The sequence below is a fragment of the Bradyrhizobium sp. Kon69 genome, assembly GCF_055807515.1.
Genome location: NZ_JBVVOS010000019.1, coordinates 110008 through 166141 on the forward strand (window position 1 = coordinate 110008; position 56134 = coordinate 166141).

Consider the following 56134-nt stretch of genomic DNA (forward strand, 5'->3'; position numbering starts at 1 on the left):
TCCTGTTCCAGCAGGGCGCGCTGTTCTCCTCGCTGACGGTCCGGCAGAACATCCAGTTTCCGCTCCGTGAAAATCTCGTCCTGTCGCAGGAGCTGATGGACGAGATCGCGATCGCCAAGCTCGAAATGGTCGGGCTGCGGGCGCAGGATGCCGATAAATATCCGGCGGAGCTGTCCGGCGGCATGACCAAGCGCGTGGCGCTGGCGCGCGCGCTCGCACTTGATCCGCCGATCCTCTTTCTGGACGAGCCGACCTCGGGCCTCGATCCGATCGCGGCGGGTGATTTCGATGCGCTGATCGGGACCCTGCAAAAGACCCTCGGCCTCACCGTGTTCATGGTCACCCATGATCTGGCGAGCCTGACCACGGTCTGCGATCGCGTCGCCGCGCTCGCCGACGGCAAGATCGTGGCGATCGGTCCGATGCGCGAACTGCTGCAATCCGAGCATCCCTGGGTGCGGGCCTATTTCCACGGCAAGCGCTCGCAGATGCTGCAACACGAGATGAGATGAGACATGGAAACCCGCGCTCCCTACGTGCTGATCGGCAGTTTCGTCCTGGCGGCGATCCTCGCGGTGTTCGGCTTCGTCTACTGGCTGAATAACACCGGCGGCATCGGACCGCGCACGAGCTATCACGTGCAATTCCAGGGCCCGGTGCCCGGTCTTCTGGTCGGCGCCGGCGTGCTGTTCAACGGCATCCGCGTCGGCGAGGTCACCCAGCTCGGGCTTGCGCCGGACAATCCACGCTTCGTCAATGCGACGATATCGGTTGCTTCAACCACGCCAGTGCGCGCCGACAGCAGGGTCGGGCTCGATTTCCAGGGGCTGACCGGCGTGCCGGTGGTGACGCTTGAGGGAGGCATCATCGTCGCCCAGTCCGGCGAGCCCCCGACCTTGATTGCCGAGGCCGGTGCGGGCCAGAGCATGACGCAGGCCGCGCGGGATGCACTGCGGCGGGTTGACACCGTGCTGGAGGACAATTCGGGCCCGCTGAAGGACACCATCGCCAATCTCAAGACCTTCTCCGACGGGCTTGCGCGCAACACCGGCAAGATCGACGGCATTTTGGCGGGCCTGGAGAAGATGACCGGCGGCGGAACGCCGGCGCAGAAAGTCACCTATGACCTGCGCACGCCGCAGAACCTCGGTCCTGCGACCAAGACGCTCGCGGCGTCACTGGCCATTCCCGAGCCGACAGCGGTCGCCATGCTCCAGACCCAGCGCATGCTGTTCGCCCCTGGCGGCGATAATCCGGGCTTTGCGGACTTCCTCTGGGCCGACAGCATTCCCAAGCTGGTGCAGGCGCGGTTGACCGACAGTTTCGAGAACTACGACATCGCCCACGCGCCGCTGCGCACGGCCGATCTCGGGCAGGCGGACTATCAGCTGCTGATCGACATCAGGCGCTTCCGCATCGCCACCGAAGGGGAGGCACGGGTCGAGATCGGACTATCGGCGCGGATCGTCGACAAGAACGGCAAGGTGATCGCCTCGCGTCTCGTCGAGACCAGCGAAAAGCTCGACAAGGTCGAACCGGCCGCGGCGGTCGCAGCGTTCGATACCGCCTTCACGCGCATCGCGAAGGAGCTGATCGGCTGGACCGTGCAGGCGGTGTGAGGGCGGCTATTCCAGGGTCTTGAGGTAGGACAGGAGATCGTGGATCTGGTCCGGACTGAGCTCGAAGGCCGGCATGTCGGCGTGGCCGGTGTTGATGCCCTCGGCCAGCGCCTCTCCAAGGCTCTCGATGGGATAGCGCTGGTGCAGGGCTCGCAGCGGCGGTGCGATCTTGAGCGGACTGTTCGACGCACGGTCGATCGCGTGGCAGCGCGCGCAATTGGCGCGCGCAAAGGCCTTGCCGCGTTGTTCGGCGGTGGGGGCCGCCAGGGCAGGCGTCATCAGAAGCAACCCGACCAACCCGTGACGCAGCGTTCCTTGCAGCATGTAAAGCGACCCCGTTTAAGTCCGGGAGAAGAATAGGGCGGGGATTCCCTCCAAAATTGATCTGGGTCAACCGGCTTTGGCGCAGTGCAGTAAAATGCAGCCGCGCGACGGAATGGGCCCGATGGGCACCCGGCGCTTGGAGCGGTCGATGAAGCCCGTAGTCACGATTGAGCCGAACTGGCAGCTCTGCAGCGATTGCGCCGTCCGCGCATCAGCGGTTTGTTCGTCGTTGGATGCCGTCGAGCTTCGGGAATTCGAGCATCTCGGCCGGCGCGTCCATTTTACCTCGGACGAGACTGTGTTCTCCGAGGAGGACATCACGACCTCGTTCTACAATCTCCTCGAGGGCGTCATGCGGCTGTACAAGCTGCTGTCCGACGGCCGCCGGCAGATCGTGGGCTTTGCCTTGCCCGGCGATTTCCTGGGGATGAATATTTCGGGCAGGCACAATTTTTCGGCCGATGCGATCGGCACGGTGACCGTCTGCCAGTTCGCGAAGGCACCCTTCGGCCGTTTCATCGAGGACCGGCTGCACCTCCTCAGGCGGATCAATGAGCTGGCAATTCGCGAGCTGAACCAGGCCCGGGACCACATGGTCCTGCTCGGCCGCCGTTCGGCGGACGAAAAGGTGGCGGCCTTTCTGCTCGGCTGGCGCGAGCGGCTGGTCTCGCTGAAGGGGGCATCGGACACGATCCCGCTTCCGATGAGCCGTCAGGACATCGCCGACTACCTCGGCCTGACCATCGAGACCGTCAGCCGCACCTTCACCAAGCTGGAGCGCCACGGCGTGATCGAGATCATTCATGGCGGGATCAGCCTGCTCGATCCGGCGAAGGTCGAGGCCCTGGCCGCAGCTTGATTCCGACGCAGCGCGGCTCGATTTTGATCGGGATCAATGCATTCGGCCGCGTGCCCCGAATAATGCCTGAAACCACAGGGGAGGGCATCATGCCGGCTGACGCGTTGCTTATGAGCATCTTTGTCGTGGCAATCTTTGTCACATTCGCCGGGGCACTGGTCTGGGCAGACCGGCAAACCAGTGCAGGCCGGCTCAAGTCAGACGTCAAGCATCGAAGCTCCTGAGATCACGGTCGCATTTGCGGGCGCCCGCGGCGCGGCTATGCCGTGCGAGTTCGGGACGGTTGGCAGCGCCTCAACGCAAGGCGGCGTGCGGCGCTTGCAACTCTGCATCGACCGGGACGCATTGGCTCATCCTTCGGCTGCCGGCTTCGCGCCTGACCGCGGCATTTTCGCCACGTTTGCTTCAAATAGGGAGCATGCTTTCCGGTTGAAAAACTGGGCTACACTGACTACGCAGGGACCCCAGTGCCTCGCAGTCTTAGGAGCCCAGTGGCGTGCCTCAGGACAAGACCGGCGACGACCCCCGACAAGCGGCGGGGAACAAATTATCGGTCCTGCGCAAGCACCCGATCTTTGCGGATCTGGAGCCGGAGGCGCTGGATCAGCTCTGCCGTTACGCCAAGCACACCACGGTGAAGCGCGGCGCGACGATTGCTGCCAAGGGCGATCCCGGCAACAATCTGTTCGCGGTGATCACAGGGACGGTGAAGATTTCCTCTTCGTCGCCCGACGGCCGCAACGCCATTCTCAATCTGATCGGTCCCGGAGAGATCTTCGGCGAAATCGCGGTGCTCGACGGCGCCCCCAGGTCGGCCGATGCGACCGCCAACACCAATTGCGAGCTCTACATCATCGATCGCCGGGACTTCCTGCCGTTCGTGAAGAGCCAGCCGGCGCTCGCAATGAAATTCATCGAGCTGCTCTGCGCGCGCCTGCGCTGGACCAGCCAGCAGGTCGAGCAGGTGATCCTGCAAAATCTGCCGGGCCGGCTTGCGAGCGCGCTGCTCGGCCTCACCGAAGAGCGCAAGTTCGACTCCGGCAGCGGCACGCTTGCCATCACGCAGCAGGAGATCAGCGAGATGGTGGGCATGACGCGCGAGAGCATCAACAAGCAATTGCGCGCCTGGGCGGGCCGCAACTGGGTTCGCCTCGAGCACGGCGCCATCGTCGTGCTCGACATGGATGCCTTGCGCGAACTCGCCGAGAGCGGGCTCGACAGCTAGCTGTCGATGATCGCGACGGCGCGGGTCCAGCCCGCGGAGGCCCGCTCGATCTTCACCGGAAAGCACGAGACGGTGAACCCGGTCGAAGGCAGTTGGTCGAGATTGTGCAGCTTCTCGAGATGGCAATAGCCGATGTGCCGTCCCGCCTTGTGGCCTTCCCAGATCAGGCCGGCATCTTTCGTTTCGGCATATTTCTTCGCGGTGTGGACGAACGGCGCGTCCCAGCTCCAGCCGTCGGTGCCGGTCAGCCGCACGCCGCGTTCGAGCAGGTACATGGTGGCCTCATAGCCCATGCCGCAGCCTGAGCTGACATAGTCGACTTGGCCGAACCTGGCGCCGGCGCCGGTGTTGACGACGACGATCTCCAGCGGCGACAGCGAATGCCCGATCCGCCTCAACTCCTTCTCGACGTCGTCGGCGCTCGCCACGTAGCCGTCGGGGAGATGCCGGAAGTCGAGCTTCACGCCGGGCTGAAAGCACCATTCCAGCGGCACCTCGTCGATCGTCCATGACCGCTCGCCGCGATTCATGGTCGGATGGAAGTGCCAGGGCGCATCGAGATGCGTGCCGTTATGGGTCGACAGCGAGACCTGCTCGACAGCCCAGCCCTGGCCGTCCGGCAGGTCCTGTGCCGTGAGGCCGTCGAAGAACTGCAGCATCCGCGGTAGGCCCTGCTGGTGACCGATGTACTGGATCGTCGGGTGATTGCCCGGCGGATCCGCCGTCACGTCGTTTCTGAGCGGCACGGAGATGTCGATCAGCTTCCGCGGCATGGGCATTCCTCGGGATGGTCCGTTTTGTTTCGCAGCATCTTGAGGGGGCCGCACCGGCGGCGTCAAGCAACGCGCATCAACGCTTTCCGCGGCAGATGGATAGATGATTTCGGAAAAAGCGGGCTACGAGCCGGTTGTCCGCCCAAAGCCGGTCTGATCCATCGATGCAACTCTAGCATCGATCGATGCCGGATTTGGCTTGGACAGAGAATGCCGCGCGCCCTAGGGACGACAATGGCGCTTGACTTCACACCGGAAGTGGAGCGACCCAAAGGCGGCCCGCAGCATCTGCCCAACGATATAATCAACTCAGGAGGAAGCCCAGATGAAGATACTTACCGGCGTCATCACAGCCGCTCTGCTGGCGGTCTCAGCCCCCTTGGCGACCGCACGCGATTTCCGTTCCGCCGACATCCACCCCGCCGATTATCCGACCGTCGAGGCCGTCAAGTTCATGGGCAAGCAGCTCGCCGCGGCGAGCGGCGGCAAGCTCGGCGTGAAGGTGTTCCCCAACGGTGCGCTGGGCTCCGAGAAGGACACCATCGAGCAGCTCAAGATCGGCGCCCTCGACATGATGCGGATCAACGCATCGCCCTTGAACAACTTCGTGCCGGAAACCATCGCGTTGTGCCTGCCCTTCATCTTCCGGGACACGCAGCACATGCGCACCGTCCTTGACGGGCCGATCGGCGACGAGATCCTGGCGGCCATGGCGCCCGCAGGCCTGATCGGCCTCGCCTATTACGACAGTGGCGCCCGGTCCATCTACACCGTCAAGGCTCCGATCAAGTCGCTCGCGGACGTCAAGGGTCTGAAAATTCGCGTCCAGCAATCCGATCTGTGGGTCGGCATGATCCAGAGCCTCGGTGCCAATCCGACCCCGATGCCGTATGGCGAAGTCTATACCGCTCTCAAGACCGGTCTGGTGGACGCTGCCGAGAACAACTGGCCCTCTTACGAGTCCTCGCGCCACTTCGAGGCCGCCAAGTTCTACAACGTCACCGAGCACTCCCTGGCGCCCGAAGTTCTCGTGATGTCCAAGACGGTCTGGGACACGCTGAGCAAGGAAGACCAGGCGATGGTCCGCAAGGCGGCGAAGGAATCGGTTCCTGTCATGCGCAAGCTCTGGGACGAGCGCGAGCAGGCGTCCCGCAAGACCGTCGAAGCGGCCGGCGTTCAAGTCGTGACGATCGCCAACAAGACGGAATTCGTCGACGCGATGAAGCCGGTGTACGACAAGTTCGCCGGTGACGAGAAGCTGAAGGGCCTCGTCAAGCGTATCCAGGACACGAAGTAAGGCCATAGCGTCGGTCCGGCGCGCCGACTGGCGACGCCGGACCGACGCGTTGGAGGCGCGCAAGGAGACTTGCAAGGAGACTTGGATGACAGACCCTCACGTCGCAGACCACGAACTGGACGTAGCCGGACGCCCGTCCACCGGCCTGCTGTCCCGGATCAATGCTCCCGTCGCTCGGCTGGGCATGTATCTGTCGGTGACCGGGCTGCTCGTCATCGTCACCATCGTCTTCTACCAGGTGTTCGGACGCTACGTGCTCAATTCCAGCCCGACCTGGACGGAGAACCTTGCCTTGGTTCTGATCCTGTATGTCACATTGATCGGCGCCGCGGTCGGCGTGCGCGATGCCGGGCATATCGGCATGGACAGTTTGCTGGTGATGCTGCCGGATCACGCGCGGGAGAAAATCGAGCTTGTCATCCACGTCCTGGTCGCCGGGTTCGGCGTCGCGATGGCCTATAACGGCTGGATCCTCGGAGCGTCGGTCGGAACCGTGAAGATTCCCAATCTCGGGCTGCCCGAGGTCATCCGCTACGTACCGCTGATCGCCTCCGGCGTCCTCATCGTCTCCTTTTCAATCGAGCACATCATCGCTCTCCTGCGCGGCGAAGAGGTCGTCCCCTCATGGAACTGATCATCCTCGGCGCCACTTTCTTCGGCTTCCTGGTCCTCGGCGTCCCCGTCGCCTTCGCGATCGGCCTCTCGGCGATTTGCACCATCCTCTACGAAGGTCTGCCGGTCGCGGTCATCTTCCAGCAGATGATGTCGGGGATGAACATCTTCTCCTTCCTCGCCATCCCGTTCTTCGTCTTCAGCGGTGAGCTGATGCTGCATGGCGGCGTCGCCGACAAGATCGTGCAGCTCGCCAAGAATCTCGTCGGACACATCCGCGGCGGGCTCGGCATGTCGAACGTGGTCGCCTGCACGCTGTTCGGCGGCGTGTCCGGCTCGCCCGTGGCCGACGTGTCGGCGATGGGGGCGGTGATGATCCCCATGATGAAGAAAGAAGGTTTCGACACCGACTACGCCGTCAACGTCACGACCCATGCTTCGCTGGTCGGAGCACTGATGCCGACCAGTCACAACATGATCATCTATGCGCTCGCCGCCGGCGGCAAGGTCTCGATCGGCGCGCTGATCGCCGCCGGCCTCCTGCCGGCGCTGGTGCTGATGGTGTGCATGCTGGTCGCCGCTTACGCGGTCGCGGTGAAGCGCGGCTATCCGGCCGGCAAGTTCCCGGGCTGGCCCGCGGTTTTTCGCTCGTTCGCGGCCGCTCTGCCCGGCCTTCTGATCGTCGGCATCATCCTGTCGGGCATCCTGTCCGGCGTGTTCACGGCAACCGAATCCGCGGCCGTCGCGGTCACCTATACGATCTTGCTGACGTTCTTCATCTACCGCACCATGACCTTGCCGAACTTCCTGCGCGCTGCGGCCAAGGCGGTGAAGACGACGGGCGTGGTGCTGCTGCTGATCGGCGTCTCCACCATGTTCCAGTATTTGATGGGGCTTTACGAGGTCGCCGACTTCGCCGGCGAGATGATGGGCAAGGTCTCGACCCAGCCCTGGGTCATCTTCCTGCTCATCAACGTCATCCTGTTCGTGCTGGGCACGTTCATGGACATGGCCGCGACCATCCTGATCTGCACGCCCATCTTCCTGCCGATCGCGATGAAGGCGGGCATGGATCCGGTGCAGTTCGGTATGCTGATGCTGATCAACTGCGCGCTCGGGCTGAATACCCCGCCGGTCGGAACCACGCAGTTCGTGGGCTGCGCCATCGGCGGCATCTCGGTGGGTGCGGTGATGCGCACCATCCTGCCGTTCTACGCCGCCCTGATCGCAGCTCTGATGTTCGTGACCTACGTCCCCGCCTTCTCGCTGTGGCTGCCCCGCCTGCTGATGGGCTACAAGGGATAGCAGCAACGCAGGGAGAATCTATCCGTGACTGACTATCGCAAGCTCTTCGATCTCACCGGCAAGACGGCCGTGGTGCTCGGCGCCGCATCTGGCATCGGCAAGTCGTCGGCCGAGGCGCTGGCCGGGCTCGGTGCCCGTGTCGTCTGCGCCGATCGTGCGCTTGAAGGCGCTGAAGCGACCGCGGCTGGCATTCGTGAGAAGGGCGGCTGGGCCGAGGCGGCTACGTGTGACGCCGCGAGCGCTGCGGAAGTCAACGCGCTGGCCAAGACCGTGATGCAGAAATTCTCGCGGCTCGACATCGCGGTGACGACGCCCGGGCTCAACATCCGCAAGACCATCCTCGACTACACCGAGGAGGATCTCGATCGCGTCCTCAACCTCAACATCAAGGGCACGGTGTGGTTCTTCCAGGCCTTCGGCCGCATCATGGTCGAGCAGAAGGGCGGCAGCATCATCGCCTGCTCCTCGGTGCGCGCGGTGACCATCGAGCCGGGCCTCGGCGTCTACGGTTCGACCAAGGCCGCGATCGGCCTGCTGGTGAAGGGCTTTGCGTCCGAGGTTGGACGCTCCGGCGTGCGGGTCAATGCGATCGCGCCGAGTATCGCCGAGACCGCGCTGACCGGCCCGTTCAAGCAGCGTCCCGATATCTACAATCTCTACGCCGGCCACACCGTGTTCAACCGCTGGAGCAGCGCCGACGAGGTCGCGACAGCCGTTGCCTATCTCGCCTCGGACGCCGCGAGCTATGTCAGCGGCAGCACGCTGTTCGTCGATGGCGGCTGGACCGCCGTGGACGGTCCGCCGACCGGTCTCACCCAGTTGCACACCTAGGGCGGTTATCTAGTCTTCAAAGCCGGCGCGCTGGCGCAGATCCTTGCGGTCTGCGCCGGTCAGCAGAACGATCAGCGCGGCCGCCTCTTGCGGATGTGCGGCCCGCGTGGTCACGCCGGCCGTGTACATCGTCAAGAGCTCGCAACCCGGCGGCAGCGCTCCTGACAGCGCGATGCCGTCGGTTGCGACGATCTCGGTGGCCTGTGTGCAGCCGATCGGACGCGTCGCAGTGGACGCCGCAAGCTCCCGCATCGCGGTCGCGCCATTGGGGAAGATCCTGAGGCGCGAAGCGACCTCGTAGGCGATGCCGAGCTGATCCAGCACCTCGGCAACGTGCTGTCCCGCTGTCGAAGCTTTCGTGTCCGGGACGTAGATCGCGTCGGCGCTGCGCAGTACTTCGCGCAGATCGGCCTCGGTCTTCACGGTCACCTTGGGATCGCGGCTGCGGACCGCCAGCGCGGTCTCGACCCGCCCGACATCCAAGATCGAGGCGGGACTGACGAGCTTCTCTTCGGCAAGCTTCGCAAGCAGCGCCTGCGTCAGGATCACCAGATCGGCCGCCGTTCCCGCCCGCAGCTTGTCGGCCATGATGCCGACCGCACCGAACTCGCCGTCGATGCCGAAGCCGGTCTGAATCTTGAAGGGATCGCTGAGGCCGCGCACCAGGCCTTGCGCCGCGCCCCCGCTCAAAATGCTCACTGTCGTCACGATGCCAGCTCCATGGCTGCAATGATCTTGTCGCGGGTGATCGGCAAGTCGCGCACGCGCACGCCGAGGCAATCGTAAACGGCATTCGCGATCGCCGCCGTCACCGGACCGTGGGCGGCCTCGCCGGCGCCGACCGGCTCGATCTCCGGCCGCTGGACGATCTCGACATCCACCATTGGCACCTCGCTGAAGGTGAGGATCGGATAGTCGGTCCAGGACGTCGATGTGATGCGCGTGCGGTCGAAGCGGACACGTTCCTTCAGCACCCAGCTCGTCGCCTGGATCGCGCCGCCCTCGATCTGATTGATGACGCCGTCCGGGTTGATGGCCTCGCCGACGTCGACCGCAAGCGTCAGCCGCTTGACGCGGATGTCATCAGTACCTTCGATCTCCGCAATCGCGGCGCAATAGGCCCCGGTGTTCTTGTAGCGGGCGAAGCCGACGCCATGACCGATGCCGGACTTCTTTTGCGGTTTCCACTGCGCGCGTCGTGCCACCGCGCGAATGACCTCCTTTGCCCGTTCCTCGCGCAGATGACGCAGGCGGAACGCGATCGGATCTTCGCCGCGCAGGTTGGCGATCTCGTCGAGCAGGGACTCGATGGCGAACACATTGCCTTGTCCGCCAAGTGTCCGCAGCGCCGAGGTCCGCACCGGCATTGTCAGCAGCCGGTGGCTCGTGACCGTCCAGGCCGGGAGATCGTAGAGCGGAACGGAGTTGCGGTCGCCGCCGCCGCCATTGGCCGCGGGCGGGTTGGTCGAGATCATGCGCGGGTAGGGGTTCGCGATCTCGGTTGCGGCAAGCAGCGCGGGCTGTGCTGCGCGCCCGGGCCGCGCCGCGTGGCCGTTGCTCCAGATCGCGTGGCGCCAACCGACGATCTCGTTGTCCGCATCGAGATCGGCCTCGATCTCGATCGCCATCGCCGCGCCGAACGGCGCGTGAGACATCTCGTCGTGGCGCGACCATTGCACCCGCACCGGACGGCCGGCGGCCGCTTTCGCCAGCAGCACGGCATCGAGCGCGACGTCATCGGCCGCGTTGTGTCCGTAGCAGCCCGCGCTCTCCATGTGCTCGACGACGATGCTCTCGATCGGCAGCTTGAGAACGATCGCGAGGTCGGCGCGCAGCAGATAGACGCCCTGGCTGTGGGTCCAGACATGGACACGATCGCCGTCCCATCCCGCCATCGCACAGGACGGTGCGATCGAGGCATGCGCGATGTAGGGACGGATGTATTGCCGACGGAGGGTGCGAGCAGCCTTCTTTATCGTTGCCGCCGTGGTCCTGCTGTCGATCACAGTGGTCTCGACCGGTTGGCTCTTCAGGAATCCGGCCAGATCAGCTTCATCGGGCAGCGGCTCACCAGCCGACCATGTCGCGCCCCTGCGCAAGGCTTTCAGCGCGGCCTCCGCCGCTGCCTCGCTGTCGGCAACCACGCCGGCAAAGCCGCCGTCGCGGACGATCGCGACGAGGCCGGGAACGGTTTGCGTCGCCGTTTCGTCGAGCGCGATCAGCCTGGCGCTCGAGATGTCCGGCCGCAGCACGCGTCCGTGCAGCAAGTCCGGCAGCGGACAGTCATGAATGAAGCGCGGCCGTGCGAACACCTTATCGGGAATGTCGACGCGCTGGACCGAATGTCCGGCCACAGTGCGTTTGGCGACGATCTTCGCTGTCGCGCCCGCTTTGGCGTCGTGGTCGAGCGAGACGTCACCGGCCAACTCCCAATAGCTGGTTCTGACATTGCCGGGGCCCGAGATCGTGCCGTCATGGATGTCGAGCAGCGAGGCATCGACGCCGAGACGCTCCGATGCCGCGGCGAGGAAGCGCTGGCGGACCTCGGCACAGGCGTGGCGCAGCGCGCGGCCGGATTGCTGGACCGAAAGACTGCCCGAGGTGACGCCCTCGTTCGGGCTTGCCGCCGTGGAGGCGCGGATCATCTCGATGCGGCCAATATCGACGTCGAGTTCGTCTGCTGCGATCTGCGCCAGGGCCGTGACGATGCCCTGGCCGATCTCGACCTTGCCGGGCGAGATCGCCACACGGCCGTCGCCGATGAGCTTCACCCAGGATGACAGCTTGGGATTGGCCGCAAGGCTGACCGGCAGTGTCGGGGCAGGGGACGGCGCACTCATGATGTCGCCATCTCCGCGGCCGCCCGCAGCACGGCGCGGACCATGCGGTTGTGCGATCCGCAGCGGCACAGATTGCGATCAAGCGCCGCTTTCACCTCGGCCTCCGTCGGCGATGGATTGCGCTTCAGCAAAGCCGCCGCGCTGATCAGGATTCCCGAGACGCAATAGCCGCATTGCATCGCCTGCTCGGAGATGAAGGCGCGTTGCAGCGGATGCGGTTGCTCAGTCGTGCCGAGGCCTTCCACCGTGACGACCTCCTTGTCCGCGACCGACCACATCGGCAGGTCGCACGAGGCGATCGCGTGGTCGCCGACCATGACATGGCAGGCGCCGCACTCGCCGGCTCCGCAGCCGAAATGCGGACCGGTGACGCCGAGCCGGCCGCGCAGCACGTCGAGCAGCGTCTGATCCGGATCGGTATCCACGGCCGCCGCCGCGCCGTTGAGCTGGAATTGAATGGTAGGCATTGTCGCTCTACAGCCTCAGGACTTGTCGAACTTCTTGACGATTTCGGCCCATTTCTCGATGTCGCCGCGCAGGAATTTGTCGAATTCCTCCGGCGTCATCGACATCGGCACCGCGCCCTGCGCCGTCCAGAGCTTGACGATGTCGGGCCGCTTCACCATTGCGTTCACGGCGGCATTGAGCTTGTCGATCACAGGTTTCGGCGTGCCGGCCGGCGCCATCAGGCCGAGCCAGATCGTGGCTTCGTAGCCTGCGACGCCCGCCTCGATCGCGGTCGGCACGTTCGGCAGCACCGCTGAGCGCTGCTTGCCGGTGGTCGCGAGCGCGCGGACCTGGTTCTCGCCGATGTTCGGCGCCATCGCCGACACCGCGTCGATCATCATCTGCACCTGCCCGCCGATCACGCCGCTGCGTGCCTCGCCACTGTTGCGATAGGGCACGTGGACGAGGTCGATGCCGGCCATGGCTTTGAACAGCTCGCCGGCCATGTGATAGGGCGTGCCCTGGCCGGAGGAGGCGTAGTTCAGTTTGCCCGGCTGCGACTTGGCGAGCGCGACGAACTCCTGCAGCGTCTTCGCCGCGACCTGCGGGTTCACCACGATGACGAGATCGGAAGAGTTGACTGGTGCGATCGGCGCGAGGTCGCGCATCAGCTCGTATTTGCGTTTATCCGGCGTCAGCAGGGATTCGTTCGCGGTCTGGGTGTTGGACATCATCAGCAGCGTGTAGCCGTCGGCGGGCGACTTCGCCGCTTCGACCGTGCCGATGACGCCGCCCGCGCCGGTGCGGTTCTCGATCACGAAGGGCTGGCCAAAACTCTCCTGGAGCGCATTGCCGATCTGCCGGGCCGCGACATCGGCCGGCCCGCCGGCGCCAAAAGGCACGACGATCCGGACCGAATGGTTGGGATAGTCCTGCGCCAGGGACGGGGCCGCGGAGAAGGCGCTGAGCAGGCCGGCGGCCAGCGCCAGCATGAATTGTCGGGCCGTCACACCCACCTCCCTGATGTCGTTCTTGTTGGCCGGCACTGTAGCGGCAGGTGAGGCGGACTGTCGACGCCTCACAAGGCCGATGGTGCCTGGAATATCGGGTGGTTTTCGGTGTGGCGGCGCCGCTCTTCGCGGTCGCGGCAGGAACCGGCGCCGCATGCGGTCTGAGCAAATCGCATGGGCATTGCCGGATAAATACCCTCGGCTGAGGGGTATTTTGGTGTTACCAAATTGGCCATGAACCAGCACGCCAAGATCGAAATCCGCCATTCGACCTGTCCGCATGATTGCCCGTCGGCCTGTGCCCTCGATGTCGAGGTGGTCGAGGGACGCAGCATCGGTCGTGTCCGCGGTTCGAAAAAGCAGACCTATACGGCCGGCGTGGTCTGCGCCAAGGTCGCCCGTTATGCCGAGCGCATCCATCATCCTGAAAGGCTGATGTATCCGCTGCGCCGCACGGGTGCGAAGGGCTCCGGCCAATTCGCGCGGATCAGCTGGGACGAGGCGCTGGACGAGATTGCGGACCGCTTCAACCAGGCCGAGCGCGAATTCGGCGCGGAGTCAATCTGGCCCTATTATTACGCCGGCACGATGGGGCTGGTGATGCGCGACGGCCTCAACCGTCTCACGCATGTGAAGAAATATTCGCGATTCTATCAGACCATCTGTGCCAATGTCGGCCGCATCGGGTTCGCGATCGGCACCGGCAAGATCGCCGGCGTCGATCCGCGCGAGATGGCGCTGTCCGATCTGGTGGTGATCTGGGGCACCAACCCCGTCAACACCCAGGTCAACGTGATGACGCACGCCGCCCGTGCGCGGAAGGAGCGCGGCGCCAAGATCGCGGCCGTCGACATCTACGACAACGAGACCATGAAGCAGGCGGATATCAAGATCATCCTGCGGCCCGGCACCGATGGTGCCTTCGCCTGCGGCGTGATGCATGTCCTGTTCCGCGACGGCTATGCTGATCGCGCCTATATGGACAAGTACACCGATTGCCCTGGCGAGCTCGAGGCGCATCTGAAGACGCGCACGCCCGAATGGGCGTCCGCGATCTCGGGCGTGCCGGTGGCGGAGATCGAGGCTTTTGCCAAATTGGTCGGCGAGACCAAGCGGACCTTTTTCCGGCTCGGCTATGGCTTCACCCGCTCGCGCAACGGCGCGGCGCAGATGCATGCCGCGAACTGCATTCCGGTGGTGACCGGCGCCTGGCAATATGAAGGCGGCGGCGCCTTCTTCAACAATTACGCGCTGTGGCACTTCAACGAATCCATCATCGAAGGTCACGACGCCATCGACCCAACTATCCGCGCGCTTGACCAGTCGCAGATCGGCCGCATCCTTACCGGCGATGCCAACGCCCTGCACGGCAGGGGTCCGGTCAAGGCGCTGCTGATCCAGAACACAAACCCAATGACGGTGGCGCCGGAGCAGGCGCTGGTGCGCGAGGGTTTTGCGCGCGAGGATTTGTTCGTCGCGGTGCACGAGCAGTTCATGACCGAGACGGCCGAGATGGCCGACATCGTGCTGCCGGCGACGATGTTCATGGAACATGACGATCTCTATTACGGCGGCGGTCACCAGCACATCTCGGTCGGACCGAAGCTGATCGATCCGCCCGGGGAATGCCGCTCCAACCACGAGGTCCTGCAGGCGCTGGCGCCGCGGCTTGGCGCCAGGCATCCGGGATTCGAGCTGACGCCGCGCGAGTTGATCGACGCGACGCTGAAGCTCAGCGACCACGGCGACATTGCCGGCCTCGAAGCCGATCTCTGGCGCGACCTGCAGCCGGACTTCCGCACGTCGCATTATCTCGACGGCTTCGCCCATGCCGACAGGAAATTCCATTTCAAGGCCGATTGGGCGCATCCGCCGTTCGGTCAGAAGATGGGCGACTTCGACAAGATGCCGGCGCTGCCGGACCATTGGGCGGTGATCGAGCATTCCGACCAGGCCCATCCGTTCCGGCTTGCCACGAGCCCGTCGCGCAGCTTCCTCAACACCACCTTCAACGAGACGCCGTCCTCTCAGGCGCGCGAGGGCAAGGCCAGCGTGATGATCCATCCCCTGGATGCGGCCGCGCTCGACATCGCCGATGGCGATGCCGTGACGCTCGGCAATACCCGCGGCGAGACCACGCTGATCGCCAAACTGTTCGAAGGCGTGCGGCGCGGCGTGCTGATCGCGGAGTCCGTTCATCCCAACAAGAACCATATCGGTGAGCGCGGCATCAACATGCTGACGGGCGCGGACACCATCGCGCCGATCGGCGGCGCCGCTTTCCACGACAACAAGGTCTGGATCAGGAAAGCGGTTGCGGCCTGAGCCCGCGCTTCGATCACGTTACAAGTTTGTGTCGAGGCGCTAAAGCGGCGCCGCGCCGCAATTTGCCCTTGCACCTTCGGCCCGAGCTGCCGCAAATGGCCGCTAAACGGGAGCCAAGGAAGCGAGCGTGCCATGACCGACACCATAGCCGTGATCACCGAGAAGCGCGGGCAGGCGTTCTGGATCACCATCAACCGGCCCGAGAAGCGTAACGCGCTGAATGGCGAGGTCATCGCCGGCATCACGCGTGGCTATCGCGACGCCCATGACGACAAGGATGTCCGAATCATCGTTCTGACCGGCGCGGGCGACAAGGCGTTCTGCGCCGGCGCGGATTTGCAGAACTCCGGCGCGGCTTTCGCGATGGATCATTCGCAGCCGAATGTCGACTATGCCGACCTCCTGCGCTTGTCGCAGAACGCGACCAAGCCCGCGATTGCGCGCGTTGGCGGCGTCTGCATGGCCGGCGGCATGGGCCTGCTCTGCATGACCGACATGGCCGTCGCCGCCGATCACGTCATCTTCGGCCTGCCGGAGGTGAAGGTCGGCGTATTCCCGATGCAGGTGTTGAGCCTGTTGCAGTCCATCGCGCCACCTCGCCTTGTCAACGAATGGGCGCTGACCGGCGAGCCGTTCGACGCGAGGGCAGCGCTGGCAGCTGGCCTGCTGAACTACGTCGTGCCCGCGGCGGAGCTGGACGCCAAGGTCGACTGGCTGATCGGCCGCATCGTCGATAAATCCCCGACCGCGATCCGCCGCGGCAAATACGCGATGCGCGCCATCGCCTCGATGTCGTTCGACGAGAGCATCGCCTACACCGAAAGCCAGATCGCGCTGCTCGCGATGACCGAGGACGCCAGGGAAGGGCTGAAAGCGTTCAACGAGAAGCGCAAGCCGGTATGGACGGGAAAATAGGCGATCCTTTCAGCGCATTCGTCGGCGCTGCCGTCGGCCGACGTGCCTTTATTCCGAGGAGAGATTGGAGTTGAGCCGAATAAGCAGAGATCTTGCCCGCTCCTCGCGACGCTTTTTTGTGGCAATGATCAACTGCCTGCCAGTCCGCTTAGCATAGGTTGGCAGTTGGCGACTTGATCTATGACGGCCAGCCGCACGCAACTCTGCATCCGTGAGATCGCTGTCGGCGCCTTCAGTAAATCCTCCGTGTCGGAAGGACCGAAAAGAAAGCTCCTGACGTAGGCCAGCCTCTGTGATAATTGTTTTTACCACGCTACGTAGATAGCGGAGATCCTTGCGCGGGGTAATCCATGGTAGCGGGATTGCCGACTGACGATGCGCATGGTCACGCCGGAATACCAGGCCGGAGAGGGTGGTCCTTTTGATCTCGTCAAGTTCCTCCATAAGTTCAGGGAAGAGAGGGGCGCCAGTTTCGTCCGTTAGGGGCCACCAGGCCTCCTCTCCATTCTTCGGATGCACGATTCTGACGCTATTTGGCCGCTCGCTGGGGCGATAGTGCGAAATGTCGAAGGCGCCAAAAACGTGCTGCTCTCGTTGCAGCCACTCCCACGAAAGTAGAGCAGCTGTTGCGATCGAGCGGTAATCAAGCCTTCTCGCGGCAGCTCTGAAGGCGACGAGTTCATCCCAAGTTGCGGTCGGTGTGGGCTCTATCGGCCGCCCGGGCGGATGAGATTTTAATCCCATCCGGGAAAACGGATTGGTCGCCGGTACAATCCTTTCTTGAGCACGCTGACCAACGAACCAAGCCCGGCGGCAGGACGCCATAGCCATATTTACATAGCGACGGCGCTCGCGAACGACGACCTCTCCACTGTTTCCGACTTTCGTCACGAACATTAATTTTCGATAAACTGCGTCGACGAACGCTTTGGTGAAATCGGACAGCTGCTTAGACCCAACGCGACTTCCATCTTTCAGCTCGTGATTGGCGAACAGCGCGAGACTTTTTGTGTAGTGCCGCTGTGTAGCGCTTTCGATTTCTGTCCACTTCTGGTGAGCTTGGAAGACGCCGACGAGCCAATCGAACGTGCCGGGTTCGATAGTCGCCGGCACGATGTCGCTTAGACCCCGTGAGTGCCAACTGTCGAACGCCGGCAAGAGAACTTTCTCCACCCGCTCGACGGCACTTGTGTAATCGCAGCCCAGAGCTTCAAAGTTTAAATCGCAGCCCTGTCGACGAGCCCAGGTTGGGGGCTCAAAATAGTAGGCTATTCTATTCTTCGCCAATATTTTGCGGCGACAATACCGAGGCAGACGCGGTGCCTTCCCAAGCGATATCACACCAGGCATAAAAGATCTTCCCCCTGCTTAAGATCTCCTTTTCCGATCGACGCTGCGAAGTGATCCATAGTCGCCCTCGACCAAACTGGCTGGCGCAGGCGCCCTGTTCCGCGAAAGCCGATTGGTGGGGGGGCGTCTCCTCGGCTGATCGCGCGCATGAATTCGCTCGTGTCTACAAAGTCAAGGTAGGCGGCGGCCATGTCCGCCCTCATCATCGTGGGCCAGGTTCTAGCGAGAGGGTAGCGGGCAGGTAGTGCGGTGCGCGGCGAGCCCATGCGGTTTGATCTAACTGCTGAATGCCCGTGGTGTAACATGTGCTGATTTCACTGACGAGCGAGAGGGGATCTGGTCGATCCAGATTGCTCTTCGCCCCTGATCGGGGGAGCGAGAGTTCAGATCGCGGATTAAGCGGAGTGTTACGGCCAAAGAGTTTGCACCTCTACTGCGAAGCGCGCCCGGGCGGGAAAGGGCTGGATTGGCGCGCGAAAAGGAAGCCTTGGGTGTGTAGCAGGGGCCGGTAGCAGGCAGGCAACTGCTTTGGATGATAGATCAATAGTCAATCCGACAGGTCCGATGGGAGACTCGTATCGAAGCCTTCGGATCGCTTTCGGGCGTCGGAATTTGGACGTGCGGGTTGAACTCAGCAGGCTATGATTGCGGGGGCTGAGTACTGCTCGGCCGGCCATTGTTCAAATGGTTCAATTGTCGCTCACGTATTGGGGCTGAATAGTTGCAGATCTCCGGGAGCTGCAGGCCTCTCCTGATGCACTTGAGCCGGATGGACGATGCAAGGCGGAATGCAACCCGAACTTCGCCGGGATCGGTAAATAGGGACTAAGAGACTTTTCGACGCGCCGACGATTCAATCGACGAAACGAGGTCCTCTGGTCAAGCCCTGGCGAGTTCTCCCGCTTGCGCGCGTGCGGCTGCGCCGCAACGGGCTCTTGTGAACCGAGCCGCGCTGCGTCTCGGCCATCCGGCTTCGATCCCTCGCGCAGGGATAGCGGAGCTCCTCGCCGGGGGCACTCGGAAAAGGGGCTCGCCTTGCAGCGACCGCTATCACTGCCCCGTTCCCGGGTGCCGCTATTGAACCGGTCTCGTCGCTGCACTCGGACCCGCGTGCCCCTTCGGGTCGCTATGCTCACGCTTTCCGGGTGCCATTTTCCGTTGAGGCGATGCGCGCCTGGCGCACGCCTCGTGAGGCCTGCGGCCCGGTAGCTCAACTCAATTCCCATGAAGATACGATGGAAGGCGGGCTGCGTCACAGGTCTCGCATTCCTTCAAGTAGGAGGAGAGTCAGAGTGTCGGCCGGGTTTTGCCATGACGGGTTACAGGCTGCGAGAGAGGTTCGCGGTCCCCGTCGCGGAGACCCGCGATGTCCAGATATTATCCTCACGCGCGCACCGGTAAGGACCGGGCCAACCTTTATGACAACATCACCAACAAGATCATCGCCGAGTTGGAGGCTGGCCGAGTGCCGTGGGTCCAGCCTTGGGGCACCGCGGCGGGGAAGGCGCCTTTGGCTTTGCCGAAGAGCGCGGCGTCCGGCCGCCAATACAGCGGCATAAACATTCTAGTTCTATGGGGTGCCGCGACCGAACACGGATTTACAGGCCAGAGTTGGCTTACCTTCCGCCAGGCGCTGTCGCTCGGTGGTCACGTCCGCAAGGGCGAGCGCGGCACGACCGTCGTCTATGCCAACCGATTCGTGCCTGCCTGCGAAAAGCGCCGCGTACATGAGACCGGCGAGGAAGCGCAGGCCATTCCGTTCCTCAAGCAGTTCACAGTCTTCAACTGTGATCAATGCAACGGCTTGCCTCCAGAGATCGCGACAACGGCGCCACCCCCGCCGCCGGGCCTGATCGAGCCGCAGGTCGAATACCTTATCAAGGCGACCGGCATCGACTTCCGCATCGGCGGCAACCGTGCCTTCTATATGCCGACGGAAGATTATGTGCAGGTGCCGCCTTCGCAGGCCTATTTTGAACCAATCAATTGGCATCGAACGGCCCTCCACGAGCTGGCGCATGCCAGTGGCCATCCATCGCGTCTCAATCGTGACCTGTCAGGCAGCTACGGTACCAAGAAGTATGCCTTTGAGGAGCTGGTTGCGGAAATCTCGTCTGCGTTCAGTTGCGCCTCGCTCGGCATCGTGCCGACGGTGCGGCATGCCGACTACATCGGCTCATGGCTTGAAGTCTTGCGCGAGGACAATCGCGCCATTATCCGGGCTGCCTCCAAGGCCAGCAAGGTTGCCGATTATCTCCTTGGCTTTCTTCCAGAACCCGTCGGCGTCATGCCGACGGAGGACCAGCAGGCGGCGTGAGGCTCTGCTCGGTGGCTGCGGGCACAAGAGTAAGAGGGGCAGGGTCGTTTCCGTGACGGGTTGGAGGCCGAGAGAAAGGCTCCCGGCTGCCCGTCGTGGAGCATCGCATGCCCAAAGCTGTCCAAAAAATTAAGTCGGCCGATGTCGGAATGATCCGTGGAAAGCGCATCGAAGTGTCGGGATCCAAGTCCAAGTTGCGCAAGAGCTTGCGAGGCCACGGCCTCTTTAGAGAGATCACCTTTTGTAAGCTCCGCGTGGGGATGCACGCAAGCGGCATAGAGATGCTGTCGAAGGTACGCGACCGGTATCCGATCAAAGGTGCCAGTTGGCAGGAGGCGGCCTGATGTCCCGCCAACCTTGCGAACTGGCACGCCGCCTCGCGCGAGAGGCGGAGACGGTATGCCGACACTATCTCTCCAATGGCAAGCGGACGGGGCGGTATTGGGTGGTCGGCGACGTCCACAACAACCCGGGCCGCTCACTATTTGTGCGGCTCCAGGAATCGCCGAAGGGAGCGGCGGGCAAGTGGACCGATGCTGCAACCGGCGCGCATGGTGATCTCCTCGACATCATCCGCGAAACTCTGGCTTTGCGAGACTTTCGTGAGGTCGCCGAGGAGGCGAGGCGCTTTTTGAACCTGCCTCGTTCTGAGCAGAAACCCGCCCCAAGACCTATTCCCCCAGCCGTACCGCCCGGATCGCAGCTAGCCGCCAGTCGGCTCTTTGCGATATCCAGCCCGATCGAGGGGACACTGGCTGAAACGTACCTGCAGCGCCGCGGAATAACCCGCGTCCACCATGATGGCAGCCTGCGCTTCCACCCACGTTGCTACTATAGGCCCGACGAGCATTTGCCGACTGAAACCTGGCCGGCGATGATCGCCCGCGTCACGGATCTTGATGGTCGGATCACCGGCGTGCACCGGACTTGGCTCGATCCGGACGGATTCGATCGTGTTCGGCTCGGCAAGGCTCCGGTCGACACGCCACGACGGGCCATGGGCGATCTTCTCGGCAATGCCGTTCGGTTCGGCGTGGTGGACAACGTGCTCGCTGCCGGCGAGGGTATAGAGACGATGCTTTCGTTGCGCTGCGTGCTGCCGACCTTGCCTATGGCTGCTGCACTCTCGGCCAATCACCTCTCAGCCATGCTGCTGCCGTCTAGCCTGCGCCGGCTCTACATTGTGCGCGATGCCGATGCCGCCGGTGATGCGGTGCTGGCAACTCTCAGCCAGCGCGCAGCAGAGGCCGGCATTGAGGCGATCGCGCTGTCGCCCCGGCTGGGCGACTTCAACGAAGATCTGCATGTCTTTGGTCTCGATGCCGTCCGAGCAACTCTGCGGTTTCAGCTTGTGCCAGAGGATGTCGTTCACTTCCTGCATTCGTCGACGGTGGCCGCGGAATAGCTCCCGGTCTTCGATCGACGTTGATAGGCCGGTCATAGGCGAGGTCAATACCGGAAGAGGACGCGACCTCGGCCTTCTAGGGGGCGATCGGACGGCAAGCGGCCCGGGCCGGCAATGGCTAACGTCCGGCTATTTTCCGCCGCGCGCCAGCGATGTGAAGACACATCATGCAGTTGGCCGCGCGCTTTGCATCGCGAAGCAAAATAGCCGGCCTCCGCCATCCTCCGCTGCCGCTTCGGCCCTGTCGGGTGCTGGCCCGTTCCGCCCGCCGTCAGAGGATCGCCACGAAGGCCGCGATGGTCGCGGCCGATCCGGCAAAGGACCTCTTCCCATGACCGACCATGACGACATCGAACCGCAGCACGCCTCGTCTCCGACCGACCACATGCTCACCCAATTACAGCTCTTCGGCTATCGTCCCTTCGACGACCAGCCCGATCCGAGACCGCTACCGGAAGGCAAGATGATCGCCGTCGCCGTCGCGGATATCTTTGACGCCGTTGTTGCGACCTTGAACGACACGCGGCTTGAGCCCGACCTTGACGATCTGCTCTGGTCGACGGTCAACCTGTTCCATAGGGCCGTCGAACGCATCGAACGGCAACTCGATGACAACGAACAAGCGCAGCATAAGAGCCAACGCGAGCAGAACGGCTCGGAAGTGCGATCGGTCGAACTCGAGCGCCTGACGGCCGAAGGCATAACGCTGATCGAGCGCCGCAACTGCCTGGAGCTCTTCCGCGACCAGGCCATCGAACAATTTGAGGTCCACACCGGTTCAGCCTGGCGCCCGCGGTCGGGATCATTGGTCAATCACCGAACGCTCACCGCGGCAATGATCGACTCCCGCGACTTCATCGCCGCCAAGCGTCGTTCCGAGACCGAGGTCATGTTGCCAGCCGGACCGAAAATCGCACTCACCGGTGGGCCCGACTTCAACGACCACAACCTCATCTGGGGCCGCCTCGACAAGGTTCACGCCAAGCACCCCGACCTGGTCCTCCTCCATGGCGGGTCGCCGAAAGGCGCCGAAATGATCGCCTCCAAATGGGCGACCAACCGCAAGGTGCCGCAGATCGCCTTCAAGCCCGACTGGACGAAGCACGCCAAGGCAGCGCCGTTCAAGCGCAACGATGCGATGCTCGAACTCCTGCCGATCGGCGTCATGCATTTCCCGGGCACGGGAATTCAGGACAATCTCGCCGATAAGGCGAAGCGGCTCGGCATTCCCGTCTGGAAGTTCGGCGGCGCATGAGCGCCGTCGCCTCGAAGACGCCAAGGTGGAGTTGCTCGCCGCAACTCCGCCTCGTTTCGTTTTTACATCCAAACTGCGCCGTGGTGGTGGTGGAAGGCGCGATTGATAGATCCATGCACATGGGGCCACCGCCATGCTCGCGCTTGGGCTTGTTCTCAACACACTCGGCATTGGCTTGTTCTGCTGGGCCATTTTTGCGCTCGCGGTGTATGCGCTACAGTTCTTCGTCGCACTCAGTGTCGGGATGTTGGCATTTCGTCATGGCGCGGGTGTCTTCGGCGCACTGCTTATCGGAATTGCTTCTGGCACGCTGACGCTTGCCGCTGGTCAGGTCGCCGTCGCCGTTAGTCCGTCCTTAACCTTGCGCGTTGCGATGGCAACCGTATTCGCGGTCCCCGCAGCGATCACCGGCTATCAGGTGATTTTTGAGTCGGCCGGGGTGGTGGAGAATGCGCCTGAACCAGTTCTCACAGCCGCCGCGCACGGGCGTTGAGGCTTCGTCGCCATCATCGGCCGAGCAAGACGGCACAGAGCGTCACGTTGAACGAGGGGTCGACGAGCTTGAGCGAGAGGTAACCGCGTTCCCTCTCGGGGCGCTTAAGCAAGCCGTACCGGTCTCTGTCTGGCCCACATAGCTGCGGCGGAGCGGCGCTCCGTTCGATCATTCCTTCCGGGACGATACCGCCCTTTGCGGCAGATTGTTTCTCTTTCTGCGCCGAATCCTACCAACCCCTTGTTCAGCAGAACCGAGATTCGCCAGTCTTCTCCTCAAGATTGCGATTCAGCACGCAGACCAAGTGGCCTCTTTGATGGCTTGATCTGGCCAAAGACCGGCTGCGCCTCGATCGTCTGAGCCGCAACGCCTTTGATGCGATTTTCTTCCCCTGGGCTTCGCCCATTCCTCGCGAGGCAAGAAAGTCGCAACAACGGCGTCCTCCGCTGCGCTCCGACCCGAACGGGTGCGTCGCCGATCGTCCTCGGCCTTTAGATCGCCATCGAGGCCGCGGTGGTCGCGGGCTCGAAACACAACAGGAGAAGTGACATGGCTAACATCGGTTCCTTCAAGAAGGTCGGCAACGATTTCCAGGGCGAGATCGTCACCCTGAGCCTGCAAGCCAGGGGCGTCCGTATCGTCGCCGAGTCCAACCGCTCCAACGACAACGCTCCCAGCCACCGCATCTATGTGGGCCGGGCTGAGATCGGTGCAGCTTGGTCGAAGCGCTCGGAGGAAGGCCGCGACTACCTCTCGCTCAAGCTCGACGATCCCTCCTTCAACGCGCCGATCTACGCGAACCTGTTCGATGACGAAGGCGGTGAAGGCTACACCCTCCTGTGGTCGCGGCCGCGCAAGAGCGGCGAATAGACGCTCCGCCAAGTCCCGTCCGGTCCGCCGGGCGGGGCGCTGACCTGAGCCAGCTTACGATTTGCTAAGCCGCGCAACCTTTTTGAGCAGGTCTCCCGGTTCGACCCCCAAAGCTTCAGCAATTTGCCCGAGCACGGTGACGCTTGCCGATACATCGCCGCGCTCGATGGCGCCGACGTAACGCGCGCTTAAACATGCGCGCTCGGCCAGTTCCTCCTGCGTCATTTGTAGATCGTGGCGCTTCCGACGCAGGTTCACAGCCATGATCTCTTTGAGATCCATGGCGATATGGGAACTGAGCCGGAACGATCGTTCTAGGAACGATCGTTCCTATTCGTATCAAAACGTGCTATCCATTGTCCCAACGCCATGAGCGCGGCCGCCCTTGGCTGCCGATCTACTGAATGAACATCCAGGATTCTAACGGGCAACGGAGGTCTGGATTGCGACCAAACCATGGCGTAGTTTCTGGGAGTTTTAAAGCGGGTATGATGCAGAAACCCTCCCTCGATCCAGACGTGGCGGACTGTGCGCCGAATGACGCGGTGCTTACGGCCTATGACGAACAGCATGTCGTCACGTACATTCGCCTTTTGCAGGCGGAGGGTCAGGGAGCGGACTGGCAGGAGGTCACTCGAATCGTCCTGCATATCGATCCAGAGCGAGAGCCGGACCGTGCGCGGACCGCATATCAGAGTCATCTTGCACGCGCAAAATGGGTCACCGAGCAGGGACGTCTTTTACGCGGCGCCGGCTCAAACTAGAAGGAAATCGCTGGCTGGAGATTGCAGTCAGAATGATTTTCTTCCGCTTACCGGTGGTAATTTTCATGCACCACGTGGTGCCAAACTAGGGACTTCCTACAACCCCCTCGTTTATAGTTATTGCGCCGCAATCCTTGTTCGTTAAGTGCAATGGGGACGGAAGCAATGCCTGAATTCGACTGGCGGTCGCCGGATTCGTTTAAGAGCCTAGAGAATGCTGAGATCACTGAAATCGCCTGGGTAGGTCTTCGTATGAACGTGGACTACCAACGTGACTACGATGCGATCATCGCAAACAACTCAGATGGCGAGGTGACCGAGGAATTCAGGAGGAGGTGGGGCCTCTGCTTTCGCCCATGACCCGCAGGGGTCGTTCCACGAGCAGACAATCTTTTGGGCGCCCGAGGTTCTCCCGACCGTCGTCCCGGTCACTGTAACCGCTTCAACGCCTGGTCAAAGCCCAACGTCTCCGCCGCCGCTTGATCTTGCATCTGGTCAGGTGCGCCGTGCCGCTGACGGCTGGCATGCCGTGCTGCAAATCGGTTCGGTGGAGCATCGCATCTGGTCGAAACAGCCGCTGACCGCAGGCGCTCGCTATGCGGCCGAGTTGCCATTTGACGGCGATTTGGAGGCGCGCGCGCATGCCGCCACGCGGCTGTGGCGCGCGATGAATGGACACACGCCAGGACCTCCGCTTCATCGCGTGCCCAAACAGCGGCGCGAACGACTGTGCGCAGCCCTTCGCGCGGTGACCGCGTATCTGGCCGGCGCGACTTATCGCAGCATCGCAGAAGCTCTGTTTGGCAAGTCGCGCATATCGGATCGTGGCTGGAAAACACACGATCTGCGCAGCCGAACCCGTCGCCTTGTACAAAGCGGCCTCGCATTTGTGCACGGAGGTTATCGCAAGCTGCTTCGGCCCAGGCGCAGGGTCAAGTAGCGCCGTTCCTTGGGGTGTCGAAAATCGACCCACCGATATTCGGCATCCCCGTCCGAGATCGCGCTTCTCCATGATGACCGCACACACGCCGGCGCCACCATCCGCGGTGCGCTGTCAACCTGGAGTTCTCAAATGCCCGATTCGACGGCCGGTCTACCTCCGCGCTTCCTGCGAACACCGGAGGCTGCGCGTTACCTTGGCCTTTCCGGTCGCACGCTCGAGAAGCACCGCACGTACGGCACCGGCCCGACGTATCGGAAGATCGGCGGACGCGTCGTCTACGCCGTAGACGATCTGAAAGCCTGGGCTGACCTCGGCGCCAAAACGTCGACGTCTGACCCCGGGAAGGGGACCGTGCTGCCGGCCAAGAAGCATCCGGTACTGCGCCCATATGCGGGCCAGGAACGTCGCTGATCTCGGGCGAGAGCAGTGACCATGCGGCGTAAACACCATTCCGAGCGCGACCAGCTGGAGCTCTTTCGGGCGGTCCCTGGGGATCTCGCGCCGCGCGATGCGCAGGATCTGATGGCTTATCCCTTCTTCTCGCTTGCAAAAACGAAGCGGATTGCACCGATCGACTTCCGTGCCGGCGCGATCGCAATTCGGGTCGAGGCCGTGCCGGAACACGGCATGGCAACCATCTGGGATGCCGATGTTCTGATCTGGGCCACGTCGCAGATCGTCGAGGCGCGCGACGCCGGCTTGAAGACGTCGCGCCTTATGGCTGCAACGCCTTACGAGATTCTGACGTTTGTCGGCCGCGGCACCAGCGCCCGAGATTATGATCACTTCAAGGCCGGTCTCGACAGGCTTCAGTCAACGACCGTGCTGACCTCGATCCGCCAGCCGGCAGAGCGCCGGCGGCATCGCTTCTCCTGGATCAGCGAGTGGAAGGAGACGGCCGATGCAAATGGTCGTCCATTTGGGCTCGAGCTGATCCTGCCGGATTGGTTCTATGCCAGCGTCATCGGTGAAGCACTCGTTCTGACGATCGATCGCGCCTATTTCGATCTCACGGGCGGGCTTGAGCGGTGGCTCTACCGGCTCGTGCGCAAGCACGGTGGATGCCAAGATGGCGGCTGGAGCTTTGATCTTGTGCACCCTCCATGCGAAGTCCGGCATCATCTCGCCGCTCAAGCTCTTTGCTCACGACGTCCGCCAGATCGTCCAGCGCCAGACATTGCGCGGCTATCAGCTCGCGCTCACGCGCGATCCGAACGGTACGGAGCGACTGAACTTCGCACCTACGCCTGTTGATCCCTTAACGGCACGCTTGCGCCGCCGCGGTCTCATTCCAAATTCGGAGGACAACCTGTGAATCAGCTCGTGCTATCGAGGACCGCAACCCTCGTGCTATCGGAGAAACGATACTGGGGCTATCGGGGCCCGAAATCGAGCTTAAGAGCTTGTTTTTCAGCGCCTTCCCGCTGGTCTAACTTTACTAACCAGAAATCCTTCGGATTTCTTCTAAGGGAGCAGGCCGAAAGCCACGTTGGCGGCGCTCGGCAACGGCAGTCCGACAGTTCAGCCTGCCTTTGCAGGCCACGCACACTCTCCATCGAGCCTCAAGCCCACGGCTACCAGCTCCAGCGTCAGGGAGCCGCCGCATGAGCGATCTCACGGAAGTGGAAGTGTTGTGGCTCGAGAAGCGCATCGAAAACCGCATTCGGTTCGGTCGCGTCGTCAATGAACGGAAGCTTGATGGTCACCGGCGTGTACTGTCATTCGCGCCTGGCAGCATCTTTGCCTTCGTCCGTTGGACCTCCAGCGACTTTGGCACGATCATCTCGCGGATTGACATCTTGCGCGCGGTCGCGCCAGGACAGCGCTGCTCGACCGTGCCGTATGTGAAGCCGGGCGGAGAGATTTTGCTGCGGCTCTCCGGTTGGCCGATGGTCGAACGAGTGCTGCAGATGGTCGATGCGGTCGAAGCGCTCGGCATCGATCCCGCCGATGTCGCTCCTGATCATTGGCATCACGTTCACAACCGTCTGTCCGTGAACGAGAATCCGCGTCCGTATACGAAAGCGCGCCATCAGGCCTGGTTTAATCGTCAAAAGGTGATGCGATGACGTGCCGTTTCATCATGCTGATAACGACGTTCGTGGTTGTTGCCGCCCTTGTCACGACAATCTTTCTGGAGCCGCTTCCGCTCTACATCTGGAATGCATCGACGAGCGTACCTATCGGTCTCTATCGCTTGCGATCGGCAAAACTCTTTCATGTCACAGAGCTGGTCGCCATTCAGCCGCCGGAACCACTTGCGACCTTTCTAGACCTGAACGGCTATCTGCCGGTCGGCGTCCCCATGCTCAAGCGGGTCTTGGCGCTGCCGGGGCAGACGGTCTGCAGAAGCGGTCTCACTATTTCGGTGAATGAAATTGAAGTCGGCCAGGCCCGGGATCGTGACGGACGCGGCCGGCCGCTGCCGAAATGGCAGGGCTGCCGAGTCGTCGGGGAGGGCGAGCTCTTTCTCATGAATTGGCAGTCGGATGCCTCCCTTGACGGCCGATATTTTGGATTTCTTCCGGCGTCAGGCGTGATCGGCCGTGCCCTCCCGGTGTGGACGCGGGAGGAGTGATCGTGCGTGTTCTACGTTTCCGTTCTGTCATTCCTCTGTTCGAACAAGTGCAGGACCATTCCTCCGTCCCGACCAAAGCTTGCAGACCCGACGCGCGCAGCGGCGGTCCAGCCCGGCCGAAAGGCCGGCGCGAAGCGGCTTTACCCTGGACGGGCGCGAGCACGCCGGCACTCTTGCATTTTTTCGAGAGGAGCCTGTGCGCTGCCGTGCCCCTGTTCGTGGCACTGACTGTGAGTAACGCTGCTGCTGTCGCCGAGACGCGACCGGCAGAGCTCACAGCGAGTTATCGAACTGACAATTCATTTGCGGATTTCGTTGAAGCGGCCTCGCGTCGCTTTGGCATGCCGGTGCGCTGGATACTGGCAGTCATAGACGTCGAAAGCGCCGGAGAGGTGCGCGCCAAGTCAGCCAGGGGCGCCATGGGGTTGATGCAGATCATGCCGGAAACCTGGGCGGAGCTGCGTCTGCGGTACGACCTCGGCAACGATCCCTACGATCCCCAAGAGAACATCCTTGCAGGTACGGCGTACCTGCGCGAACTGCGCGACCGCTTCGGTGCGCCAGGCTTCCTTGCAGCCTACAACGCGGGACCTGCTCGTTATGGAGAGCATCTCGCCGGCCGTCCATTACCAGCTGAGACCCAGGCCTATTTGCAGAAGCTTGTGCCCGGCATCGGCAGCGACATTGCCATTTCCAGCGCTGCAAGTCTGCGGCCATCGGTGAGATCGATCTTCATTGTGCGGCTTGAAAGCTCAAAAGCCGCTGCCCGTCTGCAGCCTGTGCGCTCGCCGACCCTATCTCCGACGGCCGCTTCGGTTCACGACATCTCCGCCATTGTGCCACGGACAGCAGGGTTGTTCGTCGCGAGATCTGATGCGGGAGGCTCGCAATGACTGAATGCGCAAGCTGGCATGCATTGGCGTGCTCTGGAGAAGAATGGAGGGAATGGGGAGAGCAGTGGGAAGGCACGACAGCAGGACGGCGAGATAAAAGGGGCTCGCCGGTCGAACCGCAAGCCATTGACATGGCTTGGGCCCTGGCGTGCCGGTCGGTCGAGGCGCGTGCCGCGCCTTCGGTTTTCAACAATGCAATCAGAACGATTTTCGGCACTGTAGGCATTTTTGCTCGCTCGGAGCGCTGGGGATGACAACAGGCGACAGCGATCTGCGTATTCGGCCTGGGCGCATTCGCAACACGCGCTCGCCGAATCCGAAGAGCTTCATCAACCAGGTGCTGCGTGCGGCGAAGAAAGCCGGGCACACCTCGGGGCAGAGCGTGACCGGCAGGCGTTCGGCGGCTTATGGGCGCTCGACGTTTGGCCGCGGCAGACTCGGTTTCAGCCGCGCCAGATTGTTCAGCCCAACGCGGCTCGTTGTGGTGAAGGCGCGTGTTGTCCGGCACAAAGGGCGAGCCTTCCGTTCAGCCCCCCTGACCGCCCACCTGTCATATCTGAAGCGCGACGGCGTGACTCGAAGCGGCGAGAGAGCCGAGATGTTCGATGAGGGCTGCGACCGCGCCGATAGCGCGGCCTTTGCTGACCGATGCAAGGACGACCGGCATCATTTCCGGTTCATCGTCTCACCAGAGGACGCCGGCGACATGACCGACCTGAGGGCGTTCACCCGTGACCTTGCCAAGCAGATGGAGACCGATCTCGGCACGCGGCTCGATTGGGTGGCTGTCGATCATTGGAATACGGACAATCCTCACGTCCATCTCCTCGTGCGGGGAATAGATGAGGAAGGGGCGGATCTCGTGATCTCCCGCGACTATATCAGCCAGGGCCTGCGCTCGCGCGCCGAGGAACTGGTCGCCATCGAACTGGGCCCAAAACCCGAGCACGAGATCCGCAATTCACTGGAGAGGGAGGTTTCGGCTGAACGATGGACACGGCTCGATCGGGAGATCCGGCTGGCGGCCGATGAGGCGGGGTATGTCGATCTTCGCCCGGAGAATCCGGGCAAGTCCGATCCCGAGATCCGGCGCCTGATGGTCGGCCGCCTTCAGCACCTGGAGAAGATGGGCCTTGCCGCATCCGCCGCACCGGGGGAATGGATGGTCGGGCTCGAGGCCGAGCGTAGCCTGCGTGACCTCGGTATGCGCGGCGACATCATCAAGACCATGCACTGTGCCTTTACCGAGCGTGGAGAAGCGCGCGGCATTGCCGACTTCGTCATCGAAAGCGGACAGCCTTCGTCCCAAATCATCGGACGCCTGGTCGATCGCGGATTGCACGACGAGCTGACGGGTGAGGCTTATGCCCTGATAGACGGAACTGACGGACGCGCGCACCACGTCCGCTTGCGAGGGATCGAGGCCTTCGAACATGCACCGCCCATCGGCGGAATCGTCGAAGTCCGACGCTTCGGTCAAGCCGGCGAACCGCGGCCGACCGTGGTACTCGCGACCCGCTCCGATCTCGATCTGGGTGGACAGGTCACCGCAAAGGGCGCGACCTGGCTCGACCACAGGCTGGTCGAACGCGACCCCATACCGCTTGCCATGGGCGGATTCGGCCGCGAGACCCGCGATGCCATGGAAGCCCGTACGGAGCACCTGATCCAGGAGGGCCTGGCGCGGCGGCAGGGCCAACGCATCATCTTGCAGCGTGACCTCCTGAATACGTTGCGCCGGCGTGAGCTTGACGAGGTGGCTGCAAAAGTCTCGGCCGACACCGGCTTGCCTCATGTGAACGCCGCCTCTGGAGAGCACGTGGCGGGCACCTATCGCCGGCGGCTGACGCTTACCTCGGGACGCTTCGCCATGATTGATAATGGGCTCGGTTTCCAACTCGTGCCCTGGTCGCGCGAACTCGAACAGAAGCTCGGCCAACACGTCACTGGCGTCGTGAAAGACGGCGGCGGAATCGAATGGGGTTTTGGTCGCAAGCGCGACCTAGGCCTCTAGCTTGAACTCGCCAAATTTAATTGCACAAAGGTCGTCTGGGATGTCCGGAACCAAGATCCTCTGGGGTCAGGTGATCGTTGTCGGCCTGATCGTCTTGCTGGCCATCTGGGGTGCGACCGAGTGGACGGCCTGGCGGCTCGCGTGGCAGCCGGAGCTTGGCCAGCCCTGGTTCGAGTTGCTGGGCTTCAAGGTCTATTACCCGCCAGTCTTCTTCTGGTGGTGGTTCGTCTTTGATGCTTATGCGCCACAGGTCTTTGTCGAGGGCGCCTTCATCGCGGCGTCGGGGACATTCATTTCGATCGCGGCGGCGATCGGCATGTCGGTCTGGCGGGCGCGCGAGGCCAAGAACGTTGAGACCTATGGCTCGGCGCGCTGGGCTGATGCGGAAGAGGTTCGAGCGGCAGGGCTCCTCGGTCCAGATGGCGTGGTGCTCGGCAAGCTTGACCGCGACTACCTCCGCCATGATGGACCTGAACACGTCCTGTGTTTCGCGCCCACCCGATCCGGCAAGGGCGTCGGCCTTGTCGTTCCCTCGTTGCTGGCCTGGCCGGGCTCGGCCATCGTTCACGACATCAAGGGCGAGAACTGGCAACTGACCGCCGGCTTCCGCGCGCGACATAGCCGCGCGCTGTTGTTCGACCCGACCAACCCGAAATCCTCAGCCTACAATCCGCTGCTCGAGGTCCGGCAGGGAGAGTGGGAGGTTCGCGACGTCCAGAACGTCGCCGATGTCCTGGTCGACCCCGAGGGCTCGCTCGACAAGCGGAACCATTGGGAGAAGACCAGTCATTCGCTTCTGGTCGGCGCCATCCTTCATGTCCTTTACGCGGAGGCCGACAAGACCCTGGCTGGCATCGCCGCCTTCCTGTCCGACCCGAAGCGGCCGATCGAAGCGACGCTGAAGGCGATGATGACCACCGCGCATCTTGGCGAGCAGGGTGCTCATCCCGTGGTCGCCTCGACCGCCCGCGAACTCCTCAACAAGTCCGAGAACGAACGTTCAGGCGTCCTGTCCACCGCGATGTCGTTCCTCGGGCTGTACCGCGATCCCGTCGTGGCGCAGGTGACCTGCCGGTGCGACTGGCGGATCGCCGATCTGATCGCAGATAGCCGCCCTACGACGCTTTATCTGGTGGTGCCGCCGTCGGATATTTCGAGGACCAAGCCACTGATCCGCCTGGTGCTGAACCAGATTGGTCGTCGCCTGACCGAGGACTTGCACGACCGCGACCGCCGGCATCGCGTCCTGATGATGCTGGACGAGTTCCCGGCACTTGGGCGGCTCGATTTCTTCGAGTCCGCGCTCGCCTTCATGGCGGGGTACGGCATCAAGAGTTTCTTGATCGCGCAGTCGCTCAATCAGATCGAGAAGGCCTATGGGCCTAACAATGCGATCCTCGATAACTGCCACGTCCGGGTCAGCTTTGCGACCAATGACGAGCGGACCGCGAAGCGTGTGTCCGATGCGCTTGGTACGGCGACCGAAATGCGGGCGATGAAGAACTATGCCGGGCACCGATTGAACCCATGGCTGGGGCATCTCATGGTCTCACGGCAGGAGACGGCAAGGCCGCTGCTGACACCAGGCGAGGTCATGCAGCTTTCGCCGTCGGACGAGATCGTCATGGTGGCGGGTACGCCGCCGATTCGAGCTCGGAAGGCTCGGTACTATGAAGATCGGCGGTTTACCGAGCGGGTCCTGCCGCCGCCCGATCCAGCCGCATCCGGCCGGTCACCGCGAACGGACGGATGGTCTGCATTGGGAGCGCCCAAGCCGGCGTCGCTTCCAACCGAAAGGGGGCGAGCGAAGGAAGATTCGGCGAATAGCGGCCTTCGTCGCGAGCCCGAACTCCCCGATCACGTCGCGATCGCCAAGGAGAGGGCCGAACCGACGCCAGCCGAGGAATTTGCCGTCGTTCTTGACGACGACGAGGACGCGGTTCGCCAGTCCCGGCTTCTCCGTCAGCAAATGCGCGGCGTCGCCCGTCAAGCCGCCATGGACCCGAATGACGGCATGGAGCTCTGAGGCAATATGCGCGACCGGATGAACGTGTATTTCCCGCCAGAGCTTCTGAAGCAGATCTCGGATCTGGCCGATCGCCAGAAGCTCTCCCGGTCTGCGATCGTGGAGGCGGCCGTTGCTTCGTTTCTGTCGCCGGATGGATCGGACAGGCGGGAGGCGGCGTTTACCCGTCGCCTGGATCGACTGTCGCGTCAGCTGCAGAGACTGGAGCGAGACGTCGGTTTAACGGCCGAGACGCTGGCTCTCTTCGTCCGTTTCTGGCTGACGGTTACGCCACCGCTACCGAACGACGCGCAGACGGCTGCGCAGGCAAAAGGCCGGGAGCGGTTTGAAGGATTTGTCGAGGCGCTCGGGCGTCGTTTGCAAAAGGGGCAGAGCTTTCTGCGTGAGATACCGGAAGATATCGTCCGTCAGGAGCCCGCCGGCGGACCTGACTGATCGCTCTCAATGCGCCATCGCGCGAACCCTTCTTTTTCTACGCCGGCCTACGACCGCAGCAATTTAGCCGAGCCTATAAAAAGCTGACACGCTATCGGCTCGAATGAGTTGATGAGCAAGAAGGCCGGCATGCAAGTTACAAGGACGTGGCGTCTCACCGTGCGCGTATTTCTACCGTTTGCTGCTGGCTACTATCTTTCGTATCTGTTTCGGACGATCAACGCCTTGATCGTGAGTCATCTCAGCTCGGATGCCGGGCTTGGGTCAGCCAACCTCGGACTGCTTACGTCAGTCTATTTCCTGGTCTTCGCGGCCGCTCAGATCCCGGTCGGTATATTGTTGGACCGCTTTGGTCCGCGTCGGGTCCAGAGCGCGCTGCTCTGGTTCGCAGCACTGGGCGCGGGACTGTTCGCCGTATCGACTGGCTTCGTGTCGTTTTTGATCGCGCGTGCGATGATCGGGCTCGGCGTGGCGGGGGCGCTGACGGCAGGACTTAAGTCCATCATCCTTTGGTTCCCCAGGGAACGAGTCGCCTTGCTGAACGGCTACATGATCATGCTGGGATCACTAGGAGCGGTGACCGCCACAGTTCCCGTCGAACACTTGCTCGCTTGGATGGGCTGGCGGCAGCTCTTTGTGGTCCTGGCGGCTGCGACAGGTGCCACAGCGATCCTCATCTATGTTGTAGTTCCAGAACAACGCGTTAGCCTATCGAAAGTACCAGTCTCCGCCACCCTGGGATCGGTTTTCAGCGACAGGCGCTTCTGGCGGATAGCCCCGTTATCGGCGACTTGCGTTGGTTCAGCTTGGTCGCTGCAGGGATTGTGGGCATCACCGTGGCTTGCAGACGTGGAGGGGCTCGATCGCGCAGGCCTCGTCAGACAGCTGTTCATCATGTCGATCTTTCTCAGCGGCAGTGCCTGGTTGTTCGGTATGACCATCCATCACGTCAAACGAACAGGCCTCACGGCTGAGACGATATTCGCGATGGTGGCCGTGCTGTTTATCGCGGCCGAGTTAGCCTTGATCCTGCGAGTACCTCTGCCGTCCATCTTGCCCTGGTCGGTTGTCGCAATCATCGGAACGGCAACTGTGGTCAGCTTTGCCGTGATGGCTGATTACTTTCCGTCAGAGCTTGCCGGCCGTGCCAATGGCGCCTTGAACGTCTTGCACTTTGGTTGGGCATTTCTGGCACAATATGCGACCGGCCTGATCCTGGAGCAATGGTCTACGAATCATGACAATAGGTCGATCACGGCTTATCAAGTCGCGTTCAGTCTAAACGTAGCACTACAGATCGCGGCGTTGGTTTGGTTCGCGGTACCTTGGATCCAATCCTTTGCTTCCTGGATGAATTCAGTCCCTTCCACCATGCTGGTCAGTGCTTTCGACGTGGTCGAAGCAAGCATTTTCTGCGAGCAATCGGACGGCGAGGTGGAGTGGTGACCCGCGCGACCTAAGCGCCACTCTCCGTCGTGACGAGGCTGTTGAGGCGTCGCTTGGCGCCGGTCGCGATGGATTCTGCCATCGCCTGTGGGAAATCCTTCGGCAGCTTCGCAATCGTTGCGTCGATCTTCGTGCCAGCCGTATCCGCGAGCTCTTCGATGATACGGCGAACCACGCTGTCGGACAGGCCGCAAGTCTTTGCGGTTTGGACGAAATGTCGGCCGAGAATCGTGTGTACCACGTAGTGGCGACTATTGCCGATCGCCATGGCGAGCTTCATCTGATTTTGCGTGATCTGCTTGGCATCGAGGCTCGGTTGCGTTGAGATGATGTCGTACAGCGGGGCGAGGACGAATCGTCCGCCGGGCGAGAGGCGGATGCTGAAATTCTTGGCGTGGCCATCAGTCGCCGCCAGAAGCCAGAAGACGATTTGTGCCTTAAAGAAGGTCGCCTGGTCGTCCGCCGGCGTATCGCTGCCTTTGAGGAGATCAGAGATATTTCGGATGCTCGGGCCGCCGTCCGATTCGTATTTGCGCCCGGGCAGGACAGAAAGCGCCTGACAGCAATCTTCCTGTGGCAGGCGCAAAAGCCGTCCGTCGTGAGCCCATGTGCGGTCGAAGCGTTCAATGGCGAGCACGCGCCGGCCCGCGAAATCAACGATGCGCGACTTGGCGACGGGCAAGTCGAGCGCGGCGACGAGCTTCAGGCAGAGATGCTCGTTTTCAACGCTGTGGGTCAGGTCGACGCCGTTCGGTAACCTGCCGATCTGCGGTTTGATGATGTGCGTGGTGGCCGTCGTGCCGTGCGGCACGTGCCACTTATCCTTCCAGTAGAGAAGGGCGGTTTTCTCCTGGGCTCCAGCCAGAGAGATACGAAACTCCTGATCGGGACCGATGCCGAGCGGATTGTTGGCGAGATTGGCAAGGATCGCCGCGATGTCCTGGTCGCTCGCGACGCGAGCGTCAATCGCGCCCGCCGCTCCAGGTGCCGTTCCATCCGGAAGGAATTGCAGGGCGCCGACACAGTCGCGGCCGATCGCGGAAAGCAGGCTGTAAGCATCGGCTCCGCCGGCATGCGCGCGTTCGGCGACCCGCCGGCGGATGTCGTCGTTATCGGGAAGCAGGTTATCGAAGACCGCAATGACGGGGTCACCGATATAGCGGTCTTCGCGTAGAGGTATCGATACCGAGACCGGGATGGCGTTCTCCCATCCCAGCCAGGCTTCGTCGTATTGGAAATCGATGGCGCCGCTGCTCTCCCGCCGCAGCCGCCCGACCAGACGAGCGTTCAGGTAGACGTTGAGAGGCGCTCGGATAGGACGGCGTCCCATCAGAACAGATCCTCGATGGCTTTGGCCGACACCTTCGTGCGTGGTCGGAGGACCAGTTCCAGGTCGAGCGCGGCCAGCGCATCCATGAGGATGCGCAGTTGCGTCGCTGGTTCGCCGGCCTCCAGCTTCGAGACGGTCGCTTGGCGCGCGTGCATCTTGTTGCCTAGGCCGCCCTGGGTGAGTTTTTTTTGCCGGCGGTGCCGCTTAATGGCGGCGCCGAGCTGCTGCGGGGTGCGAGCGATCGTATCCATTGGAGCTTGATACGCGAATGCGTATAAAATGTCAATATACGGGGATGCGTATATAGAGCAATATACGATATCGCGTATAGAACATCGATATACGCAATCGCGTATAGCGCTTTGGCCGATCACACCGCAGGCGGACGTTGCAGTGATTGAATGAATAGCGCCATACTATGAGCGCTCACGATGAGGCCGAGTGGTGAGCAGCAACTCGCAAGCGACCCGATGCGGTTGAGTAAGCCTCAAACATCGGTTCTCGGTCTTTCTTTTTCTACGCCAGTCTACGATCACCGAAAGCGCTCGTTGCGCCAAGCCCATTGGTGCCCTTTCTAATCATCCCCACCTGAGGGCCCGCTGTGGAGGTCCTCATTCGGTGGGGACGTCGGTGGCAATCCATTCCATCCAATCGGAAGCGAATTCGCGCGGTGCGCGAATGCTGCGTAGCGCGCTTGGCGCGGCGATTGCCAGCTACCTCGAGGATGAAACGATCATCGAGGTGATGCTCAACCCGGATGGGCGGTTGTGGATCGATCGGTTGTCGAGCGGCTTGATCGATACAGGCGAAACTTTGTCCGCAGCAGATGGCGAGCGCATTGTTCGCCTGGTGGCGCATCACGTCGGCGCCGAGGTGCATGCCGGCGCGCCTCGCGTCTCGGCCGAATTGCCCGGAACCGGGGAGCGCTTCGAAGGTCTCTTGCCTCCCGTCGTGGCAGCTCCGGCGTTCGCGATCCGCAAGCCCGCTGTCGCCGTCTTTACACTCGACGACTACGTCGCCAGAGAGATCATGTCCTCGAAGCAGGCCACAATCCTGAAGGGTGCGGTCGCCGCTCGTAAGAATATCCTTGTCGCCGGTGGGACATCGACCGGCAAGACAACGTTGACGAATGCGCTCCTGGCCGAGGTGGCAAAGAGCTCCGATCGGGTCGTTCTGATCGAAGACACGCGCGAACTTCAGTGCAAGGCGCCCAACCTTGTAGCATTGCGGACCAAAGATGGCGTGGCGACGCTATCGGATCTCGTTCGGTCCTCGCTGCGACTGCGTCCCGATCGTATCCCGGTTGGCGAGGTCCGCGGTGCGGAGGCACTGGATCTGCTCAAAGCTTGGGGCACCGGTCATCCTGGCGGCATCGGCACGATTCACGCGGGCACCGCGCTCGGTGCTTTGCGGCGGCTTGAGCAGCTCATCCAGGAAGCCGTCATTACGGTTCCGCGTGCCCTGATCGCCGAGACCATCAACCTCGTCGCCGTCCTTGCGGGGCGCGGCGCCGACCGTCGTCTCTCCGAGCTCGCCATCGTCTCGGGGCTTGGAGCCGCCGGTGACTACAGCCTTTCATCAGCAGGAGACTGACATGCGTCTGCAATTTCGCTTTTTTCGTGGGGCATCGTTGGCGGCTTTCGGCACGGTGCTCTTGGCAGCACCGCCGGCATGGGCCGCCGGCTCGAACATGCCGTGGGAGCAACCGCTCAATCAGATCCTGCAGTCGGTCGAGGGGCCGGTCGCCAAGATCATCGCCGTCATCATCATTGTCGTCACCGGCCTCACGCTCGCGTTCGGAGATTCCTCGGGTGGTTTCCGCAGGCTGATCCAGATCGTGTTTGGTCTGTCGATCGCGTTCGCGGCTTCGAGCTTCTTCCTGTCGTTCTTCTCCTTCGGCGGCGGCGTGGTGATCTGATGGATGAGCCGGTCGCAGGCTTTGTCGTGCCCATCCACCGCGCGCTTACCGAGCCCATCCTGATGGGCGGTGCGCCGCGATCGGTCGCGATTGTCAACGGCACGCTTGCCGCCGCGCTTGGGCTCGGACTGCGACTGTGGATCGCGGGTCTGGTCCTCTGGTTCATCGGCCACATGGCCGCCGTCTGGGCCGCCAAGCGCGATCCCGCCTTCGTCGACGTGGTGCGCCGACATCTGCGCATTCCCGGCCATCTCAACCTCTGAGTTATCGGTCATGATGAACCTTGCCGAATATCGTCATTCCAACGCGCGTCTTGCCGACTTCCTGCCTTGGGCCGCCCTGGTCGATGAGGGCATCGTCCTGAACAAGGATGGCTCGTTCCAAAGAACGGCGAAATTCCGTGGCCCCGACCTCGACAGCGCAGTGCCGGCCGAACTCGTCGCCGTCGCCGGCCGTCTGAACAACGCCCTGCGCCGCCTCGGATCGGGCTGGGCCGTATTTGTCGAGGCGCAGCGCCATTTTGCGGGAGCCTATCCTCCGAGCATCTTTCCGGATGCCGCATCCGCGCTGGTCGATGCAGAACGCAGGGCCCAGTTCGAAGAGGCGGGTGCCCACTACGAGTCCAGCTATTTCCTGACTTTCCTCTATCTTCCACCAGAGGAGGGCACAGCGAAGGCAGAGCGATTGCTCTATGAGGGGCGCGATCGCACTCTCGGAGCAGACGCTCGCGAAGTGCTCCGCGGTTTTGTCGTTCAAACCGGCCGCGTGCTCGGGCTTCTTGAAGGGTTCATGCCCGAATGCACCTGGCTCGATGATCAAGCCACGCTGACGTACCTGCACTCGACGATTTCGACCAAACGTCATCGCGTCCGCGTGCCCGAAATTCCGATGTACATCGATGCGCTGTTGGCTGACCAGCCGCTGACCGGCGGGCTCGAGCCGATGCTGGGCTCAGCCAATCTGCGGGTTCTGACCATCGTTGGCTTCCCGGGCGCGACGACACCTGGAATTCTGGATGACCTCAATCGCCTGCCATTCTCATATCGCTGGTCGACGCGCGCGATCATGCTCGACAAGACCGATGCCACCAAGCTTTTGACCAAGATCCGCCGGCAGTGGTTCGCCAAGCGAAAGTCGATCGGCGCCATCCTCAAGGAGGTCATGACGAACGAGGCGTCGACACTGCTCGATACCGACGCCCACAACAAGGCGCTGGATGCCGACGCTGCGCTACAGGAACTTGGTTCGGACCAGATCGGACAGGCCTTTGTCACGGCAACGATCACCGTCTGGGATGCAGATCCCAATGCTGCCGATGAAAAGCTCCGCCTGATCGAGAAGGTCGTTCAGGGCCGCGATTTCACCTGCATGATCGAGACGGTGAACGCCGTCGAAGCCTGGCTCGGCAGCCTGCCCGGGCACGTTTACGCCAATGTGCGGCAGCCGCCGGTCTCGACCCTCAACCTCGCCCATATGATTCCGATCTCGGCCGTGTGGGCAGGCGAAGCAAGGGATCTGCATTTTGGCGGACCGCCGCTCCTGTTCGGCAAGACCGAGGGTTCAACACCGTTTCGGTTTTCGCTGCATATCGGTGACGTCGGCCACACCTTGGTGGTTGGGCCGACAGGTGCTGGCAAATCCGTCCTGCTGGCGCTGATGGCAATGCAGTTCCGCCGCTACCCCAACTCCCAAGTATTTGCGTTCGACTTCGGTGGTTCGATCCGCGCGGCCGCGCTCGCCATGGGTGGCGACTGGCATGATCTCGGTGGTGCCTTGTCTGACGGAGGCGATCAGCCCGTCGCGTTGCAGCCGCTGGCCTGGATCGACGACCCCTCCGAGCGCGGATGGGCCACGGAATGGATCGGCGCGATCCTGGCACGGGAAAAGGTCGAGATCACCCCAGAGGTCAAGGACCATCTGTGGTCGGCGCTGACGTCTCTCGCTTCGGCACCAATACAGGAGCGCACCCTGACGGGCCTGTCAGTCCTCTTGCAATCGAACTCGCTGAAACGCGCTCTGCAACCCTACTGCCTTGGAGGTCCGTCCGGACGCCTACTTGATGCTGAATTCGAGCGCCTTGGCGAGTCCTCCGTCCAGGCGTTCGAGACCGAAGGGTTGATCGGAACGAGCGCGGCCCCGGCCGTGCTGGCCTACTTGTTTCATCGCATCGGCGATCGTCTCGACGGCCGTCCGACGCTTCTCATTGTCGATGAGGGTTGGCTCGCCCTCGACGACGACGATTTTGCCGGCCAGCTCCGCGAATGGCTGAAGACGCTGCGCAAGAAGAATGCCTCCGTCATCTTTGCCACCCAATCGCTTTCGGACATCGATGGTTCGGCCATCGCCCCGGCGATCATCGAAAGCTGCCCAACACGCTTGTTGCTGCCGAACGAACGGGCGATCGAACCGCAGATTACGGCCATCTACCGCCGCTTCGGCCTCAATGATCGCCAGATCGAGCTTTTGGGTCGGGCAACGCCCAAGCGTGACTACTACTGCCAATCGCGCCGCGGCAACCGCATGTTCGAGCTCGGCCTTGGTGAAATTGCGCTCGCATTCACAGCGGCCTCATCCAAGACAGACCAGGCGGCCATTGCACAGCTTCTCGCCGAGCATGGAACTGACGGCTTCGTGCCTGCCTGGCTCCGGCATCGCGGCGTGGCCTGGGCCACGGACCTGATTCCCAGTCTCGTCAATCTGGAGAAATCGCAATGAGGCGCCTTGGTCTATTTGCCGCGGCCGGCACGATCGCCCTCACGCTTTGCGTCACGGAGCCTGCACGAGCGCAGTGGATCGTCTTCGATCCCAATAACTACGTCCAGAACGTGCTGACTGCCGCGCGCGAGCTGCAGCAGATCAGCAATCAGATTACCTCGTTGCAGAACGAAGCGCAGATGCTGATCAATCAGGCCAGGAATCTGGCAAGTCTGCCGTACTCCTCGCTCCAGCAATTGCAATCCTCGATCCAGCGAACCCAGCAATTGTTGGCCCAGGCCCAGCGGATTGCCTACGACGTCCAGCAGATCGATCGCGCGTTCTCGACCAGCTATGCGCCGGCGAGCGGCAACCAATCCAGCCAGCTGCTGATCATCAATGCTCAAACACGGTGGCAGAATTCTGTCGCGGCGCTGCAGGACGCGCTCCGGGTCCAGGCTGGAGTCGTGGGCAACCTCGATACCAATCGCGTCCAAACATCGGCGCTCGTGATCTCGAGCCAGGGTGCCAGCGGCGCCCTGCAGGCGACCCAGGCCGGCAATCAGATCCTCGCGCTTCAGGCGCAGCAGCTTGCCGATCTTACCGCCACTGTCGCGGCACAGGGCAGGGCACACAGCCTTGAAGCGGCGCAGCGCGCGGCAGCTCAAGACCAGGGGCGCGAACAGCTCCGGCGTTTTTTGACGCCGGGGCAGGGCTATCAATCCCAGGACGTGCGGATGTTCCACTGATGACTGATACAGGCCCATTCAAAGCGCTATCGCTACTCGTGTCGGTCGGGGTGCTGGTCATCGCAGGCTGCGCGATCCAGCTTCGTGGCGGAGGAAATACCTCTGCGCCGCCAACGGCAGAGCAGACCAAAGACGTCGACCGTTCCGAGCTTGCGCGCTGCCGCACTGTCTCCTCCGAAGATGCAGTTGACTATCAGCATTGCCAGAAAATCTGGGCCGAAAATCGCCGTCGCTTCTTTCTCAGTCGGGACGGTGCTGCCGCTGCGGAAACCGGGGTGACAGCCGCGCCAAAAGATCAGAGCCGGATGCCGCAGGGATATCCGTCCGCCTCGGTGCCCGAGGAGGATAAGCCATGACCGGCACCGGCATCATCGACCAGTTCCTTGAGACATTCACCCGCTACATCGACAACGGCTTCGGGATCTTGGGTGGCGAGGTCGGGTATCTTGCGACAACGCTTGCCGCCATCGACATCACGCTTGCCGCGTTTTCTGGAGTTGGGGCACGGACGAGGACATCGTCGCGCGTCTTGTCAAGAAAACGCTGTTCGTTGGAGTCTTCGCGTATCTGATCGGTAATTGGAACAACCTCGCCCGGATCGTCTTCGAGAGCTTTGCCGGCCTCGGCCTGAAGGCATCTGGTTCAAGCCTCTCGGCGTCAGACTTCCTGCGGCCGGGAAAGATCGCTCAGGTCGGACTCGACGCCGGCCGGCCGATGCTTGATTCGATCTCGAACCTGATGGGCTACATCAGCTTCTTTGAGAACTTTGTCCAGATCGTCGTTCTCCTGTTCGCCTGGATCGTGGTTCTGCTCGCCTTCTTCATTTTGGCGATCCAGCTCTTTGTCACATTGATCGAATTCAAGCTCACGACCTTGGCCGGCTTCGTGCTCATTCCGTTTGGCTTGTTTGGCAAGACGGCATTCGCGGCGGAGCGAGTCCTCGGCAACGTCATATCCTCCGGGATCAAGGTCTTGGTCCTGGCCGTCATCGTCGGCATTGGCTCAACGTTATTTTCACAGTTCACGGCCGGTTTTGGCGGCGCGCAGCCTACAATCGAAGATGCCATGACCCTGGTGCTCGCGGCGCTCTCCTTGCTGGGTCTCGGCATCTTCGGTCCGGGAATCGCAAACGGCCTGGTGTCAGGCGGACCGCAGCTCGGTGCCGGCGCCCCGATCGGGACCGGCCTTGCCGCCGGTGGAATCGTTGCGGCGGGTGCCGGCCTTGCGGCCGGTGGCGCTGGTCTCGCCGGTGGTGCGCTCGCAGGTGTAGGGCGTGGTGGGGCTGCCATGGTGTGTGGCGCTTCCACCGCGTATCGAAGCGGCGGCCTTGCAGGCGTCGCGGAGGCGGGTGGCTCGGCTGTGTTGAGCCCGTTACGTCGAGCCGCGGCCGCATTCGCCAGCAGCGGGCAAGCGAGCGAGCCGGCTGCGAGCACATCCACAGAGGGGCAGCCCGACTGGGCGCGCCGCATGAAACGCGCCCAGACCATTCGGCACGGCGCGTCGGCGGCCGGTCATGCGGTGCGCTCCGGCGATCATGGCGGCAGCGGCTCTTCTGTCGATCTCTCGGAAGGAGAGCGCTGAGAGGCAGCCAACCCGCCGGTGCGCCTGGCGCCAGCAGCGGGGGCAAACGACACACTGCGACACTCTAAACCAAGCACTCGATCTCAGGGGCAACATCCATGTTAAGACGACCTTCCGTTCACTACGGGCGCATGCCCGAACCGATCACGCCCTACCAAAAAGCATCGCAGGTCTGGGACGAACGCATTGGATCGGCGCGCGTGCAGGCCAAGAATTGGCGCTTGATGGCCTTCGGTTGCCTCATGCTCTCGGGCGGCCTGGCCGGTGGACTTGTTTGGCAGTCAGCACAGGGATCGATCACGCCATGGGTCGTCGAGGTCGATCGCCTGGGCCAGGCCCAGCGGGTTGCGCCAGCCAACATCGATTATCAGCCTACAGATGCTCAGATCGCCTACCATTTGGCGCGCTTCATCGAGGACGTCAGAGGCTTACCAGCCGATGGCATCGTTCTGCGCCAGAACTGGCTGCGAGCCTATGACTTTACGACCGATCGTGGCGCGGCCGCGCTCAACGATTTTGCGCGTAACAACGACCCCTTTGCCAAGCTGGGCAAGGCGCAGATCTCTGTCGATGTATCGAGCGTCATCCGTGCGTCTTCAGAGAGCTTCCGGGTCGCATGGACCCAACGCATCTACGAAAACGGCTCATTGAGCGCGACCGAGCGCTGGACCGCGATTCTGACGGTCGCAATCGAGACGCCGCGTGATGCCGAACGCCTGCGCAAGAATCCCCTCGGCGTCTACGTGCGCGCCATCAACTGGTCAAAGGAGTTGGGTCAGTGATCAAGACGACGCGTGACATGTGTTCAAAAGGTCCGATCCAACACCGCAGGTTCAACTCGAGCATGTGCAAGCTCGTGGCTTTGAGGCGAGCCCTTTTACCAGCTCTGCTGCTTGGCACATCAGCCCTCGCCGGATGCGCCACCTACATTCCGCCGGAAATCAGCTATGACGCCGAGGTCCCGCCGTTGCCAGCAGCTCCAGTGGCGCTCGACGATCGACCTCACCCGCTTCACGTTCCACCGCTTTGGAAGCCCGTTCTCGGCGGCAAGTCGGGCACCAAGGAAGACGCCGAGCCCGTAAGCCGGGTTGAGACCGCAAACAGCGCGGCGCGCGTCGAACCGCGGAAAAGGGGGTACTTCAATGCGGCGCAGATCTACGCCTTCAGCCCCGGGGCGCTGTATCAGGTCTACGCTGCTCCCGGACAGATCACGGACATTGCGCTGGAAGAGGGAGAGCAATTGACGGGATCCGGACCGATCGCGGCCGGAGATACCGTGCGCTGGGTCGTAGGAGATACTGAGAGCGGGAGTGGGGATACGCGTCGCGTCCACATTCTGGTGAAACCGACCAGGGCCTCGATCGAGACCAATCTTGTCGTCAACACCGACCGGCGCACCTACCTGATCGAGCTCCGCTCCCGCGAGCGGTCGTATATGCCGTCTGTTGCCTGGTACTATCCCGAAACGGTTCGCGAACGATCGCGCTCAGTCGCTCCCAGGCCCGTCATTCCAGATCCAGCGCAGCGTGTCTTTCGTTATGCGGTCGAGGGCGACAGCCCGCCTTGGCGGCCGCTCGTGGCCTATGATGACGGCCGAAAGGTCTATATCGAATTTCCGCAAGGGATCGTTCAGGGGGAGATGCCACCGCTGTTCGTCATCGGTCCCGACGGCAAGACCGAGCTCGTCAATTATCGCGCCTACGGCAATGTGCTGATCGTGGACCGGCTGTTTGCAGCCGCAGAACTGCGGCTGGGCGGCGAGCACCAGCAGAAGGTCAGAATTGTCCGGACCGACGGGAGGCCGTCGTCATGAACACGAAGAACGAACATCATCCAGAGGCGGTTCCGCCGCAAACACCGGAGGAGCAATCCAGGAGCTTCCGCCTCCGAGCCGAACCTCCGCGGGTCACCCGATTGTCTCGCAAAGTTCTCGCCGGCGGCAGTGCTGTCGCCTTGCTGGTCGTCGGCGGAGCCGTGTTGTGGTCGCTACAGGGCAATCGCTCCCGCAACCAGGTGGCCGACGAGCTCTATAGCACCGATCACCACAATCTCGCTGACGGCGTTGAGGCGCTACCGAAAGACTACACTGGGGTTGCACGCCAAACGTGCCGCAGCTTGGCCCGCCGCTCCCAGGCGACCTCGGTCGACCGATCCTGGCCGCTCAAGGCCAGTCGCCGGCGACCGGCGGAGATCCCGAACAGCAACGCCGGGATGATCAAGAGAGCGAGGCGGCCCGTATCAGCCATCTGTTCGCTTCGACCAATGGGAGAGAAGTGCGTCCGCCCGCCGCTGCGGCTGTTGGAGGCGAGCGCGTGCCGCCGAACGCCACGAGCACCAGCGACGAAGGACCTGCGCAAAACGCGCAGGACCGAAAACTTGCCTTTGTGAACGCTTCTGTGGACCGCCGCACGGTGAGCCCTGACCGCGTCAGCAGGCCCGCTTCACCGTACATTGTGCAGGCCGGGACGGTGATTCCGGGAGCGCTGATCACCGGGATCAGGTCAGACCTTCCCGGCCAAGTCACGGCGCAAGTGACCGAGAATCTATACGACACTCCGACCGGCCGCTTTTTGCTCGTGCCGCAGGGAGCGAAGCTGATCGGCAGTTATGACAGCCAGGTTTCGTTCGGTCAGTCGCGAGTGCTGCTGGTCTGGACCCGGCTTATCATGCCGAACGGCCGCTCGATCGTTCTCGAGCGGCAGCCCGGTGCTGACAGCGCAGGGTACGCGGGGGTGGAAGACCAAGTCGACAATCATTGGGGTGAGCTGTTCAAGGCTGCGGCACTATCGACGCTTCTGGCTGTCGGGACGGAGTTGGGAGCTGGTTCGGATTCCAATAGCAACGACAGTGCAATCATTCAGGCATTACGGCACGGCGCCTCCGACTCAGTAAACCAAACTGGACAGCAGGTGGTGCGGCGCAGCCTCAATATTCAGCCGACGCTGACCATCCGTCCGGGATTTCCCGTCCGTGTGATCGTCAATCGGGATCTCGTTCTTGCGCCATACGGAGGATGACGAAAATTATGGCCAAGCTCAAGATTGGAACGCTTCCCGACGACAAGCCTGTCAAGCTCAATCTCGAATTGCCAGCTTCAGTGCATCGAGATTTGGTTGCCTATGCGAATGCCCTCGCGAGGGAATCTGGCCAACCCATCAATGATCCGGCCAAGCTTGTCGCACCTATGCTGGCACGGTTCATGGCCACGGATCGAGGATTTACGAAGTTACGGCGCGCGTCTCAGTCTGGAGCCGGAGGGGGATAGCGTTCGGTCAGAAGCGCGAGAAAGTGTTTGAGCGCGATATTTTCGTTGTCGCGCCTCCAGCTCGCTGAAAAGCCGATGCGGCTTGGCCCCGATCCATCTCGCAGCTCACGATAGATCAAGCCTGCAAATTTAGCGCCGACATCCGATTCCGTTACGAGACTCAAACCCAAGCCCATGGTGACGAGACTCTTAATAATCCCACGGCTAACGTCATGCCGTTCAATCCTCGGACGGTGCTCCAGCGACACAAGCTTTGAGATGAGTAAATCCTCAAATTCCGCGCCAGGATCGTAGTGGCTCAATATAAGTGTTTCGTCGCGCAAGTCGGTCCAGAAGACGGCCTCTCGGTCAGCGAGCCGATGTCCCTCAGGAACCGAGACCAAGATACGCTCGCTCCAGAGTGATAATTTCTCATCCGCGGGAAACGGAATCGCTCCCGTCATAATGATTGCGTCAAGAGTCCCAGTCCTCAATGCATGTATGAGACGTGTTCGGGAACGCTCGACGGTCGCGAGTTCGATTTCCGGGAAGCGTCTTTTGAATTCGAGCAAACTTGCCCTCAAATTGCCCGCAGACATCGAAGTATAGAAACCGATGGAAAGCTTTCCTCCACCCGCTTCGGCGCTGGGATCCCCCATTGTCGCAAGTACTTCCACTTGCTCCAGGATTAACTTGGCTATGCGAAGGACATTTCGTCCCGTGGACGTGGCCCTAAGTCCTGCGCTTGATCGTATAAAAAGTGTGGCGCCAAGGAGATGTTCGAAGCTTTTGACAGATCGACTTAGCGCGGAATGGCGCACTGCAGTACTTTCCGCAGCTGCACGAAAGCTTCCATGGTCGGCTGCCGCAATGGCGGAGCGCAGATGATGCAGTTCAATTCGAGCCGCTTGGGTAGGCCTCAATGTTCGCGTTGTCTTCCTATGGTTCATGCGATCTATTAACTCCCTCACGGAAAGGAAGGAAAAGACTACTTCGGGTTGCGCGCGGGATGGCGCACTTAGATCAGAATGATCCGGAGATCAAGGGGAGGTGATCGAAAGCGCGCACCAGGCGGACACGGGCGGAGATTTTCGTAAGCATGAAGTGATGCTATGCGGCTCGTAAGGCGCCTAAAGCCCTGGCATTTTCGTTTGGCCCATTAAGGTTGTGCGACCGCGAAGCGGGCTGCCAACGCCAGATTAAGAGCTGATGGCACATTGCGACATCGACACAAGTGATGGTGCCGATGCCGCTTTAATGACCGAGTGCAGAGCTCCGAGAAACTGATCGCCATGGTCTGCGAGTACGTCCGTATGGACTTCCCTGGCTTAGGGGATGGATGCTGGTCAGGCATGGGTCTGAAAATCAGGCGCCACAAAAATGGGCCGTGTCCTCTGGCACTAAATCGGTGTCTTGCTATTGCGCCGGGTGCCCGAGGTGCGAGTGCGTACTGGCGTGGCTCCGCCATCGTCCAAAGTCTTCAGGACATGTTGCCAGAATGACTCGGGGGCCTGCGCCAGGCGAAACTTAGGTCTAAAGACGTGGATCTCGATTGGGATATGCCATTCCTGGCTGCCTGCCGCGACTAGGTCACCCGAGGCAAGCTGATCGGCGATCAAGCTTTCGGGCAACCATGCCATGCCTCGGCCGGCCTGCACCATTGTCACCAGTAGCTTGGCCAAATGCGAAGTAAACGTGGTGCGCAGATGCGCCTTCATAGGCGAGGTCGCAAGGACCGCTTCAAGAATCTTTCCCATACCTGATTCCGGACGGAAGCTGAGGAACTGCACCGGCGCATTTTCCGTCCCCGGAAGCTTGAAGCGGGGTTTCCGGCTTCGCCCCGATAGCGGCACCGAAGCGGGGATCAAGCGGTCGTTACCGACATGAAGCGAGCGGAAATGCGACGGCATCAATGCGGTCGCGGCGGATGGGTGATGGTGACAAAGCAGAAAATGGGCCTCGCCCGCGAGGAGCGTTCGTTCGCAGGCATCCATGTGGTTGGCGACAAGCTGCACATTCGGCACGAACGAAAGCTTGGTTTCGACACGGCGGAGCCAATCCGGAAAAAACGTCAGCGACAGCGCATTGGTTGACGCAAACTTCAGGACGTCCGAAGCGCCGCGGGCCCGCTCCTGGGCTTCGAGGCGCCCGGCGGCAAGCCGGCGCAAAATATCCTCGGCGGTCTGCAGGAAAACCTCGCCGGCCGAGGTCAGACTGACGGTGTGCGTGGTTCGGTCGAACAGTGGCGTTCCAGTCCACAATTCAAGCGTTTGGATCCGGCGGCTCAGGGCCGGCTGGGAGGAATTTCTCTGCTCGGCCGCACGCGAAAAGCTGCGCGTGGCGGCGACCGCGATGAAGTCGTGCAGCAAATTTATCTCCATGGACTAACTCCCGGCCAATCGGGCGCGCTTATGCACATCATGCATAATGATATCAGATCCCGGCATTGGATTTCCAGTATCGCGCGCGGCACGGTCCGAAAAGAGGTAAAGGAGAAAGCTGCGATGACCGCGCGTACGCTCTACGACAAGCTGGTCGATGCGCACGTGGTGCGGAAGCTCGACGATTCTGGCCTCGTGCTGCTTTACGTAGACCGTACGGTGCTCAACGAATACACCAGTCCGCAGGCATTTGCCGGATTGCGCGCAGCAGGACGCAAGGTCTGGAAGCCGTCTGCGGCGCTGATGGTCGTGGATCATGTCAATCCAACCGCCGAGCACCGTACCCGTGACATTGCAGACCACGACGCAGCACGACAAGTCAAATTCTTCGCGGACAATGCCAGGGATTTCGGCATTGAGTATTTCGACATTCTCGATCCGCGCCAGGGCATCGAGCATGTGGTTGCGCCCGAGCAGGGCTTGGTGATGCCGGGCATGGTAGTCGCCGCCGGCGACAGCCACAGTACGGCGTACGGCGCATTCGGCGCGCTCGGCTACGGCATCGGAGCATCGGATATCGAGCACTATCTTGCGACCTCCACGGTCCGCTATCGCCGTCTCAAGACCATGCGGATCGCGTTGACCGGACACGCGCCGCTCGGGGTAACCCCAAAGGATATCGTGATGGACATCGTCCGCCGTATCGGCGCGGACGGCGCCACAGGCTATGCGGTGGAATTCAGTGGTCCTGCTGTGTCCGACATGAGCGTCGAGGGGCGGATCGTGCTGTGTATTATGATTGTGGAAGCGGGGGCGCGGGGCGTCGTGATCGCCCCTGACTGGAAGGTGCTGGAGTATTTGCGGGACCGCCCGCGTTCTCCGAAGGGCGAAATGTGGAAGCGCGCCGCAAAGTGCTGGTTGAACCTAGGCTCCGACCCGGACGCCCGGTTCGATCGCGAGGTAGCGCTCGACGTCGCCGATGTGTCGCCATTGGTGACATGGGGCACCAGCCCGGATCAGGCGATTGCGGTAACCGACAATGTCCCCGATCCCGGGGGCCAGGGCTCACCTGGCCGCAAGGCGGCGGCAGTACGCGCGCTTCACTACATGGGCCTGACGCCCGGGACTCCCATACAGTCCGTCGCGATCGATTTCGCGTTCATCGGATCATGCACGAATTCGCGGATCGAAGATCTTCGGGATGCCGCCGAGATTTTCAGGGGCCGTCACGTCGCGCATGGCGTCCGCGCCATCGTGGTTCCCGGCTCCACGCAGGTCAGGGCACAGGCCGAGGCGGAAGGGATTGCAAAGGTGTTCACCGACGCCGGTGTCGAGTGGCGGCAGTCCGGCTGCTCTATGTGCCTCGCGATGAATGACGATGTGCTGAAGCCGGATGAACGCTGCGCTTCATCCACCAATCGCAACTTCGAAGGCCGTCAGGGGCCGGGGGTGCGAACCCACCTGATGAGCCCCGCCATGGTCGCCGCCGCGGCGGTGACCGGACGCATCACCGATGTACGCCGGCTGCTTGGGGAGCCGCGCCGATGATCCCGTTCGATCGCGTCACGGGCGCGGCCGCGCCGATGATGGCGCCAAACATCGACACCGACGTGATCATGCCAAAGATGTTTCTCAAGCGCATCGACCGCAGCGGGCTTGGCGAGGGCGCTTTCAACCTGCTTCGCTTCAGGGAGGGGAAACCCAATCCAGATTTTATCCTGAACCGGGAGGGCTACCGCGGGGCGCGCTTCCTGGTCGTTGGCCCGAACTTCGGTTGCGGGTCAAGTCGGGAGCATGCGGTCTGGGGGCTGCAGCAACTCGGCATTCGCGCCCTGATCGGCACTAGCTTTGCGGGCATTTTCAACGACAACTGCGACAATAACGGGCTTCTGACGATCAGTGTCGAAGAGATACTTGCGAATGAACTCGCCTCCATCGTCAGCGAGGCCGCTTGCAACGGTCTCTCGATCGATCTCGCGCAACAATCGATCCAACTCGATCGGGGTGCCCGCAGTATCACCTTCGATATCGAGCAGGCGAAGAAGGAAGCGTTTTTGACGGGCCGCGACTTCGTCGGCTCCACACTGCTATTCGCCCACGACATCCGCTCCTTCGAAGCTCGGCATCGCGCGGCAAATCCTTGGATCTTTGACCGGGATGGCATCTGAGGTCGCGGACTCTCATGCGGGTGACCAATGATCGTAAATAAAGGAGGAATTCTTGGCTGACACCACATATCGCGTGGCGGACACGGCGGAACAATCGGCGCTCAAAGGAATTGCCGCGATCAGCATCGGCCCGCTGCCGATCGGGATCTATCTGGCTGCGGTATTTGTCTCCGGGGTGGCAGTTTACAACGGAAAATTGCCAAACGACGTGATCGGGGGACTCTCGGTTCTGATGCTGCTCGGGTTTTTGCTGGGCAAGCTGGGGCGAACGATCCCCGTCCTGAAGCAGATTGGCGGCACCGCAATCCTTTGCCTTTTCATCCCGTCGGCTCTGGTCAATTACGGCCTGATACCGGACGCCGCCTTGAAAGCCATCACGACAACTTTCCGCACGGCCAATTTTCAGTACTTCTTTATCGCTTGCCTCGTCGCAGGCTCGATCCTCGGGATGCCTCATCGCGTGTTGATTCAGGGCTTTATTCGAATGTTCGTCCCGCTTTCGGTCGGCACAGTTGCGGCGGTTTCCGCTGGCATTGCTGTCGGATTACTGTTCGGTCACAGCCCGAAGGACACGTTCTTTTTCATCGTAATCCCGATCATCGGCGGCGGCCTCGCCGAAGGTGTGTTGCCCCTTTCCATCGCGTATTCAGAAATATTGCAGCGGCAGCAATCCGAACTGGTCGCGCAAATGGTGCCGGCGGCGCTGCTCGGAAACGTTGTTGCGATTGTCAGTGCCGGGTTGTTAGCACGGCTCGGTGAGAAGCGCCGTGATCTTAGTGGTCGAGGAACGCTGGTCAAGACCGGGGACGACGACCTTCTCGGGGAGGCGCAGCCGGATCGTCCAATCGATCTCTCTCTGCTCGGCGCGGGTATCGTGTTGTCGTGCGGCTTGTTTGTTTTTGGCGTCATTTTGGCCCCCTACGCGGGCATCCCTGGGCCGATCATGATGATTATTGCTGCCATTGTCCTGAAGCTGACCCGGATATTGCCGAACGAGATGGAACTTGGCGCCTATCAAATCAACAAGTTCATGTCGACAAACCTGACGTTCGCAATCTTGGTCGCGATGGGAACGCTACTCGTCTCTTGGCAACAGCTCATCGCATCGTTCAATCCCGGATATATCGGGATTTGCACGGCGACCGTTCTGACGATGATCTTGTCTGGCTTCTTCGTCGGCAAATGGTTGAACATGTACCCGGTGGAGGCGGCGATCGTGACCGCGTGCCATTCCGGACTTGGCGGCACTGGAGATGTCGCGATCCTCGGCGCAGCCGATCGAATGAACCTGATGGCATTCGCTCAGATTGCCACACGTGTCGGAGGAGCAATCATGATCGTTGTGGCGACACTATTGATGAAGTGGATGTTCTGACCTCTCCCTGTGACTGGCGGCGCTCGGCATACCACGCTGAGCGCCGCCGCTTTTCTGCTGGTCGGCTCGCGGTCGGGTCATAGCTAGTCCATCATGCCCGGAGCCAAGGAGCCGTTACTTGCAGGTTTCTACTTGAGTGCATCATTGTCGCACTTAGGAAAACAATGCCGCGAACTGCTTTCCCATACGAAGGTCGAAAGTACAGATGAGGCGATAACCAGCGCCCCAAGTTTCTCGTTCAGCGTGGAAACCTTACGAGCCTCTTCATCGGCCCGGCAGGAAAGCAAACGCGGAACGCCCGTGAACAGGTGTAGTGCCGATTGATTTCTCTTCCGCACATGCCTTCGTTTCCCTCTCAACATTGGATTGGAAATGCTGGGATATTCTGTCTCGGGTTAAGCCCGTAACAGTCTAGGAACACGAACCCTCGATCAGCATTCCTAGCCGGCGTGCCCCCAAAGGTCTTGGCGAGCGTGGGGCTCCTGGTGCGTGGACGATCGCTATCCCGCGTTGGCCTTCAACCCCGCGGCCTGGATGCCGGCCAAGGCGCACGCCTCGTCATTGTCGGAGGTGTCGCCGGAGACGCCGACGGCGCCGAGCAGCGTCGTGCCGTCCATGATCAGCACGCCGCCGGGGACCGGCACCAGCGCGCCCTTGGCCATGGTGTTCACGGCGTCGATGAAATAGGCCTGCTCCTGCGCACGCTGGAAGAGAGCGCGCGAGCCCATGCCCAATGCGAGCGCGCCGTAGGCCTTGCCGTGTGCGATCTCGGCGCGCATCAGGCTGGTGCCATCCTGTGCCGCCGCGGTCTTGAGCACCCCGCGGGCGTCGAGGATTGTGACGACCAGCGGCTTCAGCTTCAGCTCGGTGGATTTCGCGAAGGCGGCGTCGAGGATCTTGCGGGCGATGTCGAGGGTGAGGTCAGCCACGATTGGTTTCCTTTGCATTTGGAGGGGTTGTGGATTGGGTTTCGGCACGATCGAGGCTCATCGCCAGCACGCGTGCGACGTGAAGCGCCTCGCGCTGGGCGCCGTCGTGGATCTGGTGCCGGCAGGAGGTGCCGTCGGCAACGACGAGCGTATTCTGGTCCGCGCGTCGCACGGCGGGTAGCAGCGAGAGCTCGGCCATCTCGATCGAGGCATCGTAGGTGTCCGCGCCATAACCGAAGGCTCCGGCCATGCCGCAGCAGCTCGACTCGATGGTTTCGACCTCAAGGCCGGGAACGAGGCGCAGCACCTGCTCGACGGGTTTGAACGCGCCGAAGGATTTCTGGTGGCAATGGCCGTGCACCAGTGCTTTGTCGGTAACGGTGCCGAGCGGCAATTGCAGCCGGCCGGCCTCGGCCTCGCGCACCAGGAATTCCTCGAAGGTCAGCGCGTGGGCGCCGACGGCCTGGGCGTCGTCGTCCTTGCGCAGCGAGGCAAGTTCGTCGCGCAGCGTCAAAAGGCAGCTTGGCTCGAGCCCGACAATCGGCACGCCGCGCGCGGCAAAGGGCGCGAATGCGGCGACGAGACGATCGAGCTCGGATTTGGCTTCGTCGACGAGGCCCGCTGACAAGAAGGTGCGGCCGCAGCACAGCGGACGCGGGCCGCTTGCGGGTTTCGGCAGATGCACGCGATAGCCGCCGGCTGCGAGCACGCGCAACGCGGCCTCAAGGTTTTCGCGCTCGTAGATGCGGTTGAAGGTGTCGGCGAACAGCACGACCTCGCGGCCGGTGTCCGGCCCGACCGTTTCGGCCAGCGGTGCAAACACGTCGCTGCGGAAGGCGGGCAGCGCGCGGCGCGCGCTGATGCCGGCAAAGCGCTCGAACAGCTTTCGCAGCAGCGGGCTGCGGTTGCGCCAATTCGCCAGCGGCGCAAAGCGCGACGCGAGGCCGGCATAGCGCGGGAGGTAGCCGACCAATCGATCGCGCAAGGTCAGGCCATGCGAGGCCGCGCGCGCGGCGAGCACCTCGATCTTCATCTTGGCCATGTCGACGCCGGTCGGGCATTCGTGGCGGCAGGCCTTGCAGGAGACGCAGAGCTTCAGCGTCTCCATCATCTCGTCGGAGGAGAGCGCGCCCACGCCAAGCTGGCCGGAGATCGCGAGTCGTAGTGTGTTGGCGCGGCCTCGCGTCACGTCCTTCTCGTTGCGCGTCGCGCGGTAGGACGGGCACATCACGCCGCCCTCGAGCTTGCGGCAGGCGCCGTTGTTGTTGCACATCTCGACCGCGCCCTGAAAGCCGGCGCCGGCCCCGGGATAAGCGGACCAGTCGAGTTTTGTCTTGAGTTCAGCGACGCGATAGTCCGGCTTGAAGCGAAACAGCGAGCGGTCGTCCATCCTGGGAGCGTCGACGATCTTGCCGGGATTGAGCACGCCCTCGGGATCGAAGCGCTGCTTCACTTCCCTGAAGTCGGCGACGAGGCGCTCGCCGAACATGGTTGCGTGGAATTCGGAGCGCACCAGGCCATCGCCGTGCTCGCCGGAATGCGAGCCCTTGTACTCTCGCACCAGTTCGAAGGCTTCCTCGGCGATGGCCCGCATCGCCCTGACGTCCTTCTCCAGCTTCAAATTCAGCACGGGCCGCACATGCAGGCAGCCTTCGGAGGCGTGAGCGTACATCGTGCCGCTGGTGCCGTGCTTGGCGAAGACCTCGCTCAGCCGCGCGGTGTAGTCGGCGAGATGCGGCAGCGGCACGGCGCAGTCCTCGACGAAGGAGACCGGCTTGCCCTCCTGCTTCATCGACATCATGACATTGAGGCCGGCGGCGCGGAAATCGGCGATCCCGCTCTGGAGCGCGGGCTCGGTGATGTCCACCACGCCGCCCCATTTGCGCTTGTCATTGCTCCAGCCGAAGCCGAGATCGCCCATCAGCTCGCCGAGCTGCTTCAGGCGCACGAAATTGTCCGCCTGATCCTCCTCGGCGAACTCGACCACGAGCACCGCATCCGGATCACCCTTGATCGCGGTGGAAATGATGGGCCGGAACATCGCGATGTCGCGGCCGAGCGCGAGCATGGTGCGGTCAACCAGCTCGACCGCGATCGGCTTCAGCTTGACCAGATGCTGGGTCGCGTCCATCGCCTCGTAAAAACTGCCGAAATGGCAGATGCCGAGCGCCTTGTTGCGGATCACGGGCCACAGCTTCAGTTCGACTTTGGTGGTGAAAGCGAGGGTGCCCTCGGAGCCGACGAGAAGGTGCGCCATGTTGTTGCGCGCATTGCGCGGCACCAGCGCATCGAGATTGTAGCCGCCGACACGGCGCTGCACTTTTGGAAAACGTGCGGCGATCTCCCCTGCCTCGCGGGCGCCGAGATCGAGCATGTCGCGGAACAGGGCGCGCGCGCTGTCGTTCGCGTCGAGATCGGAGAGATCGCGCGACACCTCGCCGAAGCGGCTCAGCGTGCCGTCGGCGAGCGCTGCCTCCATCGACATCGTGTTGTCGCGCATGGTGCCGTAGCGCAAGCTGCGGCCGCCGCAGGAATTGTTGCCCGCCATGCCGCCGATGGTGGCGCGCGACGCCGTGGAGACGTCGACCGGAAAC

General features: G+C 62.3%; 53 protein-coding genes and 3 pseudogenes (2 of these 56 running past the window's edge). 42 read left to right on the forward strand and 14 right to left on the reverse strand.

The features are described from left to right. Positions 1–512, forward strand: partial view of an ABC transporter ATP-binding protein gene (locus AC0L3U_RS24555; RefSeq protein ID WP_247460899.1) — the 3' portion only. It extends 256 nt beyond the left edge of the window; the window shows 512 of its 768 coding nt (coding positions 257–768); its start codon lies beyond the left edge, outside the window; the stop codon is at positions 510–512. Positions 513–515: 3 nt separating this feature from the next. Beyond that, positions 516–1619 carry an ABC-type transport auxiliary lipoprotein family protein gene (locus AC0L3U_RS24560; RefSeq protein ID WP_473363527.1) on the forward strand — a complete coding sequence of 368 codons (1104 nt, stop codon included), beginning with the start codon at positions 516–518 and terminating at the stop codon, positions 1617–1619. A gap of 6 nt (positions 1620–1625) precedes the next feature. Here the strand turns inward: AC0L3U_RS24560 and AC0L3U_RS24565 are convergent, their stop codons facing one another. Beyond that, positions 1626–1943: a c-type cytochrome gene (locus AC0L3U_RS24565; RefSeq protein WP_247356556.1), complete on the reverse strand. Its 318-nt coding sequence runs from the start codon at positions 1941–1943 to the stop codon at positions 1626–1628. 148 nt (positions 1944–2091) lie between these two features. On the opposite strand from AC0L3U_RS24565, the gene AC0L3U_RS24570 reads away from it, so the two are divergent. Both AC0L3U_RS24570 and AC0L3U_RS24575 read left to right on the forward strand, forming a co-directional pair. Next, a complete protein-coding gene (locus AC0L3U_RS24570) occupies positions 2092–2802 on the forward strand; it encodes a helix-turn-helix domain-containing protein (RefSeq protein WP_473363528.1) in 711 nt (236 codons plus the stop codon). Between the two features lie 496 nt (positions 2803–3298). After that, positions 3299–4027: a Crp/Fnr family transcriptional regulator gene (locus tag AC0L3U_RS24575; protein ID WP_007601607.1), complete on the forward strand. Its 729-nt coding sequence runs from the start codon at positions 3299–3301 to the stop codon at positions 4025–4027. Here AC0L3U_RS24575 and AC0L3U_RS24580 read toward each other — a convergent pair. Further along, positions 4024–4800 carry a cyclase family protein gene (locus tag AC0L3U_RS24580; protein ID WP_473363529.1) on the reverse strand — a complete coding sequence of 259 codons (777 nt, stop codon included), beginning with the start codon at positions 4798–4800 and terminating at the stop codon, positions 4024–4026. The genes AC0L3U_RS24575 and AC0L3U_RS24580 overlap by 4 nt on opposite strands. 325 nt (positions 4801–5125) lie before the next feature. Between AC0L3U_RS24580 and AC0L3U_RS24585 the strand changes: the two genes are divergently transcribed. The 4 genes from AC0L3U_RS24585 to AC0L3U_RS24600 all read left to right on the forward strand — a co-directional run bounded on the left by AC0L3U_RS24585 (position 5126) and on the right by AC0L3U_RS24600 (position 8845). After that, complete coding sequence (locus AC0L3U_RS24585; protein ID WP_473363530.1) at positions 5126–6097, forward strand: TRAP transporter substrate-binding protein; 972 nt, start codon at positions 5126–5128, stop codon at positions 6095–6097. A gap of 85 nt (positions 6098–6182) precedes the next feature. Then, entirely contained in the window at positions 6183–6731 is a 549-nt protein-coding gene (locus AC0L3U_RS24590; RefSeq protein ID WP_027566714.1) for a TRAP transporter small permease, read from the forward strand. Beyond that, positions 6722–8014, forward strand: coding sequence for a TRAP transporter large permease (locus AC0L3U_RS24595; protein ID WP_456768958.1), 1293 nt, complete (start codon positions 6722–6724; stop codon positions 8012–8014). Before AC0L3U_RS24590 ends, AC0L3U_RS24595 begins: the two co-directional genes overlap by 10 nt. Positions 8015–8038: 24 nt before the next feature. After that, positions 8039–8845, forward strand: a complete 807-nt coding sequence (locus tag AC0L3U_RS24600) for an SDR family NAD(P)-dependent oxidoreductase (protein WP_473363531.1) — start codon at positions 8039–8041, stop codon at positions 8843–8845. A 9-nt stretch (positions 8846–8854) separates the two neighbouring features. Here AC0L3U_RS24600 and AC0L3U_RS24605 read toward each other — a convergent pair whose 3' ends face one another. Genes AC0L3U_RS24605 through AC0L3U_RS24620 form a run of 4 tightly spaced genes read right to left on the reverse strand, consistent with a single transcriptional unit; the run spans position 8855 to position 13124 of the window. Next, positions 8855–9553 carry a molybdate ABC transporter substrate-binding protein gene (locus tag AC0L3U_RS24605; RefSeq protein ID WP_473363532.1) on the reverse strand — a complete coding sequence of 233 codons (699 nt, stop codon included), beginning with the start codon at positions 9551–9553 and terminating at the stop codon, positions 8855–8857. Further along, positions 9550–11685 (reverse strand): xanthine dehydrogenase family protein molybdopterin-binding subunit, encoded by a 2136-nt coding sequence (locus AC0L3U_RS24610; RefSeq protein ID WP_473363533.1) that lies wholly within the window; start codon positions 11683–11685, stop codon positions 9550–9552. The genes AC0L3U_RS24605 and AC0L3U_RS24610 overlap by 4 nt, the downstream gene beginning before the upstream one ends. Further along, the gene (locus tag AC0L3U_RS24615; protein WP_473363534.1) at positions 11682–12152 is read right to left on the reverse strand and encodes a (2Fe-2S)-binding protein; all 471 of its coding nucleotides are present in this window, start codon (positions 12150–12152) and stop codon (positions 11682–11684) included. Before AC0L3U_RS24615 ends, AC0L3U_RS24610 begins: the two co-directional genes overlap by 4 nt. Before the next feature lie 15 nt (positions 12153–12167). Further along, positions 12168–13124 carry a Bug family tripartite tricarboxylate transporter substrate binding protein gene (locus tag AC0L3U_RS24620; RefSeq protein WP_473363578.1) on the reverse strand — a complete coding sequence of 319 codons (957 nt, stop codon included), beginning with the start codon at positions 13122–13124 and terminating at the stop codon, positions 12168–12170. Between the two features lie 252 nt (positions 13125–13376). Here AC0L3U_RS24620 and AC0L3U_RS24625 point away from each other — a divergent pair, with 252 nt between their 5' ends. Beyond that, the gene (locus AC0L3U_RS24625) at positions 13377–15467 is read left to right on the forward strand and encodes a molybdopterin-dependent oxidoreductase (RefSeq protein WP_473363535.1); all 2091 of its coding nucleotides are present in this window, start codon (positions 13377–13379) and stop codon (positions 15465–15467) included. Positions 15468–15599: 132 nt separating this feature from the next. Next, the gene (locus AC0L3U_RS24630; RefSeq protein ID WP_473363536.1) at positions 15600–16382 is read left to right on the forward strand and encodes an enoyl-CoA hydratase/isomerase family protein; all 783 of its coding nucleotides are present in this window, start codon (positions 15600–15602) and stop codon (positions 16380–16382) included. A 48-nt stretch (positions 16383–16430) separates the two neighbouring features. On the opposite strand, the gene AC0L3U_RS24635 is transcribed toward AC0L3U_RS24630, so the two are convergent. Beyond that, complete coding sequence (locus tag AC0L3U_RS24635; RefSeq protein WP_473363537.1) at positions 16431–17540, reverse strand: hypothetical protein; 1110 nt, start codon at positions 17538–17540, stop codon at positions 16431–16433. Positions 17541–19098: 1558 nt separating this feature from the next. On the opposite strand from AC0L3U_RS24635, the gene AC0L3U_RS24640 reads away from it, so the two are divergent. From AC0L3U_RS24640 to AC0L3U_RS24665, 6 genes are all read left to right on the forward strand, one after another. Further along, complete coding sequence (locus AC0L3U_RS24640) at positions 19099–20049, forward strand: ArdC family protein (protein ID WP_473363538.1); 951 nt, start codon at positions 19099–19101, stop codon at positions 20047–20049. 107 nt (positions 20050–20156) lie between these two features. Further along, complete coding sequence (locus AC0L3U_RS24645; RefSeq protein ID WP_473363539.1) at positions 20157–20393, forward strand: hypothetical protein; 237 nt, start codon at positions 20157–20159, stop codon at positions 20391–20393. Beyond that, entirely contained in the window at positions 20393–21454 is a 1062-nt protein-coding gene (locus tag AC0L3U_RS24650; protein ID WP_473363540.1) for a DUF7146 domain-containing protein, read from the forward strand. The genes AC0L3U_RS24645 and AC0L3U_RS24650 overlap by 1 nt, the downstream gene beginning before the upstream one ends. A gap of 331 nt (positions 21455–21785) precedes the next feature. Continuing rightward, the gene (locus tag AC0L3U_RS24655) at positions 21786–22709 is read left to right on the forward strand and encodes a DUF2493 domain-containing protein (RefSeq protein WP_473363541.1); all 924 of its coding nucleotides are present in this window, start codon (positions 21786–21788) and stop codon (positions 22707–22709) included. Between the two features lie 133 nt (positions 22710–22842). Then, on the forward strand, positions 22843–23202 hold the full coding sequence (locus tag AC0L3U_RS24660; protein ID WP_473363542.1) for a hypothetical protein: 360 nt from the start codon (positions 22843–22845) through the stop codon (positions 23200–23202). 549 nt (positions 23203–23751) lie between these two features. After that, on the forward strand, positions 23752–24072 hold the full coding sequence (locus AC0L3U_RS24665) for a DUF736 domain-containing protein (protein ID WP_473363543.1): 321 nt from the start codon (positions 23752–23754) through the stop codon (positions 24070–24072). A 54-nt stretch (positions 24073–24126) separates the two neighbouring features. Here the strand turns inward: AC0L3U_RS24665 and AC0L3U_RS24670 are convergent, their stop codons facing one another. After that, positions 24127–24354 carry a helix-turn-helix domain-containing protein gene (locus AC0L3U_RS24670; protein ID WP_219685726.1) on the reverse strand — a complete coding sequence of 76 codons (228 nt, stop codon included), beginning with the start codon at positions 24352–24354 and terminating at the stop codon, positions 24127–24129. Positions 24355–24563: 209 nt separating this feature from the next. Between AC0L3U_RS24670 and AC0L3U_RS24675 the strand changes: the two genes are divergently transcribed. The 12 genes and pseudogenes from AC0L3U_RS24675 (at position 24564) to AC0L3U_RS24730 (ending at position 35171) form a co-directional block, all read left to right on the forward strand. Continuing rightward, positions 24564–24836: a DUF2285 domain-containing protein gene (locus AC0L3U_RS24675; RefSeq protein WP_473363579.1), complete on the forward strand. Its 273-nt coding sequence runs from the start codon at positions 24564–24566 to the stop codon at positions 24834–24836. Positions 24837–25001: 165 nt separating this feature from the next. Continuing rightward, positions 25002–25196, forward strand: coding sequence for a transcriptional regulator domain-containing protein (locus AC0L3U_RS24680; RefSeq protein WP_473261803.1), 195 nt, complete (start codon positions 25002–25004; stop codon positions 25194–25196). 139 nt (positions 25197–25335) lie between these two features. Further along, positions 25336–25776, forward strand: coding sequence for a DUF2285 domain-containing protein (locus tag AC0L3U_RS24685; RefSeq protein WP_473363544.1), 441 nt, complete (start codon positions 25336–25338; stop codon positions 25774–25776). A gap of 132 nt (positions 25777–25908) precedes the next feature. Then, positions 25909–26190: a helix-turn-helix transcriptional regulator gene (locus AC0L3U_RS24690; RefSeq protein ID WP_018454787.1), complete on the forward strand. Its 282-nt coding sequence runs from the start codon at positions 25909–25911 to the stop codon at positions 26188–26190. 21 nt (positions 26191–26211) lie between these two features. Further along, positions 26212–27094: pseudogene (locus AC0L3U_RS24695) on the forward strand (replication initiator protein A). A gap of 289 nt (positions 27095–27383) precedes the next feature. Beyond that, positions 27384–27848, forward strand: a complete 465-nt coding sequence (locus AC0L3U_RS24700) for a DUF2840 domain-containing protein (protein WP_473363545.1) — start codon at positions 27384–27386, stop codon at positions 27846–27848. Continuing rightward, the gene (locus AC0L3U_RS24705; RefSeq protein ID WP_473363546.1) at positions 27845–28357 is read left to right on the forward strand and encodes a S26 family signal peptidase; all 513 of its coding nucleotides are present in this window, start codon (positions 27845–27847) and stop codon (positions 28355–28357) included. Before AC0L3U_RS24700 ends, AC0L3U_RS24705 begins: the two co-directional genes overlap by 4 nt. A gap of 206 nt (positions 28358–28563) precedes the next feature. After that, on the forward strand, positions 28564–29250 hold the full coding sequence (locus tag AC0L3U_RS24710) for a lytic transglycosylase domain-containing protein (protein ID WP_473363547.1): 687 nt from the start codon (positions 28564–28566) through the stop codon (positions 29248–29250). Positions 29251–29500: 250 nt separating this feature from the next. Continuing rightward, positions 29501–31264: a relaxase/mobilization nuclease domain-containing protein gene (locus AC0L3U_RS24715; protein ID WP_473261813.1), complete on the forward strand. Its 1764-nt coding sequence runs from the start codon at positions 29501–29503 to the stop codon at positions 31262–31264. A 40-nt stretch (positions 31265–31304) separates the two neighbouring features. After that, a complete protein-coding gene (locus AC0L3U_RS24720) occupies positions 31305–33290 on the forward strand; it encodes a conjugal transfer protein TraG (RefSeq protein WP_473363548.1) in 1986 nt (661 codons plus the stop codon). A 6-nt stretch (positions 33291–33296) separates the two neighbouring features. Continuing rightward, the gene (locus tag AC0L3U_RS24725; RefSeq protein ID WP_473363549.1) at positions 33297–33725 is read left to right on the forward strand and encodes a CopG family transcriptional regulator; all 429 of its coding nucleotides are present in this window, start codon (positions 33297–33299) and stop codon (positions 33723–33725) included. Between the two features lie 111 nt (positions 33726–33836). Next, positions 33837–35171: an MFS transporter gene (locus AC0L3U_RS24730; RefSeq protein ID WP_473363550.1), complete on the forward strand. Its 1335-nt coding sequence runs from the start codon at positions 33837–33839 to the stop codon at positions 35169–35171. A 10-nt stretch (positions 35172–35181) separates the two neighbouring features. Here AC0L3U_RS24730 and AC0L3U_RS24735 read toward each other — a convergent pair whose 3' ends face one another. Both AC0L3U_RS24735 and AC0L3U_RS24740 read right to left on the reverse strand, forming a co-directional pair. Beyond that, entirely contained in the window at positions 35182–36501 is a 1320-nt protein-coding gene (locus AC0L3U_RS24735; protein ID WP_473363551.1) for a type II toxin-antitoxin system HipA family toxin, read from the reverse strand. Beyond that, entirely contained in the window at positions 36501–36752 is a 252-nt protein-coding gene (locus AC0L3U_RS24740) for a helix-turn-helix domain-containing protein (protein ID WP_473363552.1), read from the reverse strand. The genes AC0L3U_RS24735 and AC0L3U_RS24740 overlap by 1 nt, the downstream gene beginning before the upstream one ends. A 427-nt stretch (positions 36753–37179) precedes the next feature. Between AC0L3U_RS24740 and trbB the strand changes: the two genes are divergently transcribed. From trbB to AC0L3U_RS24795, 11 genes and pseudogenes are all read left to right on the forward strand, one after another. Next, a complete protein-coding gene (trbB, locus tag AC0L3U_RS24745) occupies positions 37180–38094 on the forward strand; it encodes a P-type conjugative transfer ATPase TrbB (RefSeq protein WP_354128520.1) in 915 nt (304 codons plus the stop codon). A gap of 1 nt (position 38095) precedes the next feature. Next, on the forward strand, positions 38096–38419 hold the full coding sequence (locus tag AC0L3U_RS24750) for a TrbC/VirB2 family type IV secretion system protein (RefSeq protein WP_473363553.1): 324 nt from the start codon (positions 38096–38098) through the stop codon (positions 38417–38419). Continuing rightward, positions 38419–38682, forward strand: coding sequence for a VirB3 family type IV secretion system protein (locus AC0L3U_RS24755; RefSeq protein WP_473363554.1), 264 nt, complete (start codon positions 38419–38421; stop codon positions 38680–38682). Before AC0L3U_RS24750 ends, AC0L3U_RS24755 begins: the two co-directional genes overlap by 1 nt. A 10-nt stretch (positions 38683–38692) precedes the next feature. Next, positions 38693–41134, forward strand: coding sequence for a conjugal transfer protein TrbE (trbE, locus tag AC0L3U_RS24760; RefSeq protein ID WP_473363555.1), 2442 nt, complete (start codon positions 38693–38695; stop codon positions 41132–41134). Further along, complete coding sequence (gene trbJ / locus AC0L3U_RS24765; protein ID WP_473363556.1) at positions 41131–41862, forward strand: P-type conjugative transfer protein TrbJ; 732 nt, start codon at positions 41131–41133, stop codon at positions 41860–41862. Before trbE ends, trbJ begins: the two co-directional genes overlap by 4 nt. Beyond that, complete coding sequence (gene trbK-alt / locus AC0L3U_RS24770; protein WP_473363557.1) at positions 41862–42218, forward strand: putative entry exclusion protein TrbK-alt; 357 nt, start codon at positions 41862–41864, stop codon at positions 42216–42218. The genes trbJ and trbK-alt overlap by 1 nt, the downstream gene beginning before the upstream one ends. Continuing rightward, a pseudogene (trbL, locus tag AC0L3U_RS24775) lies at positions 42215–43443 on the forward strand (P-type conjugative transfer protein TrbL). Before trbK-alt ends, trbL begins: the two are co-directional and overlap by 4 nt. A 98-nt stretch (positions 43444–43541) precedes the next feature. After that, positions 43542–44225: a conjugal transfer protein TrbF gene (gene trbF, locus AC0L3U_RS24780; RefSeq protein ID WP_473363558.1), complete on the forward strand. Its 684-nt coding sequence runs from the start codon at positions 43542–43544 to the stop codon at positions 44223–44225. After that, positions 44222–45256 (forward strand): P-type conjugative transfer protein TrbG, encoded by a 1035-nt coding sequence (trbG, locus tag AC0L3U_RS24785; RefSeq protein ID WP_473363559.1) that lies wholly within the window; start codon positions 44222–44224, stop codon positions 45254–45256. Before trbF ends, trbG begins: the two co-directional genes overlap by 4 nt. After that, positions 45253–46460 (forward strand): annotated as a pseudogene (locus tag AC0L3U_RS24790) (TraB/TrbI/VirB10 family type IV secretion system protein). The gene trbG and the pseudogene AC0L3U_RS24790 overlap by 4 nt, the downstream one beginning before the upstream one ends. A gap of 8 nt (positions 46461–46468) precedes the next feature. Further along, positions 46469–46708, forward strand: a complete 240-nt coding sequence (locus tag AC0L3U_RS24795; protein ID WP_084462517.1) for a DUF2274 domain-containing protein — start codon at positions 46469–46471, stop codon at positions 46706–46708. On the opposite strand, the gene AC0L3U_RS24800 is transcribed toward AC0L3U_RS24795, so the two are convergent. Both AC0L3U_RS24800 and AC0L3U_RS24805 read right to left on the reverse strand, forming a co-directional pair. Continuing rightward, the gene (locus tag AC0L3U_RS24800) at positions 46684–47637 is read right to left on the reverse strand and encodes a LysR family transcriptional regulator (RefSeq protein WP_473363560.1); all 954 of its coding nucleotides are present in this window, start codon (positions 47635–47637) and stop codon (positions 46684–46686) included. The two genes, AC0L3U_RS24795 and AC0L3U_RS24800, sit on opposite strands and share 25 nt — an antisense overlap. A 450-nt stretch (positions 47638–48087) precedes the next feature. Then, on the reverse strand, positions 48088–49068 hold the full coding sequence (locus AC0L3U_RS24805) for a LysR family transcriptional regulator (protein ID WP_473363561.1): 981 nt from the start codon (positions 49066–49068) through the stop codon (positions 48088–48090). Positions 49069–49191: 123 nt separating this feature from the next. Here AC0L3U_RS24805 and leuC point away from each other — a divergent pair, with 123 nt between their 5' ends. From leuC to AC0L3U_RS24820, 3 genes are read left to right on the forward strand one after another with little or no spacing between them, the layout of a single operon-like run. After that, a complete protein-coding gene (gene leuC / locus AC0L3U_RS24810) occupies positions 49192–50616 on the forward strand; it encodes a 3-isopropylmalate dehydratase large subunit (protein WP_473363562.1) in 1425 nt (474 codons plus the stop codon). Then, positions 50613–51236 (forward strand): 3-isopropylmalate dehydratase small subunit, encoded by a 624-nt coding sequence (gene leuD / locus AC0L3U_RS24815; RefSeq protein ID WP_473261849.1) that lies wholly within the window; start codon positions 50613–50615, stop codon positions 51234–51236. Before leuC ends, leuD begins: the two co-directional genes overlap by 4 nt. A gap of 52 nt (positions 51237–51288) precedes the next feature. Further along, complete coding sequence (locus AC0L3U_RS24820; protein ID WP_473261852.1) at positions 51289–52611, forward strand: 2-hydroxycarboxylate transporter family protein; 1323 nt, start codon at positions 51289–51291, stop codon at positions 52609–52611. A 500-nt stretch (positions 52612–53111) separates the two neighbouring features. On the opposite strand, the gene AC0L3U_RS24825 is transcribed toward AC0L3U_RS24820, so the two are convergent. Together AC0L3U_RS24825 and AC0L3U_RS24830 are read right to left on the reverse strand one after the other, a co-directional pair. After that, on the reverse strand, positions 53112–53540 hold the full coding sequence (locus AC0L3U_RS24825) for a GlcG/HbpS family heme-binding protein (RefSeq protein ID WP_473363563.1): 429 nt from the start codon (positions 53538–53540) through the stop codon (positions 53112–53114). Further along, positions 53533–56134: the 3' portion of an FAD-binding and (Fe-S)-binding domain-containing protein gene (locus AC0L3U_RS24830; protein ID WP_473363564.1), read on the reverse strand. 377 nt of this gene lie beyond the right edge of the window; the window shows 2602 of its 2979 coding nt (coding positions 378–2979); its start codon lies beyond the right edge, outside the window — the gene reads right to left on this strand; the stop codon is at positions 53533–53535. The genes AC0L3U_RS24825 and AC0L3U_RS24830 overlap by 8 nt, the downstream gene beginning before the upstream one ends.

Excerpts from the sequence above, each read along its gene's own strand:
- AC0L3U_RS24735 (WP_473363551.1), bottom strand. The coding sequence starts at position 36,501 with ATGGGACGCCGTCCTATCCGAGCGCCTCTCAACGTCTACCTGAACGCT.
- AC0L3U_RS24750 (WP_473363553.1), top strand. The coding sequence starts at position 38,096 with ATGCGTCTGCAATTTCGCTTTTTTCGTGGGGCATCGTTGGCGGCTTTC.
- AC0L3U_RS24705 (WP_473363546.1), top strand. The coding sequence starts at position 27,845 with ATGACGTGCCGTTTCATCATGCTGATAACGACGTTCGTGGTTGTTGCC.
- AC0L3U_RS24670 (WP_219685726.1), bottom strand. The coding sequence starts at position 24,354 with ATGGATCTCAAAGAGATCATGGCTGTGAACCTGCGTCGGAAGCGCCAC.
- AC0L3U_RS24640 (WP_473363538.1), top strand. The coding sequence starts at position 19,099 with ATGTCCAGATATTATCCTCACGCGCGCACCGGTAAGGACCGGGCCAAC.
- AC0L3U_RS24655 (WP_473363541.1), top strand. The coding sequence starts at position 21,786 with ATGACCGACCATGACGACATCGAACCGCAGCACGCCTCGTCTCCGACC.
- AC0L3U_RS24565 (WP_247356556.1), bottom strand. The coding sequence starts at position 1,943 with ATGCTGCAAGGAACGCTGCGTCACGGGTTGGTCGGGTTGCTTCTGATG.
- AC0L3U_RS24595 (WP_456768958.1), top strand. The coding sequence starts at position 6,722 with ATGGAACTGATCATCCTCGGCGCCACTTTCTTCGGCTTCCTGGTCCTC.
- AC0L3U_RS24675 (WP_473363579.1), top strand. The coding sequence starts at position 24,564 with ATGCAGAAACCCTCCCTCGATCCAGACGTGGCGGACTGTGCGCCGAAT.
- AC0L3U_RS24720 (WP_473363548.1), top strand. The coding sequence starts at position 31,305 with ATGTCCGGAACCAAGATCCTCTGGGGTCAGGTGATCGTTGTCGGCCTG.
- trbJ (WP_473363556.1), top strand. The coding sequence starts at position 41,131 with ATGAGGCGCCTTGGTCTATTTGCCGCGGCCGGCACGATCGCCCTCACG.
- AC0L3U_RS24690 (WP_018454787.1), top strand. The coding sequence starts at position 25,909 with ATGCCCGATTCGACGGCCGGTCTACCTCCGCGCTTCCTGCGAACACCG.
- trbK-alt (WP_473363557.1), top strand. The coding sequence starts at position 41,862 with ATGACTGATACAGGCCCATTCAAAGCGCTATCGCTACTCGTGTCGGTC.
- AC0L3U_RS24560 (WP_473363527.1), top strand. The coding sequence starts at position 516 with ATGGAAACCCGCGCTCCCTACGTGCTGATCGGCAGTTTCGTCCTGGCG.
- AC0L3U_RS24630 (WP_473363536.1), top strand. The coding sequence starts at position 15,600 with ATGACCGACACCATAGCCGTGATCACCGAGAAGCGCGGGCAGGCGTTC.
- AC0L3U_RS24650 (WP_473363540.1), top strand. The coding sequence starts at position 20,393 with ATGTCCCGCCAACCTTGCGAACTGGCACGCCGCCTCGCGCGAGAGGCG.
- AC0L3U_RS24620 (WP_473363578.1), bottom strand. The coding sequence starts at position 13,124 with ATGCTGGCGCTGGCCGCCGGCCTGCTCAGCGCCTTCTCCGCGGCCCCG.
- leuC (WP_473363562.1), top strand. The coding sequence starts at position 49,192 with ATGACCGCGCGTACGCTCTACGACAAGCTGGTCGATGCGCACGTGGTG.
- AC0L3U_RS24615 (WP_473363534.1), bottom strand. The coding sequence starts at position 12,152 with ATGCCTACCATTCAATTCCAGCTCAACGGCGCGGCGGCGGCCGTGGAT.
- AC0L3U_RS24585 (WP_473363530.1), top strand. The coding sequence starts at position 5,126 with ATGAAGATACTTACCGGCGTCATCACAGCCGCTCTGCTGGCGGTCTCA.
- leuD (WP_473261849.1), top strand. The coding sequence starts at position 50,613 with ATGATCCCGTTCGATCGCGTCACGGGCGCGGCCGCGCCGATGATGGCG.
- AC0L3U_RS24570 (WP_473363528.1), top strand. The coding sequence starts at position 2,092 with ATGAAGCCCGTAGTCACGATTGAGCCGAACTGGCAGCTCTGCAGCGAT.
- AC0L3U_RS24610 (WP_473363533.1), bottom strand. The coding sequence starts at position 11,685 with ATGAGTGCGCCGTCCCCTGCCCCGACACTGCCGGTCAGCCTTGCGGCC.
- AC0L3U_RS24580 (WP_473363529.1), bottom strand. The coding sequence starts at position 4,800 with ATGCCGCGGAAGCTGATCGACATCTCCGTGCCGCTCAGAAACGACGTG.
- trbE (WP_473363555.1), top strand. The coding sequence starts at position 38,693 with ATGATGAACCTTGCCGAATATCGTCATTCCAACGCGCGTCTTGCCGAC.
- AC0L3U_RS24700 (WP_473363545.1), top strand. The coding sequence starts at position 27,384 with ATGAGCGATCTCACGGAAGTGGAAGTGTTGTGGCTCGAGAAGCGCATC.
- AC0L3U_RS24645 (WP_473363539.1), top strand. The coding sequence starts at position 20,157 with ATGCCCAAAGCTGTCCAAAAAATTAAGTCGGCCGATGTCGGAATGATC.
- AC0L3U_RS24590 (WP_027566714.1), top strand. The coding sequence starts at position 6,183 with ATGACAGACCCTCACGTCGCAGACCACGAACTGGACGTAGCCGGACGC.
- AC0L3U_RS24715 (WP_473261813.1), top strand. The coding sequence starts at position 29,501 with ATGACAACAGGCGACAGCGATCTGCGTATTCGGCCTGGGCGCATTCGC.
- AC0L3U_RS24680 (WP_473261803.1), top strand. The coding sequence starts at position 25,002 with ATGCCTGAATTCGACTGGCGGTCGCCGGATTCGTTTAAGAGCCTAGAG.
- trbF (WP_473363558.1), top strand. The coding sequence starts at position 43,542 with ATGTTAAGACGACCTTCCGTTCACTACGGGCGCATGCCCGAACCGATC.
- AC0L3U_RS24660 (WP_473363542.1), top strand. The coding sequence starts at position 22,843 with ATGCTCGCGCTTGGGCTTGTTCTCAACACACTCGGCATTGGCTTGTTC.
- trbB (WP_354128520.1), top strand. The coding sequence starts at position 37,180 with ATGCTGCGTAGCGCGCTTGGCGCGGCGATTGCCAGCTACCTCGAGGAT.
- AC0L3U_RS24740 (WP_473363552.1), bottom strand. The coding sequence starts at position 36,752 with ATGGATACGATCGCTCGCACCCCGCAGCAGCTCGGCGCCGCCATTAAG.
- AC0L3U_RS24730 (WP_473363550.1), top strand. The coding sequence starts at position 33,837 with ATGAGCAAGAAGGCCGGCATGCAAGTTACAAGGACGTGGCGTCTCACC.
- AC0L3U_RS24625 (WP_473363535.1), top strand. The coding sequence starts at position 13,377 with ATGAACCAGCACGCCAAGATCGAAATCCGCCATTCGACCTGTCCGCAT.
- AC0L3U_RS24665 (WP_473363543.1), top strand. The coding sequence starts at position 23,752 with ATGGCTAACATCGGTTCCTTCAAGAAGGTCGGCAACGATTTCCAGGGC.
- AC0L3U_RS24800 (WP_473363560.1), bottom strand. The coding sequence starts at position 47,637 with ATGAACCATAGGAAGACAACGCGAACATTGAGGCCTACCCAAGCGGCT.
- AC0L3U_RS24805 (WP_473363561.1), bottom strand. The coding sequence starts at position 49,068 with ATGGAGATAAATTTGCTGCACGACTTCATCGCGGTCGCCGCCACGCGC.
- AC0L3U_RS24755 (WP_473363554.1), top strand. The coding sequence starts at position 38,419 with ATGGATGAGCCGGTCGCAGGCTTTGTCGTGCCCATCCACCGCGCGCTT.
- AC0L3U_RS24795 (WP_084462517.1), top strand. The coding sequence starts at position 46,469 with ATGGCCAAGCTCAAGATTGGAACGCTTCCCGACGACAAGCCTGTCAAG.
- AC0L3U_RS24725 (WP_473363549.1), top strand. The coding sequence starts at position 33,297 with ATGCGCGACCGGATGAACGTGTATTTCCCGCCAGAGCTTCTGAAGCAG.